A 57,671-nucleotide genomic window follows, 5' to 3' on the forward strand; every position below is an offset into this window, starting at 1 on the left:
TTTACGATAGACATTAAGTAAAGTTACAAACTGCTGGTAGGACTCTCTGATGTCAATATTCTGCTCAACAATAGGCTTTTCCTGTTCGACTTCACCGATGAGTGCTTTATTTGCTTCGTCAAATTCACTGATTAGTTTTTGAGCACCTTCAATTGCTTTGATTGCTGCACCCTTCGAAGCAGCTAGCTTTTGAGCGTCATTTAAGAAACCTTTTAATCGATTCAATTCTAGTTGCTGAGCTTTCTTATTTTGTTCAATTTGAACACTTTCAGTATCCTGTTTTTCTAAGCAATTTACTTGTGTATCAATATGCTGAATGGCTGATGTGCCATCACCTAGCACAGCATGCAAACTATTCCACCATGCCACATTTAATTGGGACATATCAGCTAGCTTGAATGGTGCTAACTTGTTATCAATGGAATAAAAATTTAAGCAAGTGGATAATATCTGATGCAACTCTTGAAGCTTTTGAAGCACTGTTTGCTCAAGTTGTTTTATTTTAGTTTGCAATTCAGCTAGGTGTTGAAGTTTGGCTAGCTCCTCTACTGCGTGAGTGAAAGGATTAACGGATACTTCCGTTAATGGGGTTAAACATGCAGGGCATTTATCAGGACTAATTTGTTGAACTTGAGTTACTGATTCAAATAGCCGCTGGAAAGATACTTGTTGGCTTGCATTCGCTAATTCTTCTATTTTTTGCTTATGATCGTTTAGACTACTTACTAACGTTTGTTTGATTAAGGCTAGGTTAGCAGCGGTTAAGTTACTTTTTTGCGGAACAGGCTTTTGCACCTCTGCTTCTAATAAAGGTATTTGTCCTTGTCTTTCCCCTGAGCCATTAAGTTCAAACATCATTTTCAGTAAAGTACAGCCTTCTCTATAGCGTATTGCTAGTGAAGTTTCTTCACCCTTCACCTGTTCAACAATACCTTGATTAAGCCTTATTTGCTGCTCAGCGCCTTGGAGTTGTAGCCGTTTTTGAGAAAGCTTCTTTGCTTTGACACCTTCTACATCAATGTGTTTTCCATCCATTTCAGGAGAGAAATTTTTGACAAACTCATTAAACGCATCAAGGCCAAATAGTGTTGATATTAGTTCTGACTGTTTGGCTGGAGCTTGTGCAGCAATACGTGAAAAGCTGTCTATTCGATTTTTCTCAACAAAGCAAAATCGATAAAGAGCATCATTAGGTTTGATATTGACATCACCGCCTTCAGCATCAATTCCGATCAATTTGGGAGGTGCGAATTTATTGGTATGGGCATTTTTTAAATAAGCTTCAACATCTCTAAAACGTTTACTTTCAGCTTCTGCTACTGAACCTAATAAGGCATATTCTAATGCTTCACAAAAACTAGATTTCCCCGTACCATTTGGCCCAAAGATAAGTACTAGCAGACTATTTAGGTCAAAAGTTTCCTCACGGCTAAATCCCCTAAATGAATCAACCGATAACTCTTTTAGTAGAGTAAAAGATGCAACATCTGACTCAACATCTTCAAGATTAGTTGGAATATCTTGGCTTACGCTAGCCCATTCTTTTTGAGCAAGCTTTGCGACATGTTTAACTCGTTGTCCCTGATAAGTACTTAGTGGAACAATTTCATCCAGATTTTTTAGTACCAAGTTAGCGAATTTATGAACTGACGCACTAGATGGAGATGAAAGTAAAGTTTGCAGAAAACGTTGAAATTCAGACTGAATCATACTTTCCCTTATATTTGATAAATTGTCAGATTAGGCAGTAAAATCTATACCTAACGACAGTGTCCTTATTAAAGTCTAATATCAAAGCTATCAGTTAAAAAAACTTGTGTAAATCAATATGCAACCTAATGTTGATTACTTTGATTTTACACAATTAAAGTCTCTGTATGGAATTGGGTTAAATACTTAGATCGACTAAAAGTAACTCTATAGAATTATATCAATGACCGCTTTAGTGGCATATAAGAATTTCAGCTTATAGTAAAATTGAAATGCAGAATGACCGCGATTGGTACATAGCCGGAGTTGATGTTAAAGCCAAACGTTCAGCTAGCCCAATATAAAGCGGATTAAACCTGCTCTACAGAATAACTTGCGAAGTTAAAACCTCAGTAATTAGCGAGTACTCCCTTTATTTCAGTTTGAGATACTCAAGTTAGTAATACTTATTTCTGATATACTCATTCAGCACTTTTACTCAAAAGGTAATAGTCTTCAGCTTGCAACTCAATGCAAGTTAACTCACTGCTCTTCATTATTTATTGTCAAAATTACACCTTTGTAAAATAGAGTTGGTTCATCCGAGCCAAAAACGTACAGAAAAAACACCGCCTAAGTTTATTGGCGAAGTATGATGATTCGTTGATGAACTCAAGCGTACTTACTTTATAAACAGGACTTAGCATGAGTGAATTAACTATCGGCGTTATCGGAACATCCCGCAAGACAGATGAAAGACGGTATCCTATTCACCCAGAGCACTTATTACGAATTCCCGAAAGTCTTAGAAAACAAATGGTGTTTGAACAAGGCTATGGCACCGCTTTTAATGTTAGCGATGAATATATTGCAACGTTAACGGGTGGCATTGCATCTCGCAGCGAAATACTTACCCATATTGGCACTGCTATTATTGCAAAGCCTGTACTTGCTGACTTAGAAGAAATGCGCGAAGGAGGCACTATTTGGGGCTATGCCCACTGCGTTCAACAGCATGAAATAACACAAGCGGCGATAGAACGTAAACTTACCTTAATTGCTTTTGAAGATATGTATGTGTGGTCACCACAAGGAAATGCAGGGCGCCATACTTTTTATAAAAACAATGAAATGGCAGGGTATTGCGCTGTAATACATGCTTTGCAACTTAAGGGTATTGATGGTCATTATGGCGATCAACGTAAAACGATTATATTTAGTTTTGGTGCAGTGAGTAGAGGCGCAATTTACGCTCTTAAAGCGCATGGTTTTAGAGATATTACAATTTGTATTCAGCGTCCTGATCACGAAGTGCGTGAAGAAATATTAGATTGTCATTATGTTAAGGTACGAGAAGGTCTTGAAGGAGAGGCTCGCATGATGGTTGTTGAGCATGATGGGACTAATCGACCTCTTGGCGATCTAATTAGCGAAGCCGATATTATCGTTAACGGGACTTATCAAGAAACAGCTCATCCGGTTAACTTTGTAATTGAAACAGAGGCCGACTGCTTAAAACCAAACAGCTTAATTATTGATGTTAGCTGTGATGAGGGGATGGGATTCTTTTTTGCAAAGCCGACAACGTTTAAAAACCCTTTATTTCGATATAACAACACGGATTATTATGGCGTTGATCATACACCGAGTTATTTATGGGAAAGCGCGACGCGTTCAATCTCTGCGGCGCTCATTGTATATTTACAAACGATACTTAAAGGTGCTTTGCAGTGGCAAAAAGATGAAACCATTCGCCGTGCAATAAACATTGAGCAAGGAATAATTAAAAATACGGCTATTTTGGCATTCCAAAACCGCGAAAATATTTACCCTTATAACGTAATAACACAATGATTATATCTATCTCTAATCTAATTTTACGTAAGATTAATTAGGGGTGTGCACTTCGTCTTAATGCTAGTAATTTTAAGGCGAAGTGTTTGTTGACTGATAGTAAAACTGGAGAACTTAAATCTTAAAAGTTTTTATAAAACGAACACCCACAATTTATAAGGCTACCTGATATGCCTAACGATTCTAAAAATATACTAAATCGTGGCTTAGACTATATGCACGACCCATTTTCTAATTTTATGCGTGCTCAAACCACCTCTAGTCTGTTTCTTCTGGTATCTACGATCATTGCACTATGGTGGGCAAATTCAGCTTATTCAGCTACCTATCTAAACTTAGTGCACACGCCTATTGGGATCTCATTAGGAAACTTTGAGCTAAAAACCTCGCTTAAACACATTATTAATGATGGTTTGATGGTGATATTTTTCTTATTGCTTGGGCTTGAAATAAAAAGAGAGGTACTTGCTGGGGATTTAGCTGAGCCCAAAAATAGACACATGCTCATTTTTTGCGCCATAGGCGGAATGGTCGTGCCGGCTGGTATTTATTCGCTGTTTAACTGGGGGCAAGATTCACTGATTGGTTGGGGTATACCCATGGCAACCGATACTGCGTTTGCATTAGGTGTGCTTACAATTGTAAGAAAACATATACCAACAAGCTTGTTGGCCTTTATTGTAGGTCTTGCGATTGTTGACGATGTGGGGGCAATACTCGTTATTGCCGTGTTTTATACCCAAGAAATATCGGTGATGTATTTGTCATGCGCCGTTGTTCTATTTGCTTTTTTAGTAGCCGCCAATTATGCCGGAATAAGGCAGCCGCTTTTTTACATTATTATTGGTCTTGCCACCTGGTGGATGATGTTACAGTCAGGTGTGCATCCTACTGTAGCAGGTGTTGCTATTGCTTTAACGGCTCCTGCACGCTCAATGTTGGGCTCAGGAAGGTCGCTTGAAAAGGCAAAAACAACCATTACCTCTATGCAAAAAGAAATAGAGAAAGTAGATGTTCTGGCTAGCAGACAGGATCATAAACAGGTACTAGAGATTCGTGATTTAGCCGAAAATGCGGGTACACCTTTGCGTCGGTGGGAAGATGTGCTGCACCTGCCTGTCGCACTGTTTATTTTACCGCTATTTGCTTTAGTTAATGCGGGTGTGGTTTTTAACTTTAGTTCATTTGTTGAGAGTCTCAGTGATCCCGTTGGCTTAGGTATTATTAGTGGTCTTGTTGTTGGTAAGTTTATTGGTATTTCGGGTGCGTGTTGGCTTGCTTTACGCTACAAAATAGGTTGCTTGCCTGAGGGCATCAATCTTCAGCATGTTATTGGTGCTTCACTTATCGCTGGGATTGGATTCACCATGTCTACCTTTATTGCTACGTTGGGGTTTGATGGGCAAGCCGAGCATCTTCATAACGCAAAAACATCGGTTTTAGTGGCTTCGGTTCTTTCTGCAATACTTGGGGTTTTATATATTCGAGTGGTTGCCTCAAAAAAGAGCAATAAACCAATTAATTCAACGCCATAATAGGGCGTGAAGGGGCTAATGGGTATTCAATAATGTGTACTCATTAGTTGTACTTAACCCTTTATTTATCAATTAAACCTATTGTTTAAAACACGCTATGTGGCGTACCGAACAGACCAATTAAAATAAATACGCTAATGTCTTACTAAGGTTTTTTGGCTTTAAATTAATCTATAAGTGCATGAATTTAAATCTTAAAACTATTCCTTAAATCATTACCCCTAAATTATACAGAGGAAGTTATCACCTAGATTGCGAAGCACGCTAGCGCTTATGACAATCTAAAGTAGTAATAAGGCTCCATATTTTTGGTTTCTTAAAAAGGAGAATATTATTTCTACACAAAACGAAAATAATCCAAATTCTAAAAGTAAAAGCGGTCCGCCAGATATCGATAAAGTGATGAGTGGTGCGCTGCAAAAGTATAAGAAGCTGCTGAGTGGAAAATTTAGCACAAGTTTAACCATAGTATTGTTTTTGGGATTGATTGCTACAGGCTATAGCGCAGTCTATACCGTTCCCAGTGATTCAGTTGCTTTGGTATTAAGGTTTGGTAAGTTTCAAGAAATTCTGCCTGCGGGCTTACATGTAAAAATCCCATTAGGTGTTGATCACGTCACAATAGTGCCTACTAAGCGTCAATTAAAGCAGGAGTTTGGTTTTTCTACTCCTGGAGCCTCCGACCCTGATCAAAATATTAATCCTGAAAATAATATTCGCGCATTTGCGCCAAAAATTTCACCTGCAACAAATCAACGCGAAGAAACTCAAATGGTAACGGGCGATTTAAACACTGCGCTGATTGAATGGGTAATTCAATATCGGATAGCCGATCCCCAAAAGTACTTATTTGAGGTGCGCGACCCGGCAGGCACTTTACGATATGTGTCTGAATCAGTTATGCGTGAAGTTGTAGGCGATAGAACTGTAGATGAAGTAATTACCATTGGCAGGCAAGGGATTGAAATTGAGGCATTACAAAAAATGCAGGCATTGGCAACCAAATATGTAATGGGGATTAGTATTGATCAGGTTCAACTAAAAAATATTAACCCACCCGTACCAGTACAAGGGTCGTTCAATGAAGTTAATCAGGCTCAACAAGAAAAAGAAAAGTTGATTAACGAAGCGCGTCGCGAATATAACCGCGTTATTCCGCTTGCTGAGGGGGAGCGCGACCAACGAATAAGAGAAGCCGACGGTTATCGCCTTAAGCGAGTTAATGAAGCTGAAGGCGACGCTCTGCGTTTTAATGCGCTTTTTGCACAGTACCAACTGGCACCTGAGGTAACACGCAGACGAATATATATAGAAACAATGACAGATGTTATGCCAACGATAAAAAATAAAATTATTATAGATAGCGAAGCACGCGGTGTATTACCTTTACTCAATTTAACGTCACTAAAAGGACAGCAGCCATGAAATCTTATTTAATCGTTGGCAGCAGTATTTTAGCTGCACTTGTAGGGGCTACTTTGTATAGCGCTTTATATACGGTTAACGAAGTAGAGCAGGTTGTTATTACTCAGTTTGGTAAACCGGTTGGAGAGCCAATTAGAGAGGCGGGTATTCAACTCAAAATGCCTTTTGTTCAGCAAGTTAATTTTATTGATAAGCGCGTGCTGGAATGGGAAGGAACACCTTCTGATATGCCGACCAAAGATAAGCTTTATATTTCTGTAAGTCTTTATGCGCGGTGGCAGGTTACCGATCCGTTGCAGTATTTTTTACGCTTAGGTGATGAGCGAAGCGCACAGTCTAGGCTCGATGATATTTTTGGTAGTGAAACGCGTAATGCAGTAGCGACACATGAATTAATCGAAATTATTCGTACAACGAAAGGTCGCCAACCTTTGCGTGACTCGTCACTCACCGAGGCTGAAAAAGAGCAGAATATTGGTAGTTTAGTGCCTATAAGCATGGGACGTTTAGTTGTCGAGCAAGATATATTTAATGAGGCGGCAAAAAAAGTGCGCGTATTTGGTATTGAGCTTATGGATATTCGCTTTAAACGTATTAATTATAATGAAAGTGTACGCCCTAAAATCTATGAACGTATGATCAGCGAACGTCGTCAAATAGCAGAACGCTTTTTGTCAGAAGGAAAAGGCGAAGCTGCCCGTATACAAGGTAACAGAGAGCGAGACTTAGATAAAATTCAATCTGAAGCCTACCGAGCAGTAACAGAAATTAGAGGTAAAGCTGATGCTAAAGCAGCCGCTATTTACGCCTCAGCCTATAACAAAAATGATCAAGCAGTCGCATTCTATGCATTCACCCGTTCGTTGCAGGCGCTTGAACTTGCCCTTAGCCAAAACACAACATTGGTATTATCGACCGACAGTGAGCTATTTCAGTATTTACAACACACTCAGGCGAGTGAGCCTAATCCTAAAAATTAGCATGCTTCATATTTAAATATTGTATAGATATCATCAAACTTAGGAGCAATAAATGCAAATTGAAACAATTAGAGATGTACTCAATTGGACCGTTTTATTTCACAAAAACTTAAAAGATAGCCTAAACCAGAGCTCTAAAAAAAATAAGGATGAGGGAGCACGAATGATGCTTCGCTACCTATCTGAGCATGAGGAGAGTTTAGAGAATATTGTACAAGGATTTGAAAATACGGCAGACGAAAAAGCGCTAAACACCTGGTGTTTTGATTACATCGAAAAGCACTCAATTATTGAGCGCGTTGATTGCAACTCACTCTTTGAAGAGCTAGATATCTCAGACATTATGGAGAAAATAGTAAACCATCATGAACAAGTTATTGAGTTATATATTCATATATATTCTCGTGTAGATATTGAAAGCGCAAAAACGTTGCTTGATACAATAAAAGATATTGAAGAAAATGAGATAAAAAGAATTGTGCAATCGGCTAACCGGTTTTCAGATATGTAATCGACTGATTGAACTGGCAATATTAGTGTATTACTAAGGTGTCAGTTCAATCAAATGTATGTGATATCAATTTATATCCAGGATCTTTTCTTTTAATCGAGTTAAGTAAAATGGTTTGGTGTGCTCAATATATCCGGACAGTCAATTCTAGTTTATTCAGTTATACCAATCTGCTTATATACGGGGTCTATTTAGCAACGTTATAGAGTGATTTAATTTGTTTTAATTGCTCAAATATTTATGCAGGTTGGTATTAAAATGAGAAGCAGATGATATGGCATGTCTGTGAATCTACTTACTTTTCATTAGATTATTCCCTCAATTTAATATCTAGCTATAAAGGCTGTATCTTTTTGTTTAATATAATACAAAACAATTAAATTTGACTGTACTAATACGGCAGTTGCTTTACAGTTTAAGATCTTGGCGACTCAAATTAGAAGGTTACAACAGACTCATGCGGTTATCTCTAACTCAATCAGCAGCAAGTATTTTATATTTAGGCTTTATTCAGTTTTTTGTTGTTGTAGTAATTTTGGGTGGGTTGGAGAGTATTTTACTTGAAGCACCTCTGATGCCTATCATTTCTATTAGTACCGCTTTAATATCGCTAGTTTTAGGCTTAATCTTAACTTTATTATTTAATTTTAAATTTTCAAAAAAAATTAAATATGTGACTCCTGTATTAGGCATTTTAGGATGTGCTTTTTTCTTAAATTTTCAATTGAGCTTATGGGGAGTCGTTGACGAAAAGTTTTTTTTAATTAGTGATAATCCATTTATTTCTGCTTTAAATGCCGTTATGGTTTTTTCTTTTTTCTCAGCGCTCATTATTAAAATTTTATGTTCTGCAACGATAACTAAAGGGGCTAAGTTTACCAAAGCAGTCATGTTTTTAGTTATTTTTACGGGTGTGTCGTTATGGTACGCTAGTGCAGTAAAAACAGTGAGTAGTGAAGAAGAAAAAGCACGAGAAAAAATAAGCTTAGTGGGGACAATGCTTAATAAAAATCTTGATGAGCATAAAAAGTCATTATCTCGGATTAAGTCGAGATTAGAAAAAGTGAGTCATGATAATTTTTTAAAACTTGCCGCTGTTGATATGAAAAATTATGCGAGAGATTATAAAATCATCAAAGGGATGCTTATTCTTGATGAAAATCTTACGTTAGTTGAAGGTGACATATTTTCTAAGCAATTTATTTCCAGTGGATTTTTATCAAGTGATTCTGTAGTGAACTGGTTAAATACAACTACGGATGAAGTTAGATTTGCAGCTAATTCATTAACGTTGAAAACGAGTACGCCGACTATTATGTTTTCGATACCTATAAATTCAGTTACTGGCGGTAAGTATCAAGTTTTAGCTTTACTAGACATGAATTTATTAATTGAGAACAGGTACATAGATTATCTAAATACGTTTGATGTATTTATTGAATTGACGCCTCAAGTTTACTTTTCTATTAATGCTAGAAAGCAAAACGTATACAATTTAAATATACTATTGAGTTTATACAGTGACTATATTGTAGAAAAAGTCGATGTAATGGGCATTTTAAATCACAATATATATAGTTTTATTAATAACTACTCTGCATTAAAAGAAAGAGCAAAAGTCGAACAAATTATAATTTGGCTTACTTTCATCTTTATCTATATTTTTATACTTGCTTCAGACTCTTCATACCTACTAAAACAACAATCAAAAAAGCTATTTAAAATGGCTAAATATGATGAGTTAACAGGGCTAATTCGCCGAGATGCGCTAGATGATGAAATAAACGCTAAACAGTCTAAGCAGGCCAAAGCGTTAAACTCACCGTGTGCAATGGTTTTTATAAACCTAGATGGCTTTAGTTCTATAAATAATAGTTTAGGGCATGCCATAGGCGATAAAGTTCTCAAGTTAGTTGCAAGAAGACTTAAAAATAACGCGCTGACAACCGACTCAATAGCACGCTTTGGTAATGATGAGTTTATTCTTTATTACAGCAATATAAGTAAAGATAAACTAAGAGAAGAAATATCAGTATTAATAAGCTCTTTAGCAAACGTTTATTATTTAGAGGACGTTGATATTTATCTTACAGCCAGCGCTGGTATATCGATGTCTAAAGAAAGAGTAGGAAATTCAAAAGTACTATTACAGCATGCAGATATTGCTATGGACTGTGCGAAAACCCTTGGAGGGAATCAGCTTTGTTTTTATCATAAGCTAATGGATGATAAGCATAAAGAAATAGTCCACATTAGAGGAGAGCTTCAAAAAGCGCTTAAAAATGGTGACTTAGAAGTTTATTACCAACCAATCCATAGTTTATCTGATAACAAAGTGATTAGTGTTGAGAGTTTGGTGCGATGGAAAAGTAATGGTGCGTATATTTCTCCGGCTATTTTTATACCTATAGCAGAGCAAACGGGGCAAATATTAGAAGTTGGCAAACAAGTACTAGCACAGGTACTTAAAGATATGAGTAATACTGCGCAGTTAAAAAATATTACTGTGGCTGTTAATTTTTCACCCCAGCAATTACAGCTGCAAGGGTTTGTTGCATATATTTGCCAATTAGTCTCTGATAAAGATATAGAGCCACATCGGCTCACCGTTGAAGTGACTGAAACAGTCATGTCAGAAAAAGGGGTTATCGAAGGCGTTCTTAGAGAGCTGATGGCTAAGGGCTTTAACGTTGCGATTGATGACTTTGGCGCTGGGTATTCTAGCCTTTCTTACTTGTCGAGGCAGCCTGCTAATATTATAAAAATAGATCGGGAGTTCACGATTGGTGCTGAGCATGAGGGCCAAGAACGCGCTTTATTAGAAGGTATCATCAAGATTTGTACAGAGCTTAAAAAAATAGTGGTCATTGAAGGTGTTGAAAATGCTGAGCTGATCGCCTATTTATCTCAATTCAGCAGTATAAGGGTTCAAGGCTATTATTTTTCCAAACCAATACCTTTAAATAATCTTATTGATTATATTAATAGCCTAAATAAAACAAGTCATCATAAGTAAAACGAGAATAATCAATTATTACCTTACAACATGGATTAACTCGCTAGCTATGGAGTAATAACATAGCCACGAGCGTCTATTTTTTTACGGGAATATCATTTAATAGCTTTATGATAGCGCTGTTATTACCGAGTTTAGCTAAGTCTAACAGGTAGCTTTTTTCTAGCTCTTGCATTGACTGATCTGCTAATAATTCTTTTACCGATTGTTCTTCCCCATTTGCTATTGAAGTTTCTAAGGCTGCAAAGTTTGCGATTGAGTGTTTAATTTCATTAGTCATAATAAGTCCCGTTTGCTGTGTTTTGTTAAAGCTTCGTTTTAAAAAATATTTATATAAAACAATTGTATATTATAAGCTCGCTTTGTTAGTGAGCTATTTTATTACCTAAAAATAGCTCACTTAATTAAGCGAATTGGTATTACAGTATCACCGTACATACTGCAATTTAACTTATTGAATAACAAATAAGTCCATAAAGCTGTTTACTGGCGTATTTTCAAGCTTGGCTTGATCTTTACAAAGGGTAAATATGGTTTGGCATTGTTGGGTTGCAAGGCGTGTTGCTAAATTAGATTTGAATTTAAGCTCTAATAATGGAATGCCTTCCTCACGACGACGGCGATGACCCAAAGGGTATTGAACAACCACTTCTTCTGTTTTACTACCATCGTTAAAGAAAACTTGAATTGCATTGGCAATAGAGCGTTTGTCCGCCTCTAAGTATTCAGCTGTAAAGCGTTTATCTTCTAACACCTCCATTTTGTCGCGTAGTTTATCGATGATAGGGTGCGTGTTGTGAAAGTCGTCCTCATAATGATCGCTAGTTAAGTTCCCAAATGCCAAGGGAACAGCAATCATATATTGTAAGCAATGGTCGCGGTCAGCTGCGTTGGCAAGCGGTCCTGTTTTAGAAATAATGCGTATGGCTGACTCGTGGGTGCGGATCACTATTTTCTCAATATCGTCTAAACGCGACTTTACTTGAGGGTGCAAAATAACGGAGGCTTCTGCTGCTGTTTGCGCATGAAACTCTGCTGGAAAAGAAATTTTAAACAAAATGTTTTCCATTACATATGAACCGTAACCTTGGGAGAACGAAAACGTGCGCTCCGCTTCAGGCTTTAGTGCTTGGTCTTTATTCGTTTTGGAGAAAGAGACATCATAAAACCCCCATTGCGCAGCTGTTAATGCACTGGGTATACCCATTTCACCGCGCATTGCCATATCAGCTAAATAAACTGCTCTGGCAGTTGCATCGCCCGCAGCCCAAGATTTACGAGATCCAGTGTTTGGCGCATGACGATAAGTACGCAGTGCAGAACCATCAACCCATGCTTGAGATATGGCTGCCATTATTTGCTCTCTACTGCCCCCCATCATTTTTGTGACAACAGCCGTTGAGGCTACACGCACCAATAATACATGGCATAAGCCAACACGATTAAAAGAATTTTCTAATGCGATAACGCCTTGAATTTCATGCGCCATAATCATGGCTTCAAGTACGTCTCGCATAGTCAGGGGAGGCTGTGAATTTGCGATTCTGACTTGAGACAAGTGATCGGCTACAGCTAAAATAGCACCTAAGTTATCAGAAGGGTGCCCCCATTCAGCAGCTAACCACGTATCGTTGTAATCGAGCCAGCGGATGGTACAACCAATGTCCCACGCTGCTTTAACAGGGTCGAGTACGAGCGAGGTCCCTGGTACTCGTGCGCCATTAGGAACAACGGTCCCTTTGACAATTGGACCAAGAAGTTTGGTACATTGTGAAAACTTTAAAGCGAGCAGTCCACAGCCTAAGGTATCCATTAGACAATTACGTGCAGTGTTTAGTGCTTCTGCGCTTGATACTTCAAACGTTAATACATAATCAGCGATATCCTGGATAACACTGTCGTAATCTGGGCGAGTGTTATTATCTGTATTACTACTCATTTTGTATCCTTAATTCGTTTGTTTATATTTTACTTGGTTTCAATTTATTAGAAGTCACTGAGTAAACGCTTAGGTGAACTTCATGCTTTTGCTTATCGTTTTCAAGTGGAATATAAGTTGATTCAAGCGCCATACCGTCAAGTATTAGCTCACTTTTATTATGTTTTTCATCCCCTATAATTTGCTCAATTGTAATATGGTAATAGGTGCTCTCAAAGCGATAGTCGATTGAGTAGGTGCTCCAATCCTCTGGAATACACGGTGAAATGGTTAGCTTATTTCCTGTTCGTGTTACACCTAATAAAGATTCTATTATTAGTCGGTATAACCAACCCGCTGATCCGGTATACCAAGTCCAACCGCCTCGTCCAATATGCGGATCAACGGCATAAACATCGGCGGCTACGACATAAGGTTCGCCTTTATAGGTTTCAACTTGTCCGGCGTTTTTAGCATGATTTAATGGATTGATTATATTCATCAATTCCCACGCTCTTTTTTTGTCGCCTTGTTGAGCAAATGCCATGCTTGCCCAAATAGCGGCATGCGTATACTGCCCGCCATTTTCGCGCACGCCCGGGACGTAACCTTTTATATAACCAGGGTTCATTTTTGATTTATCAAAAGGCGGATTGAGTAATTGGATTAATTTATCATCGCTATTGACCAAATGCTGATACAAAGACGACATTGCTTGCGTAGAGCGCTCATTATTAGCTGCACCAGAGAGCACTGACCAACTTTGCGCTATTGAGTCAATAGTGCACTCTGGGCTTTGTGATGAGCCCAGCGCGGTTCCGTCGTCAAACCATGCGCGACGATACCAAGCGCCGTCCCATGCGTGTTTAGCTAGGTTATCTTGTAGTTTTAGTGCTTCATCGTCACAACGAGTAGCAAACTCTATATCGCCATGTAATGCAGCAATAGGTGAAAATTCTTGTAGTATTTTATATAAAAAGAACCCCAGCCAAACGCTTTCGCCTTTGCCGTGTATTCCAACAAGGCTCATACCGTCATTCCAATCCCCTGAGCCCATTAACGGTAAACCTTTTTCTCCAAAGTGTAAACCATGCTCAATTGCCAAGACGCAATGCTGGTAAAGGCTCGACCTTGCTGCACTCACAGAAGGTAAGTCGTAATAGGATTCTTCGTCGTCTTTAAGGGGGCGACCTTCAATAAAGGGCATTAGCTCATCTAAAATAGTTATGTCATCAGTGCCTTTAATGTAACGACACGTAGCTAATGGTAGCCATAAATAATCGTCTGAACAGCGTGTTCTTACACCGCGCCCTGATGGTGGATGCCACCAATGTTGCACATCACCTTCGCTATACTGACGTGTGGCGCAGTACAGTATGTGATCCCTTAGTAATGAAGGCGAAGCATGTATTAATGCCATGGCATCTTGTAACTGATCGCGAAAGCCAAACGCGCCACCACTTTGATAAAACCCACTGCGAGCCCAAAAACGACATGCTAAAGTTTGGTACACAAGCCAGCCATTTGCTAATACATTCAATGCAGGGTCGGGGGTATTAACCTGCACACTGCCGAGTGTTTGCTGCCAAAAATCAGTGACTTTTTCGAGTGCAATACGTGCTGTACCGGGTTTTCTGAGTTTCAAAGCAAGCGTACTTGCTTGCTCTTTATTTTGCGCAGCACCGAGCCTAAAAATAATTGTGCGCTCTTGTTCACTTTGCAGTTCAAAAGGGACTTGAATTGCACCGCACGGATCGAGTGCCGCTCCTAAGTTGCCAGATAAATGAGTACGAGTCATTGCCTGGGGGTCGTGTAATGTTTTATTGCGACCAATAAACTCGCTACGGTCTCCTGTTAGTGTTCGTGACATATCATCAACGTCAAAAAAAGCAACTCTGCCACCAAACTCTGAGTTATAGGCATTAGAGGCAACCAATGCACCGCTCTTAGCATCAATTTCTGTTACAAGGTGTAGCGCTGTTTTAGAACGAAGATCGCCAAGTACCCATTCAACATAACCTGTTGCACTTAGGCGCCTGGTAGTTAATGAGTTGTTTTTAATTTTTAATACCGAGTATTTTACGGCGTCGAGTGTATCTACATACACACAAAGAGAGGATTCGATGCCGGTTTCACTGTGCTCAAAGGTACTATAACCAAAGCCATGGCGGGTTATATAGGGATTAGCCCCACGTTTTGGCATCGCACAAGGTGACCAAAATTTACCTGTATCTTCATCACGTAAATAAAAGGCTTCGCCACCAGATGAGCCTGTAGTGTCTGCACTCCACGGCGTTAAACGAAACTCATGGGCGTTTTCGCTCCACGTATAAGCAAAACCATTTTCGTCAATAACGCTGCCAAAATGTGCGTTTGCTAGCACATTAACCCAAGGCAGAGGAGTTGGATTCGCTTCGGTGGTGGTAATAATATATTCGCGACCATCTTCACTAAACCCACCCAGTCCATTATTTAAAAGTAAGTTCTCTTGAGTATTGCCAAGCGCTTGATTGATTTTGGGATGTAATGCTTGAGTTGGGATTAATCCCTTTACGTTTTTCTCTGCAAGCGTTCGACGGTTTACTTGCTCTGCCAATGTGCCACTTTGATCAATAATAATCCGCGAAACGGCTTGTAACAGTATGCGGTCTTCATTCGAAATTTGCTCTGCTGAGCGAACGAATATCCCGCCAGGGCGATCAATATAATGAGACTCAGTACCCGTTGCGATTAGCCCCATAATTTGGTCTTGCAAACCTTGTCGGTAACCAACTTGTTCTTCATTCCAAATGACTAAATCAGCGACAAGCCCTTTTAAGCGCCAATATGCATGGCATTGAATAAGTTGGCGGGCAATTTCAATATTATTACCGCTGGCTACTTTTAATAATATGATAGGTAAGTCGCCAGAAATTGAGTAGCCCCATAGTCCAGATTGTCCTCGACGATTTTGTATTAATACAGATGCGTTAGCCCGAAGAGTTGCATTGGCATACAAAATATACCCAGCCAGCTGCCGGTAGAGTTGAGCATCTGCTTCATTGGCGTTAATTTGGCGTAAGGTCACATCGCTATGAGTCCATGCTAAATCAAGTGCTCGATCGGTAATGTGATGATCTTGATATTTAGCAATTAGCGCAAGGCAAGCCTGTCTACTTTGTGCCATACCCGTTATTACATCGAGTGTTACTACACTGCCAGCAAGTAAAGCCACAGGGGCACGAATAGCAACAATAGGATCAAGCACTGACCCTTGTTTAGAACCAAGTTCGCCCATTTCTAGCATTGCTTGTGGTGAAACCAAAGAGCGACCTCTACCAATAAATTGCATGCGATCAGTTGTACAAGACAGGGTTCCGACTTTTGTTGTGCTGCTATTGTCGCGTGTTGAAAGTAAATGAAACATCCAAGGTGTTTTTTCATCAGCAGAGCGTGCACGACGAGTACATAAAATAGCATTGCCACATGGAAGTATTTCAGTTTGTACAAACAAATTACTAAATGACGGTTGCATAAGGTCGGCTGCAGGATTTGCCATTACAACTTCTGCATAAGTGGTTATATCAATTGTACGGGTATCGGGTGAGTGATTACTTAAGCGTATACGACGAAGTTCAATATCGTCCTCCGGAGAGACAACGATTTCAGTGTAAGTTTCTATATGCTGATCGCTTCGGCGAAACTCAGCGCGACCTTCAGAAAATGATGCGCTATACGACTGGGCTGGTTTTAGCGTTGGCTGGTGGGCTGCCGACCAAAAGTCGCCTGTGGCTGTATCTCTAACGTAGACAAATGTTCCCCAATTGTCGCAAGTAGGATCCTCACGCCACCGTGTAACGGCTAAGTCGGTCCAGCGGCTGTAGCCACCTCCTGCATTTGTAAGCATTACATGGTAACGACCATTTGAAAGTAGCTGTACTTGGGGTGTTGAGGTAATGGCTGGAATAGGTGGATTAACCTTTATTTTTGCATGTTCAAATAAAGCCCCGCTCTCTGCGTATTGGTCTATATGAGGTTGGAATATAGATGTTTTAGGCACGCGCTCTTGTAGTAATAGCAAAGCTGATTGCAGTAAAGGGTCTGATTCAAAGCGTTTTTGCATAGGCTGGTCAAGTAAATGATATGCCAATGCAAGTAAGCTCATACCTTGATGGTGAGCCATAAAGGAGCGAATGACTGCGCTTTTTTGATCTCTGGATAAACGGGCAGGGGTGTAATCTATTGCCTCATACAATCCGTAATGTCCCTCAAGTCCACTATCAGCTAACAGTTGAAGATTTTCGCACGCGGCTTGTGGGTTAACCATTAATGCCAATGCAGACGCGTAGGGAGCGATGACGAGGTCTTCTGATAAGCCTCGTTTTAGCCCTAAACCCGGTACGCCAAAGGCATGATATTGAAAATTAAGAGAAGCATCTACCGTATTGTATGCTGACTCAGATATGCCCCACGGTACGTTTTGTCTTTTTCCATAATCAATTTGTCGGGTAACCGCTGCACGGCAAGTTTGTTCGAGCAATGTACCGTCGTAGCTAGGCATAACTAACATGGGCATAAGATACTCAAACATAGAGCCACTCCACGACACCAGCACCGGCTCGGCGCCAGCGCTGGTTAGTAGACGACTTAGAGCGAACCAGGTTTGCTGTGGCAATTTACCTTGTGCTATAGCAATAAAACTGGCTAAACGTGCTTCAGATGCCAGTAAATCGTAAAAACTGGTGTCACGTCGATGCTCATCTACGTTATAACCAATAGCCAATAAATGGCGAGACTCATCATATAAAAATGCATATTCCATTTGTGCAAATTCAATTGCTCTGTTGGCTAATTTGTCACATTGCGAAATGCAATCTTTGGCAAGCTGTGTACTGGCTAAAGTATGAATACGTAATGAAGAAAGCCACTGAGTTTCGTCGGATGGTAATACCGATGATAAAAGCGCATCAATTGCGTTAATAGTGTCGGGGCAACGTTTAACTAATTGCTGCATTGTCAAAATATTAGAATCAAGAAATTGCAGTTTTAAGCTAACTGGCGGATTAGTTAGTTTGAGCCATGGCGAAAATAAATAGAGTTCGTTTAGGGTACGCTGGCATTGCCTGTGTAAGTCTTGAGTCCATACTTTATACTCTTGCGACTTTGTATCTAAATCATTAGCAGCGTCTTGCTTTATATTCTCTAACAATATTCGCGCATTATTATTGAGTGTAATTAAGTGCTGTTCAACGTCATATAGATTTGTAGGCGCAGTGATACGAACAGCGTTAAGTATTGAGCTCATGGCATTAATAGCGGTATCGATAATATTGTTTTTATTTTGCTCTGAGTCTAATTGCAATGTTTTAAACAAGTTTGCCACAATAGCCAAAGTGATACTTATGCCTTCAAACATTTGTGGGTGAACAATAGGTTTAGAAGGGAGTTCTTTTAATGCTATTTGTAAAGTTAAAAGGTGACCGGCTAAGTTACCGCTATCTACTGATGAAATATAGCGCGGTGGCAAAGGTTGCAATGTTTGTGTGTCGTACCAGTTATAAAAATGCCCTTCGTGGCGCTCGAGTTTATCGAGTGTATTAAAGCAATCTTGCGTGCGTTGAATTAAATCACTTTGTACAATAAAACCAAAATCATAGGCGCTAACGTTAGCCAGTAAAGACAGACCAATATTAGTAGGCGATGTACGGTGCGCAATAACAGGACCGGCTTCCTCTTGATAGTTATCGGGAATTAACCAATGATCGTCTGCAGTGTTAAAGTGGTCGAAAAAAGCCCATGTTTTACGGGCAATAGTTTGTAAAAATAATTGTTGCTTGTCGCTCAGTGGCGCTAAATTATCGAGTTTAGGCTCACTAAACCACCATGTTATAGCCGGTGATAAAAGCCATAATAAAAGTAGAGGAAATACAGCTAATATATTTGTAAAAGTTAAGTGTAAAGGGGCAAAGTAAAGTAGCGAAGCGATTAAAGTAATCGCAATAAATGGCGCAGTCCACATAGTGTAATAACTATTTATTAAGGCATTTACTACATGATTAGACTTATGATCTGTGACATGCCACTCTAATAAACGACGTTGAGTAAACAGCATTCGACCCGCACTACGTAATATTGCGGTTAAGTTAAACACAGCCTCAAAAGGTAAACATGCTAAACGAAAACCGATTTGAATAAGCTGACGAACAAAGCACTGTAAAACATCATGCAAATGGTGGGACATCAGCATTTCTGCGGGTTTGCGCATCGACGAAATTAGCGCGCTCAGCAATGGCGGTAATAAATAAATAGCACTTATGGCAAGGGTCCATTTCAATGGATTAGCTGCTGTAAACCAACCTACAGTAAGTAATAAAAAGATTGCGAATGGTTCGATACTTCGACGTAAATTATCAAGAATTTTCCAACGTGATAAAGGTGACAAAGGATTTTGACATTTATCGCTTCGAGTGTTTAAAACACGAGGAAGTAACCAGCGCACAATTTGCCAATCTCCTCTGATCCAGCGCTCACGCCGACACATATCAGTGTTGTAACGTGTAGGGTATTCTTCGTACAAGTGCACATCACTAATCAACCCTGAGCGAGCATAGCAACCTTCGAGTAAATCATGGCTGAGTATTTGGTTTTGTGGTAAACGGTTACCAAGTGTTTGTTCAAATGCATCTATATCGTATATACCTTTACCGATAAATGAGCCTTGTGAAAAGAGGTCTTGGTATACATCGGATATTGAACGCGTATATGGGTCGATACCCGGTTCTTCACCAAATAATTGCGAGTAACGAGAAGGGTTATGTCCCGATAGACTTGCTGCCATACGTGGTTGTAAAATGCCGTAGCCGCCTACAATACATTGTCTTTTTTCATCAAATCTTGGTTGATTTAAAGGGTGCGCCATGGTCGCAACTAACTGACGGGCACAATCTCGTGGAAGTTGTGTATCGGTATCTAAAGTAATGACATATTTAACTTTTTGTATATCGTTAATATCACCGACGATAAGTTCAAATGCATGTTCTATTGGGTTTCGAAGCAGTGCGTTTAGATCTGATAATTTTCCGCGTTTACGTTCAAACCCCATCCAAATTTGCTCTTTTGGATTCCAGGTTCGTGGGCGATGCAGTAAAAAAAAGCGACTTTCTTGCTGTAAAAGAGAAGGCTCTGCATATTTGGCATTAAGGTTTTCTATACCAAGGCGTACTTGCGATAACAACGCTTCGTCTGTGGGGAGTGTTTGTTGCTCTGCATCAGTAAAGTCGGTCAGTAGAGCAAAGTGTATATGTTGATCGCGATTACCTAAAAATCTAACTTCGAGTACTTCTAATAACTGCTCAATACTTATAGAGCTGGTAAGCATTGTGGGGATTACTACGAATGTTTTATTTTGCGCTGATAACCCTTTTGAATAGTCCATTCTGGGTAATCGTTGTGGATCGACTAGCAAGGTAACTATCCAGTTTACAAGTGCTGAGGCTAATTGACTTGCTCCGAATAAAGTTAAAATTATTAAAAGAATAAACTGCCAGTGAGGTATGTTATTAGGAACGACCATAGCCATAAAAGAGGCACTAATTAGGGCTGTTAAGGATATAATTGCCCCTAAATAAAGTACTAATGTTATACGCTTGGCTTGCGAAAATAACGTTTTCAAAATAGGCGTTTTTACTGTTATGCGCTGCTTTAATTGCGTAATACCTTTATCAATTAAATAGTAGCCTACATGGTTAGGCGCAAGCGTTGTGTTTGATATTGTTTGGGCTTGATCAGCCTGCTGGGCTAATTTTATTGCTTTTTTAGCTATATCGACTTCTGAAAATGAGCTTCGCTTAGCGAGTTGATCTATGATTTTTCTGTAACTATCTCGCGTGATAAAGTCCATATAACCATACACACCCTCTATATCTTGGCGCAAAATGTGTTCTACAGCGCTATGATCTTCTACAAAATCCGCCCAGTTCATCGCGGTCAACCAGCGTAAGCTACTAATGTTATTGCTAATTGAGACTTGATCAGCGGCTTGTTGCTGATTCTCTTTTTGTATTAGTTGCTCTATGGTTAAACTCGAATCAGCTAGTTGTTGTTCAATCCAAGTAAGGGGAAGTGCTAATGCCGAACCATGCCCTTGTAATAAACGAGTTAGCTCTGCTACAAAAGCGCTTTCCATAGGAGGCTTTGAGCGTGCCATGTCGGCAATAACTAAAATTAAACTATTAGGGTCTTGCTCAGCAATTTCTAACATTTGATTAGCCCACTGTTGGGCTAGATTTAGGTGCTGGCGTGCGATTATGATACGTGTACTTACGCGTTGTAGGTTTTCAATTAAGGCTAACCTTAGCATAATTGGAATGGCCCAGAGCTCACCAAGGTTAAGCGTTGTTACGGTTTGATACGCGGCTAAAAATTGCGCTAGAATTTCGCTATCTACACGCCCGTCGCCATGGGAAATTACATTTAACGCAATATCATAAACTCGCGGCATACCTAAAGAGGCACCTTGCTCTAAACGTGGCAGTTCCTGACTATAGTGCTTAGGTAAATGAAGCCGAGCGGTACGAATTTGCTCTTCAATAAGATAAAAATTATCGAGTAACCACTCACCAGAGGGCACTATAGGCTGCTTTGCTTTAACGGCAATGGTTAATAAACTATTGGCTTTAATCAGTATTTTTTCGTTTTCGTCTAGGCGCTCAAGTAGCTGATCTTGAGTGTTTTTAGCATCTAAAATATGACTTTTTGCTAGTGATTTTGCATGTTTTTCCATTTGTTCAGCACTTAAGAGCTCTGATCGAATGGGGATTTGTTCTTTTGGGGGAGCTGATTTAAGCCAAGGGAAAAACGGCGAAAGGATGTTGATAAGCTTATTTTTATTCATCGTGGTAAATACTTGAGACTAAACGTCGTAGTGAAAATATTGACGGTTAAATTTATCACTGGATTTAAAAAAAGATGTTTTAAATTATTTTGGTTATTAGAGGTGAGCAAGTAATCATTAAAAATATTCATAAAGTTTATCTTATTGTTGAATACATACATCAACATATAACAAGCTTCGTTAAGGGTCGGTTCGTCAACACACATAGTCTAATAGTAGAGTTAGATTTTGTGTTTTATAACAGTGAGTTGTCGCCATGTTATGGTGTGGATTATCTTTAAATTTCATCAACTATTATGTATATATATCAACTAAAGGCAGATAAATTTAGACTATGTGTGTTAGCGTACATATTCGCCTTGTTATATTGAGTATTTTATTATTTCAGTGAAGTACAGCTGGGAGTGTCGGCTTATATTTAAAGTGAATAAGCATTTAAAGGCACCTTAAAATTCTTTAATAAAAATAGGACGATTTTTATTATCAAAAAACAACGACCTTTCATTTTTAGCGCCTAATAACTGTATAAACAAATCCGAGTTTATTATTAAAACATCCTGACTTACATGCTTTCAAAGCCATTACTTTTAGGTTTTATTAGTTATTAGTTGGGCATATAAAAAGGAAATTCACACTCGATGGGTCAATTGAAGAACACACTGCTTAATGCTTTATCTACTGACGCACAACACCGCATGTTTCCGCTTTTAAAGCGAGTCAATTTATCCCTTGGAGAAGTTATTTATGAAACAAGTGAAAAGCTCGATTACGTTTATTTTCCAATAGATAGTATTGTTTCATTATTGTATGTGATGATTGATGGCTCATCTGCTGAAATATCAGTTATCGGTAATGAAGGGGTTGTAGGTATAGCTGTATTTATGGGGGGAGAAAGCACCCCCAACCGAGCTATTGTGCAAAGTGCTGGTACCGCTTATCGCTTACCCGCTTGTGAGTTACGCAGGCAATTTAATAGCGAGCCTGATATGCGTATGCTCATGTTACGTTACACGCAATCATTGATTACCCAAACAGCGCAAACCGCAGTTTGTAATCGTCATCATAGTATAGTGCAACAACTAAGCCGCTGGCTTTTACTATCGATTGACCGTTTACCGAGTAACAATTTAATAATGACTCAAGAGCTAATAGCAAATATGTTAGGCGTAAGACGTGAGGGAGTAACTGAGGCCGCTGGTAAACTACAAAAGCTGGGTATTATCACTTATAAACGTGGTCATATTAGTGTGATAGACCGACCTCAATTAGAGTCTCAGTCTTGCGAGTGCTATGAGGTTGTAAAAAGAGAAACAGACAGGTTGGAGTCTTATATGGAAAAAAAACCTAACGTTAGAAAACTATCCATTATCAGTTAATATATTTTGGTATCTAATAAGTTTATTTACATAAAAATGAAATCCGGTAATAGCTTCAAAACAGCCCAGCAAGTTGCTCATTGAGCCTGGGCTTTAAAATTTGTGTATGTTCTGCTGTTAGTGGGCTTTTTACATTTAACCTACTTTGGTAGTTGTCCGTCTACTTCCTTTTCAGCTTCAAGCCAATCATTTAAGTGATTGTCACCGGTAAAGTCACGATCACTCGCTAATGAGTAAGCTTTAGCTTCAATCATGTCATGTCGGCTGAGACCTTCTTTATTCAAATTAGGTTTAGTTTTTGATACTGAATTACTTGAGATGTTATTACTCATGTGATTATTCCTAAAATATTACTCGATAAAATAAAAAACTTAATACCAAATTAAAACATTGAGTGTAGTTACATTATTCTCAATCTTAAGTGGAATGTAAGCTCGATTTATCATAGTAATACCAATGTGCAATAATACTTGATCAATTTGAGGGCATAAACCTGACGCTAACTGTGTTAAAAATTTCTGATAAAGAACAACTAAATAACGAAATTTTTGCCTTGTTATCGACACGGTTTTCTTACCTCAAAATAGCTCACTTAATTAAGCAAATTGGTATAAAAGCAGTACTACGTATAGCTTAAAAGACTATTCTACAATTTGTATGACCGCTTTATCCTAATGGCTTTGCAATTTTGAGTCTGTGCCACAGCGAACATAAATCACCCATTATCTGTATTTATAGTAATTTTGAGAAGGTAACGAGCGTTGAATATATGAGCTTTAATAATCATTGTTTGGCGCGATACCGTACAGAGTCAATATTAATAAACTCATATAATAAAATATAAAGTACTTAAATTATTTTAAGGACAGCGCGTGCAAACAGTTCCCGATATCGTATTTTTACTAGATGTTGATAATACATTGCTCGATAGCGATACTATTTTAAGCCATTTGAAAGATTTTTTAGAAGGTGAATTTGGTTGTGAAAATAGTGACCATTACTGGTCTATTTTTGAAAAACTTCGTAAAGAACTCGGTTATGCCGACTATTTGGGCGCACTACAGTGTTATCGAATGGAACATTCTGATGATCCGAGACTGCATCTGATTTCTTCTTTTTTAATTAATTATCCATATAAAGAAAGGCTTTACCCTAACGCACTTGCTGTGATTGAACATTTACAACAATTTGGCCCCACCGTTATTTTGTCTGATGGCGATATTGTATTACAACCACTTAAAATTTTACGCTCCGGTTTATGGGATGCAGTGGAGGGAAGGGTGTTGATATATGTTCACAAAGAGCAAATGCTTGCAGCAATAAAAGAGCAGTACCCCGCTAAACATTATGTAATGGTAGATGATAAGTTACGTATTTTAGCTGCTATGAAAGCGCAGTGGAAAAATGATTTAACAACTATATTTCCACGTCAAGGACATTATGCCCACGATATTAAGCAGCTACTTACCTATCGAAAGGCGGATACGAGTATTGATAGTATAAGTGATTTACTCAACTACGGTTTTTCTTATAAAGTGGATTTAATTGAATACAATTTAAATTCAAATAAAAAATTGTTTTATATTGATGTGTATTGATGTGTATTGATGTGTATTGATGTGTATTGCTCTTATCTTATTTGAATTTTACCTGGGTTTTACAAATAGCATTTTGAGGAAACGTTTTTAAGTATAAAAGCAAATATCGTCCTTGAATATTTGCTTGGTAAGAGTGTTATAAAAGGCAGATTAAGACACGCTTGTTTTGGAATTTGTGCCTGTTTTAACTTTGTTTATTTTACTGTTTTAGCAATTTTCTCCCAATATGCAGCAAGTTCATAGTGATGAAAAACAGCTGCTTCAAAGTCCTGAGTTATCTCTTTATTTGACTCATATACCGGCGCATCTTTTATCGCTTTACGAACTAAATCAGTTGAAATTGAGTTGTCGAGCCATTGCACTTCGTAAATCCATGCTGACGGGATAAGTGCTTGATGTCCTCCCCACCAATTGCTCGTCTCAACAATTAGGTAACGAACCGCCCATGTATTTTCTTCAACTAAAAATCCTGATACATGGCCAATGTCTCCGTCTTTAGCGTGTATGTTATAGCCAATAATAGCTTTGCAACTACGAAGATTAGGATCCCCTTTTTGATCATGCTGACTTTTTATACTTTTATGAATTAGATTTGCGCTGCGGGCACCTTCGACACTATGTTCAAAAATGTCATTGCCAGGATATAAGGAGTAGGGATATATCCCGCTTCCCCAAAAATTAGTACCGATCCAGTAATACGGGTATCCATAGTAGTTTAGGTAATCCATTTCATGTTGTCGTGAAACGGGTTTATTAGTATCAATACCAGGACTATTTTTAACTTGGTCTTTACTGATTAAAACAGGGAAAATCTTTTCATCCCAATTTGGGTTTTGCACCGCAATAGGGGAAATTAAAACTTTGCGACTCGATAGCCACGTGCCTGTTTCTACAACAAAATAACGTATCACCCATGCTAGGTCATCAAACAAAAAATCTTTTTCTTTGCCTACAATACCGTCACTAGCAGCGATTGCACAACCTTCTAAGTCTTTCATACTACGTAACATAATAACGATCCTTTTTAGTGGGTTATTTGCATTTGTAATGCATTATTTTTGCAGTTTTTAACGCGCTTTTGCTTATCAAGTGCTTTCTTCTTATTTAGGGCACGTTTATCTTTTGAGGTTAAACATGCGCAGCCCTTTGGGTTAATTCTAGAGCGTGAGCTGGATGCGGAAGCTTTGCTCGGTTTTTACCGAGCCCGCTAGGTTGCAAACCTTGCGCCGCGATTAAATAGCCCCTAGATAGAACAAATTTCTATCTTAAAAGGTCAACAGACCCTAATGCTTATCTATAAAAAACCATGCTTTTATAAGCTGTAAAGTACAAACGATAAGTAGATTAATATTTCCAGTTTCGGCTTTTGAAAAACAAAGGTCTGTGCGCTGACGAACAAGCAATGTTATTTTTCATTGATTTTTAGGTAGCGCTATAACAAGAATAATTAGAACGTGCGAAGTGTATTTTTAAAACTGGCATTATATTTGAGTGTTAGCGCACGGACTCTATGCTTATTTTTGAGTAGCGTGGCTTTGTGACTGACTTTTATTCGCGCTGTAAGTGTTGAGAATACTCACTTTATTCAGCTAACTTTAAATAAAGTAATCGAGCATATAATGTTAATACATAATAAAAAGAGAAAGTTGGGTGCTCCAGCATTGGGGCTATATAATGTGCGCAAGTCGAGAAAACATAAATATAACACTATTTCTGGGCCGTCACCCAAAGTTGAATACGTTGCTGGTGTTTTAGCGCCAACAAGATCAAACAATGCTGTTATACGTTATATAGATTATTCAGCTAGCCGTATAGAAGCCAAAGAGGTTAGTGATATTGATGAGTTTTTAAAAACTCCTCAACCCGAGTGGGCAACAGTGAGGTGGATCCGCGTGAGTAATACAGACTCTTATATTGTTGGTTTACTTCAACATCATTTCGCATTTCATACGCTCACCGCAGAAGATATTTTACATGTACCTCAGCGACCTCGTATCGAATTTTTTGACGATCATTTATTTGTTGTATTAAGCATGTTGAAGCTAGAGACGCATGAGCCCAATAATACAATCCTTGATATTGAGCAAGTTAGCTTACTTTTATATGACAATGTTTTACTGAGTTTTCAAGAAAAACCAGGAGACGTGTGGCAATCCGTTCGCGGTCGTTTGCATACAGAAAATCGTCGTATTCGCAAAAATGGTACTGGTTATTTACTTTATGCATTACTTGATGAACTGGTTGATAAATGTTTTCCGGTACTTGAACAATATGGCGATATCCTTGAGGAACTTGAAGTAACAACACTTGAAAATCCAACTCCCCACGTACTGCATCATATCCATAGTATTAAACGAGAATTGGCATTATTAAGAAGAATTGTTTGGCCTATGCGAGAGGTTATCGACCATTTGTATCGCGAGGAAGGAGGCAGAATAGGTGACTCTACGCGCCCTTACCTTAGAGATGTGTATGAGCATAATATTCAAATTGTTGAAATTATTGAGTCATACCGTGAAATGGTAAGCGGTTTAAGTGAGCTATACATGTCAGCTATTTCAAATCGTATGAATGAAATTATGAAAGTGCTTACTATTATATCTTCTGTTTTTATACCGTTAACATTTATAGCTGGGATTTATGGAATGAACTTTAAATACATGCCAGAGCTAAACTGGACTTGGGCATATCCCGTTTTGTGGTGTGTTTTTATTTTGATAACGGCAGCAATGATATTTATTTTTTGGCGTAAAGGTTGGCTTAATAGAAATTAACTTTAATAGAAACAAAATTTAATAGAAACAGCAAGTAAATGCTCAATAAAACAACTACTTATGATTAACAATAATAAATGCGTACGCTAGCGAACAGAACCAATAATATCACTCACTTACACTCATTGTATTAATTGGGGTGTAAGTGTTTTGCGCTCCATATTTTAAGTGGAGATTAAAATGGGTCATGAATTTTGGAGTGAGTGGTACTCAGGTTGGGGTTGGTTTTTATGGTTTGGTATGTGGTTATTGCTCATATCGAGTTTAAGCCATTGGGGTTATAGCTACCGAACCCATAGACGCTATGGGTTAGAGTCTAATAAAACAGCAATTGATATTCTTAATGAAAGATACGCCAGCGGCGATATTGACAAAAAAGAATTCGAGCAAAAAAAACAGGACATAACTACCACTGCGTAGTTAGTGCGCTGGCTAATCCTCGCCATGCTCTTATATAGGGCATGGCTTAAGCATTTTTGGATGCGACAAGATGGAAACCCTGCATATGATTCTTCCTTCATTAACATCAAAAGAATTAGAGTTAATTGACGCATATTGGCGTGCCACGAATTACCTGTCGGTAGGTCAAATTTATTTATGCGATAACCCACTTTTAGAGCGCCCACTGATACTAAGTGATATTAAAAATATGTTGCTTGGGCACTGGGGAACAACACCCGGGCAAAATTTTATTTATGCGCATTTAAATCGCGTTATTAAAATACACGATCTAAATATGATTTATGTATCTGGCCCAGGGCATGGCGGGCAAGCTATGGTTGCTAATACTTATCTTGAGGGGACCTACAGTGAAATTTACCCTGATATAAGCCAAGATAAAGCAGGTATGCAAAAACTGTTTTTGCAGTTTTCGTTTCCCGGTGGCATTCCTAGTCATGTGTCGCCCGAGTGTCCGGGCTCGATTCATGAAGGTGGCGAGCTGGGCTATTCTTTGAGTCATTCGTTTGGAGCTGTATTTGATAATCCAGACTTAATAGTTGCTTGTGTGGTGGGTGATGGTGAGGCAGAAACAGGGCCTATTGCAACTGCATGGCATTCTAATAAGTTTCTTAATCCTATCAGTGACGGTGCTGTTCTCCCTATATTGCATTTGAATGGGTATAAAATTGCCAATCCTACCGTTTTAGCGCGTATTACCCGTGAAGAATTAGAGCAATTAATGTTTGGTTATGGCTGGAGCCCTATTTTTGTTGAAGGACATGAGCCTGAGCTAATGCATCAGGCTATGGCTAAAGCACTTGATGTCGCAATACATCAAATAAAAAAAATAAAAAAAGATGCTCTCGATAATAACGATCCAACTCGTCCACGTTGGCCAATGATTATCCTCATTTCACCTAAAGGGTGGACGGGTCCAAAGCTCGTAGATGGTTTTCAGATAGAGGGAACATCGCGTGCGCATCAGGTTCCTATTTCTAGCCCATCAGCTCATCCAGATCATTTGCAATTATTAGAAAGCTGGCTGCGTAGCTATCATCCAGAAACACTTTTCGATTCACAAGGGCGTTTATTACCAGAGCTTGCTGAATTGGCCCCAACGGGAAATCGCCGTATGGGGGCAAATCCTCATGCGAATGGTGGGTTGCTGCTAGAAGATTTACATATGCCTGATTTTCGCGATTATGCATGCGAAGTAATCTCTCCCGGTATACGCGGAATTGGTGATACCAGAGTTTTAGGTCCATTTTTGAGAGATATAGTTGAGCTTAATGACGAGCAACGTAATTTTAGAGTATTTGGACCCGACGAAACAGTATCCAATGGTTTAGGTGCACTGTTAGAGGTAACCGATAGACAGTGGAATGCAGCAACCCATAGCAACGATGAGCAGCTTTCGCCTAGTGGCAGAGTAATGGAAATGCTGAGTGAACATCAATGCGAAGGTTGGCTTGAAGGATATTTATTAACCGGCCGCCATGGTTTGTTTAATAGTTATGAAGCGTTTATTCATATTATTGACTCGATGTTTAATCAACATGCTAAATGGTTAAAAGTGGCGGCAGGTTTACCATGGCGTAAAAAAATCGCTTCACTTAATTATTTACTGGCATCGCATGTATGGCGACAAGATCACAACGGTTTTACCCATCAAGATCCGGGTTTTATCGATCATGTTATTAATAAAAAAGCTGAAATTGTGCGCGTTTATTTACCGCCTGATGCTAACTGCTTGCTGTCGGTAATGGATCATTGTTTGCGAAGTCGTCATTACGTTAATGTAGTTATTGCAGGCAAGCATCCTGCGCCGCAATGGTTAGATATGGTGGCAGCTGTTAAACATTGCGAGGCAGGGATTGGCATTTGGCAATGGGCGGGTAATAGCGTAGATGCAACACCTGATGTGGTGATGGCTTGTTGTGGTGATGTGCCTACATTGGAAACGATGGCAGCCGTTATGATTTTACTCGAGCATTTTAGTAATCTTAGAATCCGGGTTGTTAACGTGGTTGATTTGATGCGTTTACAGCCTAATACCGAACATCCTCACGGGTTAATCGCAGAGGATTTTGACACTCTGTTTACTATTAATAAGCCGGTTATTTTTGCATTTCATGGCTACCCAACGCTTATTCATAGGCTTACGTACAAGCGTAATAATCATCATAATATTCATGTTCGCGGGTATAAAGAAGAAGGCACTATTACAACTGCTTTTGATATGACGGTATTAAACGAGATTGATCGTTTTCATTTAGTGTTAGACACACTGGAACGCCTGCCAAACTTGGGTACAAAAAGAGACGCACTAAAAAAACAGCTTGAAGAAAAGCTTGTTGAGCATAAAAAATATATTAATAAGCATGGGCAAGATCTCCCTGAAATTCGTAATTGGCAGTGGCAGGCGCATCAATGAATTTTGTAGCTCAATCCACGATTAGTAAATTTGAAAATCTCGGTACAATTACCGCTATACGCGGCAGCGTAATTGACGTGCGTTTTGACAAGAAGCTACCTGCGATTAATTCAATGCTTAGTGCTGGCGAAAATAAACAGTGTATTTTTGAAGTGCTAGAGCAGCGCAATGAGCATCATGTAAGAGCAATTGCGCTCACGCCTACACAAGGACTTGCGCGTGGCATGGAAGTTGTTGACAGTGGTGGACCGTTACTTACCCCTGTAGGTAAAGGAACCTTATCGAGAATGTTTGATGTGTTTGGTAACACGCTTGATGGCGGTGGTGAGCTTAAAGATGTTCAGTGGCGCTCTGTACATAATAAGCCAGTGCCATTAACCGAACGGTCAACCCAATCAGAGATTTTTGAAACCGGTATAAAAGTAATTGATGTGCTGGTGCCGTTAGAACGTGGTGGCAAAGCGGGATTGTTTGGCGGTGCAGGTGTTGGCAAAACAGTGTTATTGACTGAAATGATTCACAATATGGTGGGCAAGCACAAAGGTGTTAGCCTATTTTGTGGCATAGGTGAGCGCTGCCGTGAAGGCGAAGAGCTTTATCGCGAAATGAAAGACGCGGGCGTTTTGCCAAACATGGCGATGATTTTTGGGCAAATGAACGAGCCACCTGGGAGTCGTTTTAGGGTGGGGCATGCAGCTTTAACTATGGCTGAGTATTTTCGTGATGATGAGCAGCGAGATGTGCTGTTGCTAATCGACAATATATTTCGTTTTATTCAGGCAGGCTCTGAGGTATCGGGCTTAATGGGGCAAATGCCTTCAAGGCTTGGTTATCAGCCTACTATGGGCACTGAGCTTGCTGGGTTAGAAGAGCGAATTGCCAATACACAAAATGGTGCTATTACTTCTATTCAAGCGGTGTATGTACCTGCCGATGATTTTACCGATCCGGCCGCAGTTCATACATTTTCGCATTTATCGGCTTCTATTGTGCTCTCTCGTAAACGCGCAAGCGAAGGATTATTTCCGGCTATAGATCCCCTGCAATCTAATTCAAAAATGGCGAGCCCCGGGGTTGTGGGAGAGCGCCACTACTTACTTGCACAAAAGGTACGTAGCACCTTAGCGCAATACAATGAACTCAAAGATATTATTGCTATGTTAGGGCTTGAACAGTTATCAGTTGAGGACCGCAACATTGTTGGACGCGCAAGGCGTTTAGAGCGTTTTCTTACTCAGCCATTTTTTACAACAGAGCAATTTACTAGTTATAAAGGCAAACTTGTTAGCCTTGATGATGCGCTAGATGGGTGTGAACGCATTTTAAATGATGAATTTAAAAACGTGCCAGAGAGTGCACTTTATATGATAGGTGCCATAAGTGAGGTCAAAATAAAATCCACAGTAAATAATAATGAGGATACAAGCGGTGCCGCAAACTCAGATACACCTTAAATTATTGCTGCCATATGAGATATTTTTCGACAGGCATGATGTGACTCATGTTGTTGCCGAAACAAGCGAAGGATCGTACGGATTTTTACCCAATCGCCTTGACTGTGTTGCGCCACTAACCCCAGGTATTTTGACATTTAATTGCGAAAAAGACGGTGAGATATTTGTAGCCGTAGATGAGGGCGTATTAATTAAAACAGGAAACACTGTGCTGGTATCGGTGCGAAGTGCCATATTAGGTACTGATCTGGCAACACTTCGCAGCGCTGTAGATAAAGAGTTTTTGGTACTCAATGAACAAGCACAACAAGTAAGAACAGTGATGGCTAAATTAGAAAGTAGCTTTTTAAATCGTTTTCGACTTTAACCACTAAAAGCTATTTATTTATGACAAACAAAAAAGACGACCTAGGTTCAAAAGACTCACAAAGCAGTTCATCAACACTTGCAGAACAAGTAGAAATAAAAGCCCAGCGTAAGCTAAAAGCAAGGCTTAACTCTCATCAAAAAATATGGTTTGGTTTAGGAATGATGGGCCTTATTGGTTGGTCGGTTGCAGTGCCTACCATACTTGGTGCAAGTTTAGGTGTGTATATCGACTCGCATTATGCCACTGAGCGGTCATGGACATTGGCTTTATTGGTTGCGGGTTTGGCGCTTGGGTGCTTTAACGCGTGGCACTGGATGAGCAAAGAAGACAGCGCGATACATCAAGAGCAAAAGGATGACGAAGATGCATGAGCTAGTCGGCGTATTAATTATTGTTAGTGTAGGTCTAATGCTTGGTGCCTTATTTTTTGGTGGCCTGTGGTGGACGGTGCAAAAAAGTATGGTATCGACTCACCCAGCGCTATGGGTTGTGCTGAGTTTATTTATACGTATGGGAATTACTTTAAGTGGCTTTTATAGTGTGATGACGAGTGACTTATTATCAAGATCTTGGTTGCAATTACCACTGTGTTTATTTAGCTTTTTGATAGCCCGTTTTATTACCACTTATGTTACCCGTACTGCATCAACCTCTCATTTAGCAAAGGTGACACATCATGCACCTGAGTCCTGATACGGTTATTTATTGGCAAAATGGTTTTTTAAAACTCAATGCAACCATCGTTTTCACTTGGGTTTTAATGTTGGTTTTGGTGATTAGTTCGATATTGATAACCCGTAAGCTTTCAACCACGTTGAAGCGTTCTCGTTGGCAAAATTTTTTAGAAATTATAGTAACGGGGATCACACAACAAATTGAAGACGTAGGCTTGAATGACGCTAAAAAATACCTTGGTTTTTTAGGCACACTGTTTTTATTTTTAGTAACCGCGAGCATGTTCACCATTGCTCCGGGTTATGAGCCACCCACGGCGTCGTTATCGACTACAGCAGCACTGGCGCTCACTGTATTTATTGCAGTGCCTTTATTTGGTATCAGTGAACAAGGGCTTGGCAATTACTTAAAATCTTATATGGCTCCTACTTTTATTATGTTGCCATTTAATATTATTAGCGAATTATCACGGACACTTGCTCTGGCTGTGCGGTTATTTGGCAACATGATGAGCGGGGCAATGATCATTGGCATTTTGTTAACCATTACACCCTTTATATTCCCAATCGTAATGACGGCACTGGGTTTGCTTACAGGCTTAGTACAGGCTTATATTTTTACTATTTTAGCCGCCGTTTATATTGCTGCGGCTACGCGCTCAGTAAAACCAGCCAAACAACGAGTTAATTAATCACGTATTTCTACACATCATACTTGGAGAGAACATGGATAGCATGACAATGATAGCAATGGCATCAATCGTTATTTCAGGAATTACAATTAGTTTTGGTTGTTTAGGTCCATCGCTTGGCGAAGGTAAAGCAGTAGCAACGGCATTGAGTGCATTAGCACAGCAACCTGATGCATCAGCAACTATTACGCGCACGCTCTTTGTAGGGCTTGCGATGATTGAATCGACCGCAATATACTGTTTTGTCGTGTCGATGATTCTTATTTTTGCCAATCCGTTTTGGAACTACGCTATCGCACAAGCTGCAGGAAGTTAAACCATGCTAATTGATTGGTTTACAGTTGCAGCCCAAGTGGTTAATTTTTTAATTTTGGTGTGGTTACTAAAACGCTATTTATATAAACCAATTTTGCACGCTATTGATAAGCGAGAAGAGCGTATAGCCGCTGAGTTAGACGATGCTGAAACAAACCAAAATGAAGCACTGGCGGAGCGTGAAAAGTTTTTTCTGAAAAATGAAGAGTTTGAACAACAACGTACACAAAAGATGCAACAAGTAAGCGTGAATGCTAAGCAAGCAGAGCAAACACTTATGTTAGAGGCGCAAAAAAGAGTCCAAAGCTGGGGCACTAAATATCAACAAAATATAGTAAAAGAGACTGATAATTTAAAGGAGTCTTTAAGTCGAAAAGTTAAGCAAGAGGTATTTGCTATTAGTCGCAAAACCTTAACTGAACTGGCATCAACAACTTTAGAACAACAAATATGTGAGGTGTTTACAGCGCGCTTATATAAGCTTGATGATGACAAAAAAACCACTTTAGCGCAGGCGCTAAGTACAAATAGTGAATTTGTACCTGCCTTAATTCAAAGTGCGTTTGAGCTAACTGAATCTCAGCGTTTAGCACTTAAGAATGCTATTAATACTGTGTTTTCAAAAGATATTACCATTAAATTCACCACCGATGAGAGCCTTATTAGCGGGATTGAGTTATGTGTCAATGGACAAAAGCTGGTGTGGAGTATTGACGATTACTTACAATCAATCGAGCAGGAAGTTGATATGTTACTAAAACAAAAAACAGCTCAGCCTACAACTTCTCAACCTGTTGATAAGTGATGAGTGAGCTCAGCGAAAACACTCAAAATAAAAACACAAAAATACACAGTTTAAGAAACGCGTTTGGTGATGTGTTTAAGCACATTCAGCAAGGGCTAAAAACAGTTAACTCAAAATTGAACTTACATGAAGTTGGTATTATTACCAGTGTATCAACGGGTATTGCGAAGGTGTCGGGATTACCTGGCGTTGGCTTTGAGGAACTAATTATATTTCCCGGTAAGGTGCTTGGAATTGCGTTTAATATTGATGAAAAAGAAGTCGGTGTTGTGCTTTTAGGTGAATACGCCCACTTACAAGCTGGGGATGAAGTGCGCCGCAGTGGTCGTGTAATGGATGTAGCGGTTGGCAATGCGCTATTAGGGCGAGTGATAAACCCACTTGGCGAGGTACTAGACGGTGGAAGCGTTATACAAACCGAGCAGCGTTTACCTATAGAGCGTCCAGCTGCACCAATTATGGACCGCTCTCCTGTTACTACGCCTTTGCAAACCGGAGTTATTGTAATCGATGCGATGATTCCAATAGGGCGAGGACAACGAGAGCTTATTTTAGGTGACAGGCAAACAGGTAAAACAGCTATAGCCATAGACACGATTTTAAATCAGCGAGAACAAAATGTAATTTGTATTTATTGCGCTATTGGTCAGCGGGCATCAACGGTCGCTAAATCAATAGCAATATTACGCGCGCAAAATGCAATGGCTTATACGGTTATTGTTGCAACAGAGGGTAATGAGCCACCGGGCTTACAGTATATAGCGCCTTACGCTGCAACCAGTATTGCAGAATATTTTATGGAGCAAGGACGTGATGTACTTATTGTATATGACGATTTAACTAAGCACGCAAGAGCTTACCGCGAGTTGTCTTTGTTGTTACGACGACCGCCCGGACGAGAAGCATTTCCTGGGGATATTTTTTATATTCATTCACGATTACTAGAGCGTGCGACCCATTTAAATAAAGAACGTGGCGGTGGTTCCTTGACCGCACTCCCCATTATAGAGACCGAAGCTCAAAATATTTCAGCCTATATTCCAACTAATTTAATTTCGATTACCGACGGACAAATTTATTTATCACCCTCATTATTTGCTCTAGGTGTATTACCAGCCGTTGACGTTGGTAAGTCGGTTTCTCGTGTGGGCGGTAAAGCACAGCGTGCTGCGTTTCGTGCAGTTGCTGGCGATTTAAAGCTTGCATATGCTCAATTTGAAGAGCTAGAAACCTTTGCTCGTTTTGGTGCCCGACTTGATGATGATACACGGCGTATAATTGAACATGGACGGCGTATTCGAGCGAGCTTACATCAATCTGAATCATCACCTATGCCAGTGCCTGAGCAAATTATGCTATTACTCGCACTCAGTAATGGCTTTTTAGATTCGATTGAACTGCTAAAAATAAACGACGCAAAAAATATTCTTAAAAAAGCAGTTGCGCAGTTAGACGATACTTTGTGTGATAGATTTGATACCGCTAAAAGCTTAAGTGATGACGATCGACAAACAATTGTTGAGTTGGCTAAGCGCGCACTTGTTGATTTTGAGTCTGAAAACAAGGCAATAACAACATGAGCAATAGTGCCGCTAATTTACGCCATAAAATAGCCAGTGCAAGTGATTTACAAGGCGTTGTAAAAACGATGAAGGCACTTGCTGCCTCGAGTATTGGGCAATATGAAAAATCGATTAGCTCATTGACAGATTACTACCGGGCAGTTGAGTTAGGATTAAGTGCTAGTTTGCATGATGACATGTCATTTCAATTTTCACCACAACCCAAAAATTTAAATGAAAGCAGAGCGGGTGTGATCATATTCGGCTCAGATCAAGGGTTGGTAGGGCAATTTAATGAAAGTATTACCGACTTTACAATTAAAGCGCTAAGTAACGAGACCCAGCCACCTCTAATTTGGGTGGTAGGCGCACGTGCTGCATCTCGACTTACCGATGCCGGCTTTAATTTAGTAAAAGTATACACAGTGCCAGTGAGTGTTCACGATATAGATACCTTAGTTAGGCAAATTCAAATAGACAGTGAATCAAGCTTAGTTCTTAATCCTGGTTGCCGTGTATTGGTGTTTTATAATCAACCTAAACAAGGCGCGCTTTATGAATGTGTGTCTCAGCGATTACTCCCACTTGACGAGCAATGGCGAGATAATTTTAAAAATATTTTATGGCCAACTAAAGCTTTGCCAGAAGTACTCTGTAAGCACTCTACAACAATAAGGGCATTGATCCGCGAGTATATTTTTATTTCTCTTTATCGTGCATGTGCCGAGTCGTTGGTCAGCGAAAATAGCAGTCGTCTTGGCGCAATGCAACGCGCTGAAAAAAATATTGAAGAGCTACTTGATAAGCTTTCGAGTGAGTTTAATACTCTGCGTCAAAGTACCATTGACGAGGAGTTGAGTGATGTACTTGCAGGTTATGAATTACTAAATAAAATAGACTAGAGGCTGTTGATCTTAGAGGTTGAATTTGCAGCTGTATGTGTTGTTTTTTAATCAAAACATCGCCTATACAGTGCGGTTATTGACTCTTTGTTACTCGATTTTTACTTATTCTTACAAGAATGTAAGCCATCAGAGTAACGCAGAAGCCTCTACCGAGCCCGCTAGGTTACAAATCGCGCACGATTACCCCCCCGTAAATTGAATGAATTTTAATCATGAAATGTCAACAAAACTCACAAGGATAATTTACAAGAAATAAAGCTATAACCTGGTTGTAAGGGATCGTTAATTAATGATTAACTGTTGAAGTTGAGTGATCAAGAGTGGGTAGTGCTTTTTCTTTGAGGTATTTTATTATTGTTGTGAACTGGTATGACTGAGTGGATTCGAACTGCTGACCCTTGGACCGGGTGATCAAGAGTGGGTAGTGCTTTTTCTTTTGGTTTTTTATTACTTTGAATTGGTACGACTGAGTGGATTCGAACCACCGACCCTTGGACCGGGTGATCAAGAGTGGGTAGTGCTTTTTCTTAGGTTTTTTTTATTACTTTGAATTGGTACGACTGAGTGGATTCGAACTGCTGACCCTTGGACCGGGGATCAAGAGTGGGTAGTGTTTTTTCTTAGGTTTTTTTCATTACTTTTAAGTGGTACGACTGAGTGGATTCGAACTGCTGACCCTTGGACCGGGTGATCAAGAGTAGGTAGTGCTTTTTCTTAGGTTTTTTTTATTGCTTTGAATTGGTACGACTGAGTGGATTCGAACTGCTGACCCTTGGACCGGGTGATCAAGAGTGGGTAGTGCTTTTTCTTAGGTTTTTTTATTGCTTTGAATTGGTACGACTGAGTGGATTCGAACCACCGACCCCTACCATGTCAAGGTAGTGCTCTAACCAACTGAGCTACAGTCGTATTACTTTATTTAAGTAGGTGTTAATTGCTTAACAACGGCGGCTAATATATAGCGTGGCGGTTAGTGAATCAAGCAAGTTTGTTGTTTTTGAGTTTATTTGCCGTTTTTTTATTCATATTGGGCTTATTTCACACGTTTTATAAAATACTTGCCACCAAACCACATGTTTTTTAGCTGAGCTTTTTAGTAAGTTCAGTAAGTTACTTGCTGAGTCCGTTTTGACTAAGTTATTAATTTGAGGGCTTGAGATACTTTCGTTAAACCAAAGCTCATTATAAAGCGGTTGTAGTGCCTCTAGATAACCAGTTAACTGCGCTTGATAGGGCTGAATTTCTTTTAGGTAAAACTTTTGAAATACATTGCTTATGATTTTTGCGTTTTTATTATTTTTATCCTGAGGGCACAGCGTATTAAAGTTTAATGTTTTTACAAACTGCGTGGCGTTGTTATTTAACACTACCTGCTTGCGGACCGATTGAATGAGTACTTGGTTAAATTGAAATTTATTAAGCTGCTCGAGTGCACTAAAAATAGAATCACCATTAATTTCACTAAATTCTTTAGCCTTAATTTGTTGCTTAATGAGTACAAGTTGCTTTAGCGCAAGTACGGTATCACTAAAACCAGCAGGTTCAGTAGTAAGCTCGTTTGAAGTGAGTTGCCAGGTACGATTTAGCTCAGGCTCTTTAAATAACATGGTGTTAAAAAAGTGCATTAGGTGTGTTTCTTTGTAGTTTTTGGCTGCGAGTATTTTTGTGTAACTAGGACTATTTTTATCAAGCGTGTTTAAGCAAACCTGCGCACTTTTAATAAAGTTTATTTGATATTTTAATTGCCCAGCAGCGCTGGCGGTTTTTCCTAATTGGTTATTGTGCTCACTTATAAGCACGTTAAGCTTACATTGGCTAATGCCTGCAAGCTCAACAATGCTCAGTGTTAAGTCACTTTGTGCTATTGGGGTAGGCTGCAGTAAGGGGAGTTGCTTGAGTGGCGCAGGCTGTGTTGGGCTTGTATCAACTGTGCTACTTAAGCGTTCAATATAAGTAACGTTTATACTACTTTGTGGTTTGTTGCAGCCAGTAAGCGTTAAAAAATACATTACCAGCAAAGCAGCTGGTAATGTTTTAAGGCTGAGTTTATTAGTTTTGATTGAGTGAATCAATTTTAAGAAATTCATATTTTAGACGTTTTTTTACCGTTAGCATTAATAAAATAGCAGCGACACTAAGTCCCACTATTATCCCAGTCCAGAAACCGTGTGGCCCCATAGCTGGCACAATTATGTCTGTTCTTGCCAATACGTAACCTAAACAAAAGCCGATTAACCAATACGATATAAACGTAATATACGATATAGGCGTGGTGTATTTTAACCCACGGAGTATGCCATTTGCTGCAACTTGAAGTGCATCAGGTAATTGGTAAATACACGCTAAAATCATAATTGATGAAGCCAATGCCATAACAGCGGGGCTGTCGGTATACAGTTGGCTAATTAAATCACGACCGGCAAACGTAATAAGCGCTAAAAATAACGCCACAGCAATGGCTAAAATATAGCTGGTAGAAACCGCAACTTTTAATTGAGTCATGTTCTTTTGGCCGTATAAGTTACCTATACGAATGCTAATAGCGATTGATAGGCTCAGCGGCATCATAAACAGCAATGTAGTTACACTGGCTGCTATTTGATGCCCCGATATAGCTACTGCACCTAAATGCGCTATAAATAGCGGTATACACGCAAATAAAGTGACTTCAAAAAAGGTGGCGAGTGAAATTGGTATACCTAACTTAGTAATAATACCAATGGTAGTGAAATTAGGTTTTTCGAATGATGAAAGCAGGCCTTTAGCATCTACTTTTTTACTCATTTGGCAGTAAGTGACTTGTGCTATTGCCATTACAGTTAAAACAATTGCAGTGGCAATGCCACAGCCCGCGCCGCCATAAGCAGGAAAACCAAATAAGCCATTTATGAAAATATAATTTACCGGAATATTAACAGCTAAACCTAATAGGCTTATGTAAAACGCGGGCTTGGTCATTCCCATACCTTCGGTAACGTTTCTGTATACCGTAAAAATTAAAAATCCAAATACACCCCATTTCACAAAGTGAATGTAGTCAATGGCAAGGTTTGCAATTGCAGGCGTTGTATCGAGCTTAAAAATAATAGCATCTGCTAAATGGGCAATTCCAAAGCCTGTAAAGCTCAAAATAGCGGTTAAATAAAGCGCTTGTTGAAAATAGTGGCTAATGCCTTTGCGGTCATCACTGCCCGAAAACTGCGCAATAATACCAGTAAGCGCTAATAAAATACCTTGAAGGCCAAGTAATAAAGGGTTCCATATTCCTGTTGCAATAGACAGTGCAGCTAAGTCAGTAGGGCTAACTTGGCCTGCCATAATTGTGTCGACGACCGACATTAAAATAAGTGTAACTTGCGCTAAAAAAACAGGTAAAGCGAGGGAAAGTAAACGCTTGGCTTCCCAATTGCAAAAGGTCATAAAAACAGCTAGTTGATAAAATAGGGCGTAATTGTAATCTATTGGGGTTTAAATAAAAATCACAGTAGTGAATGATTTTATGAGTTGATACGTTAAACTAGCACTTTGTAATAATTTAAAGTGATTTTATGTTTACAGGAATAGTGCAAACGCAAGCTACGGTGGTCTCTAAGACTCAAACAGACGGTGTTTTACGCTTAGTTGTATCGGTGAGCGATGAGTACGTTAAGCATTTAGATTTAGGCGCAAGTATTGCTATTAATGGCTGTTGTTTAACAGTTGTGCAAGTTGAGCTAAGTAATCACGATGTGGTAGCGCAAGTGCATTTTGATGTGATTGACGAAACCCTAAAGTTAACTAATTTAGGGTTGCTTGAACTAGGTAGTTTAGTTAATTACGAACGCTCTGTTACGTTTGGTACTGAGCTAGGTGGGCATATAGTGTCTGGGCATATTCATTGTACGTCACAAATTTCTCAAATAGTGAAGCTTGAGAATAACTGCAAAATACAACTCAGCTTGCCAAAAGAGTGGCAAAAGTATGTGTTATATAAAGGGTTTGTTGCGATAAATGGCGCAAGCTTAACCGTGGGCGAAGTTGATGAACAAGGTTTTTGGTTACACCTAATTCCGGAAACGCTCGCCATTACAAACATTGGTGCAGCGCAAGTGGGTGACAAGTTTAATATTGAAGTTGATCAGCAAACTTACACTATTGTAAATACGGTAGAAAACTACTTACGCCATCAGGCTTAAGTTAAAATATTTGTTCGTCGTCACTGTCTACGTGTAGCTCTAATTTATTGTTAGCATGATCTATATGCATATTTAAATGAATTGGGTTACAGCAGGCAGTGCAATCTTCTATGTAGTCTTGATCGCCCATGCTTGCGTCTAAGTCTAAATGTATATGGTGTCCGCAATGTGGGCACGTTATTCGTTGTGATAAAAAATCTTTCATAATCACTCCAGTTATAAATAATTAAGTTAGATTCAACTTAATCGCTTACAGATGAACGCCTACTTACTCATTAAATATAGTGCTGAAATGCAGCTTATGACACTTATTTTATACCTTCAAATACCAGCTTTTCTATATGTTGTTTAGCTTCAGTAAGATAGTGACCGGCAAAGATGTTAGCGTGATTTAAAATAGGGTATAGCTGGTATATTAACTTACGTTTTTCGTAATTTTGAGAAAGCGGGTAGTGCTGGTTATAGGCGCTATAAAAGTCTTTTGGAAGTGGCGCAAATAGTTCGCTCATTGCAATATCCACTTCCCGATCACCATAATAACAAGCGGGGTTAAATACTGTTGGCTCTGCTTTTAAAAAGCCCATATTGCCACGCCAAAAATCGCCATGCAGTAATGAAGGCTCAACTTGATGACTATGCAGCTGTTCTTTAACGGCATTAATTAAGCGCTCGGGTTCAATAAAGTTAATGCCTTTTTCAGCGATTAACTGTAATTGCCACCCTATACGTTCTTCGGCGTAAAATACATCCCACTTTTTGTGCCAACGATTAGGTTGTATGGTAGTGGCTATATAGTTGTCTACATCAAAACCAAACATGGCTTGGTCGTGCTTTTGATGCATTTTAGCGAGGCTGCTTCCCATAGTTGCCCACGTGTTGTGGGGTTGTTTATCTAAAACAAGCCACTGTAAAACAATAAACGAAAACTCTATATTTGCACCGGTTGTAATACATTTAGGGACTTTAAAATTACTATTTTGCGCTAAAAGCTTTAAGCCAATAAATTCACTTTCTAAACGCTCGAGTTCGCTTTTTAATGCTATTTTAACGAAGAAGTTATGCGTACCATTGGTAATATGAAATAGTTTGTCGGTATTTGTACTTTGTAATTGGCGTTTATAGGTGTGTTTAAAGTCAAAATTAATGGCTTGGCTGATGTGCTCATTTACTGTTTTCCACATAACAATTGCTCGCCTTTTAAACAGATACTTAAACTATGGCAAAAAGGTATTAATTTAACAATCTAAACGTTGTAAAATTAATGACTATATTGCATAAAAATTACACTTACTGTAATGGAGTAAAAATGAACAAAAGTTTAATAACCAATTTGCTAGCGGGTTTATGTGTTGTTGTAGGTTTTATGTTTAACCAAGCAATTGTGTTATCAGTTGGTTTATTTGCACTTTCTGGCGCGGTAACTAATTTATTAGCGATTCATATGTTGTTTGAAAAGGTCCCGTTTTTATATGGCTCGGGTGTTATTGCGCTTAAGTTTGAAAGCTTTAAAGTAGCTATACGAAACCTAATATTAACGGAGTTTTTTTCAGAGCAAAAAATTAATAATTTACTCAATAAAGCGCAGCCCAATATCGATTTTGAGCCAATAATTAGTAATGTTGATTTAAACCCCGCATTCGACAATTTGTTAGAGGTAATAGAGCAATCTCAGTTTGGTAGCATGTTAGGTATGTTTGGCGGCACAGCGGCAATCGAGCCAATGCGTGAAAAGTTTATTGAAAAAATGCAATTGTCGCTTAGTGAGATTTCCCAAACTGACGACTTTAAAGTATTAGTAAGCCAAACACTCTCACAAGGTAATAGCGCAGAGAGCCTACATAAAACGGTGCTTAAACTAGTTGATGAGCGCTTAGATGAGCTTACCCCAAAAATGGTTAAAGAGATTATTCAAACCATGATCCGCGAGCACTTAGGCTGGCTTGTAGTGTGGGGTGGTGTGTTTGGTGGCTTGTTTGGTTTAATTGCGGCCGTGATTTAAATATAGCTACTGATACCAATTTTAAAAAAATCATTCTATCGCATTAAATAGCGCACTTACTGCGTTAAAAGTTGTTCGTGTACGAGTGCATGGATGCAGGAGGTAGAGCAATGCAGGGAGCAATTAGTGATAGCAACTACGCGTTATAATTTCGCCTTATTATTGCGCTACTTTATTAGCGCAATAATAGATTACTAATTTAATGTAATTGGTATGACTTATTTTTTCAGGCTGTTATTATCGCCCCCATAATTTAGTCGTGTTTTTTAGGAGCAACGGTGAGCAAAACGTTAGCCAGTTATTATCAGCAAGCATACGCTTGCGATCAGCAGCATTTTAACCAGTGTTTTTATTGTGGCTGTGAAGCGACAGAGCGCGACCATTGTCCGCCGCTGCATATGCTACAAAGCATTGTTGATTTAGGTGAAGAGGCTGACTTTATATCTATTGCGGCTTGTTATGAGTGCCATGCGCTTTTACATAACGAAAGGCTGATGACGATTGATGAGCGCTTTACTAAAATGAAAAAAAAGCTTGCCACTAAATATGCAAAACCACTGCGTGTTTATAACATGTGGGAAGAAAACGAACTAGGCGACATGAGCGATGAGTTTGCCCATAGTATTCAAGCGGGTATGAAATTAGGAAAAGAAGCCGCTGAGCGCTTAGCGTTTACTGGTTTTAGCTATGCCACAGAAGATGCCAAAGTAGCAGTACGTGAAAAAACAAAAGAGTTTGATGTAGAGGGCATGATATTTACCGACTTTAAAGAGGCGCTAAATTACTGCATTAATGATTTAAACGTACAAAAAAGTGACTTTTATAAAATTTTAGTTGAAGACTACCAAGGTGATTTTAATAAAGCATTGAGCCAGTATCGTCACCGTCATGACAAAGTAACTGCAGCTAAAGACGGTAATACAATTATTAAAGATTTTTCAAAGCTACATAAGCAAAACTCTGATTTTGTAACGCGTACGGTTAAGCACTTTATTAGTAAAGATCCCTCGCTTACAACCGAAGGTGCGCTTGAAAAGTTGTATAACAATTATATAAAGAAATAATTACAGATATTCATCTTAATTAACTGCGTTTTCACCTGTTTTTTTGGCTTTATTCCTTAGCTTTCGCTAAAGTAGCAAAAAAACAGGAGATCCAAACAACATGCAAAAATTTGCACCTTCTTTATTAGCAGTTGGCTTAGCTGCTGCACTTGTAGGTTGCCAAGAAAACGGCCCGCAAGACGATAAAATAACAATCAACAAAAATCCTTACCCAAGCACTTATCAGCCCGTTTCTACATCAAGCACACTTATTACAAATGCAACAGTACTTACAGGTACTGGTGAGCGTTTAGATGAGGCTGATGTATTACTTGTTGACGGCAAAGTACAACAAGTTGGTAAAGACTTAACTGCTACTGCTGATATTACAATTGATGCACAAGGCAAATGGGTAACACCGGGTATTATTGACGTACATTCACATTTAGGTGCATACCCAAGCCCTTCGGTTGAGTCGCATCAAGATGGTAACGAAATGACCAGCCCTAACACTGCAGAAGTGTGGGTTGAGCATTCTGTTTGGCCACAAGATCCAGGCTTTAATCGTGCACGCGAAGGCGGCATTACTTCTCTACAAATTTTACCAGGCTCAGCTAACTTATTTGGTGGACGCGGCGTTACGCTTAAAAACGTCCCTGCACACACTATGCAAGGTATGAAATTTCCAGAGGCGCCGTATGGTTTAAAAATGGCGTGTGGTGAAAACCCTAAACGTGTTTATGGTCGTCAAGGTGTATTGCCTTCAACTCGTATGGGTAATATGGCTGGTTATCGTATGGCGTGGGCTGAAGCCGCTGAATACAAACGTGCATGGGATAAGTACGATGCCGATTATGAAGCAGGTTTAAACCCAGAAGCACCAGTACGTGATATTAAACACGATACGCTTCGTGGTGTGCTTGAGGGCGAAGTACGTATTCATAATCATTGTTATAAAGCTGAAGAAATGGCAATGATGATTGACCTGTCAAAAGAATTCAATTACGACGCGGGTACATTCCATCACGGTGTAGAAGCATATAAAATTGCTGACCTACTTGCTGAGAATGGCTCGTGTGCTGCACTTTGGCCAGACTGGTGGGGTTTTAAAATGGAAGCCTACGACATGGTTCAAGAAAACGTAGCTATTGTTGATGCGGTTAAAAATTCATGTGCAGTTGTTCACTCAGATTCAGATACTACTATTCAGCGCTTAAACCAAGAAGCTGGCAAGGTTATGTACCGTGCTAACGAAAACGGTTTTGATATTTCTGAGCAACACGCTATTAAATGGATCACGGCTAACGCTGCTAAATCGCTAGGTATTGATGACAAAACAGGTTCACTAGAAGCAGGTAAGCAGGGCGATGTTGTTATTTGGAATCAAAGCCCATTTAGTGTTTATGCTAAAGCTGAACAAGTGTTTGTTGATGGTGCAAAAGTTTACGATAGAAACGACAGCGCGTATCAAGCAACAAGTGATTTTATGTTAGGTCAACAATAAGGAGCACCCAGAATGAAAAATTTATCACGTTCGTTTTCGCTTTCTCTGGTTGCTGCAGGATTATTAGCATCTGGTGCTGTAAGCGCACAATCGCTAGCAATTATTAATGCAACATTGCATACGTCATCTGATCAAGGTGTATTAGAAGCAGCAAGTATTGTAATGACAGATGGTAAAATCACAGCGATTAACCCAACTGAAATTAAAGTAGATCAAATTATTGATGCAAAGGGCCAAATTGTAACCCCTGGCTTTATTGCAAGTATTAATCAACTTGGTTTAGTTGAAGTAAGTGCAGTTGCAGGCTCTCGCGATGCAGGCGAGGAAAAAGCCAGTATTGATTTTGACGTAAGTCTTGCTTACAACGCGCATTCGAGCTTAATTCCTTACGCTCGTAAAGGCGGTGTAACACGCGATGTCATTACCCCTCATGGCGGCGATAGCATTTTTTCAGGCCTTGCGAGTGTTGTTGATTTAAGTGGTAGTTTTGACAGCGACATGCAAAAACAAGCGGCTTTAATTGTTTACTTAGGTGAGCGCAGTAAAGGCTCTCGTGCTTTTACTTTGCAAACACTGATTAATAAACTTGATGAGCACAAAACGAAAGCCGGTAAAAAAGCTAAAAAAGATGACGACAAGCCAAGTACTGAAGACAAAGTAATGGCAAAAGTACTCAGTGGCGAAATGCCATTAGTGGTTGGCGTATCACGTGCGGCGGATATTATTGAGCTTATTAAAGTAAAAGAGCAATTTGGTATTAACTTAGTACTTAACGGCGCACAAGATGCTGTTGTAGTTAAAGAGCGCGTTGCTAAAGCAAATATCCCAGTGATTATTAGTGCAATGGACAGCTTACCAGCAAGTTTTGATTCGCTTCATGCGAGTTTAGATAATGCAGGTGTGCTAGAAAAAGCAGGCGTTAAAGTATTATTAACGGTAGGTGGTGATGCAAGTCACAACATTTATCAGCTGCGTTTTGATGCTGGTAATGCAGTATCGTATGGTATGAGCCAAGAAGGTGCGTTAAAAGCGGTTACATCAAACGTTGCTGATGTATTTGGCATTAATGCAGGTAGCCTTGAAGTAGGTAAAGCTGCTGATGTAGTAATGTGGAGTAATGACCCGTTTGAACTAAGCAGCCACGTGAACAAAATGTTTATTAATGGGGTTGAGGTTTCTACACAATCTCGTCAAGATAAACTGCGTGACCGTTATACGACTGATTCAAAAATGCCACGTGCATATACCAACCCGCAATAATACTTAATCAATTTGAGGGATTAAATCTGACGCTAACTGCGTTAAAAATTTCTGATATAGAGCAACTAAATCACGAAATTTTTGCCTTGTTATCGACAAGATTTTCTTGCCTCAAAATTGATCACTTAATTAAGCGAATTGGTATGATACAAAGTAATCAGAGTTTAAATAACTTAAATAACTTAAATAACTTAAATAACTTAAATAGTTTTGGTTAATCAAAAAAGGTCGCTATCTAATGATAACGACCTTTTTTATTGGCGAAAAAAAGCCGCTTACTTTTACAAGTAAGCGGCTTTTAAATTTAAACCAATATTTATACTAATTTAGCAAGAATATCGTTAAATGTAGTGCTTGGACGCATCGCTTTAAAGGCTGCATCATCGTTAGGCTGGAAGTAACCGCCTAAATCAACTGCAGGGCCTTGCGCATCGTTAAGTTCACTTACGATTTGTTCTTTATTAGACTCAAGGTCGCTAGCAATTTGAGTAAACTGTGCTTTAAGTTCACTGTCATCATTTTGCTTAGCAAGTTCTTGTGCCCAGAATAAAGATAGGAAGAAATGAGAACCACGGTTATCAATTTCTTTCACTTTACGTGAAGGAGACTTGTTTTCTGCTAAGAAAGTACCAGTCGCTTTATCTAGTGTATCAGCAAGAACTTGTGCCTTGTTGTTACCCGTAGTTACGCTTAGGTGCTCAAGCGATGCAGCAAGTGCTAAAAATTCACCTAAAGAATCCCAACGTAAGTGGTTTTCTTTTTCGAATTGTTGAACATGCTTAGGTGCAGAACCACCCGCGCCAGTTTCAAATAATCCACCACCGTTCATAAGTGGAACAATTGAAAGCATTTTAGCGCTCGTACCTAGCTCTAAAATTGGGAATAAATCTGTAAGGTAATCACGTAAAACGTTACCTGTTACAGAAATAGTGTCTTTACCTTCTTTAATTCGCGCTAGTGAGAACAATATTGCTTCAAGCGGTGCTAAAATTTGAATATCTAGGCCAGCTGTATCGTGATCTGGTAGGTATTTATTTACTTTTTTGATTAGCTCTGCATCATGTGCACGGTTTTCGTCTAACCAGAAAATAGCTGGAACGCCTGTTGCGCGTGCACGATTTACTGCAAGCTTAACCCAATCTTGGATTGGTGCGTCTTTAACCTGACACATGCGCCAAATATCGCCTTGCTCAACACTGTGCTCAAGTAATGTATTACCATTTGCATCAACAACACGGATAGAACCGTCAGCTTTAGCTTCAAACGTTTTATCGTGTGAACCGTATTCTTCAGCTTTTTGAGCCATAAGGCCAACGTTAGGTACGCTACCCATAGTTGTTGGATCAAACGCGCCATTTACTTTACAAAAATCAATAGTTGCTTGGTAAATACCCGAGTAACAACGATCTGGAATTACAAAGCTAGTGTCTTGTAATTTACCATCGTTATTCCACATTTGACCGCTTGAACGGATTGCAGCAGGCATAGAAGCATCGATGATCACGTCACTTGGTACGTGTAGGTTTGTAATACCACGGTCAGAATCAACCATAGCAATAGCAGGGCGGCTAGCGTAAACAGCTTGAATGTCCGCTTCAATTTCTTCGCGCTTAGCATCGTCTAATGTTTGAATTTTAGAATATACATCGCCTAAACCATTATTTACATCAACACCTAGCTCTTCAAAAAGCTCACCGTGTTTAGCAAATACATCTTTGTAGAATACTTTTACAGCGTGACCAAAGATAATTGGATCAGATACTTTCATCATTGTCGCTTTCATGTGAAGCGAGAATAAAACACCTTTTTCTTTAGCAGCGTCAATTTCAGCAGCTAAGAAAGCTTGAAGCTTAGAAGCGCTGATGCTTGATGCATCAATAACTTCGCCAGCTAAAAGAGGCGTGCTTTGTTTAAGTACAGAAACGTCGCCGTTAGTTGCAACATGTTCAATACGTACATCAGTGGCTGTATCAACAGTTACTGACTTTTCTGAACCAAAGAAGTCGCCTTCGCTCATGCTTGCAACATAAGACTCTGAATCTTTGCTCCACGCACCCATTGAATGCGGGTTGTTACGTGCATATTCTTTTACAGAACCTGGTGCGCGACGATCAGAGTTACCTTCACGTAGTACTGGGTTTACTGCACTGCCTTTGATTTTGTCGTAAGCAGCTTGAATTGCTTTTTCTTCATCATTTTTAGGTTCAACAGGGTATTCTGGAAGAGCGTAACCTTTTGCTTGAAGCTCTTTAATTACAGCGCGAAGCTGTGGTACAGATGCACTGATGTTTGGTAATTTGATGATGTTTGCTTCTGGTGTTTTAGCAAGCTCGCCAAGTTCAGCAAGTGCATCACCAATGCGTTGTTCTTGTGTTAAATAATCAGGGAAGCTAGCAATTACACGACCTGCTAATGAGATATCGCGAGTTTCAACTTCAACACCGGCCGCATTTGTATATGCTTGGATGATCGGTAGCAACGAGTAAGTTGCTAGTGCCGGAGCTTCGTCCGTTTTTGTATAGATAATTTTTGATGTCATCATCATTCCTAGATAGTAGACCGAAAAGGTCTTATTCAACAATGCAAAGAAAATCATTACTAATGAGTGAGTACATATTATTAAACATGTTAATGAATACATACGCTCGTAATGAATAGTTTGTTAGGTGTTGGTACTCAGCGTTGCTCTTTTATAAAAGCAGAATAGTCACACCTGACGAACTGGAATTGTATTTATAGCTAAAAAATTAACAAAAATAAATCAGCCTTTAGCCTAGTACATATAAAAGAGGCGACAAGTTGGATTAGTTGCTGCGTTAATACGCAATTTTTAGCACCAAGAGTGTAACAAGCTTAAATAAAAAGGGCTAGAGGTTGAGCATGCCCAATAAGCAGTTAAACAATCAACTCTTAGAACATTGGGGTATATAAAATAAATTCAAGGAAAAGGGTTGAATTTGAATGAAAAGAGGCAATAAATAGGGGAGAAGAGATAAGTTAGTATGCTTAAGGAATTAAGCGAGGATCTTAAAAGGTCACTCGCTTTAGTCGAACAAAACAATAGTCACTCAATAATGTCACCATCTGGGGCAATATTTTTAGCGTGTAGACCTTTAGGTCCTTGTTCTAATTCGAATGTTACATCTTGACCAGCTTTAAGCGTTTTATAACCGTCCATTACAATTGTTGAGTAATGAGCGAAAATATCATTCTCGCAGCCGTCTTCTACGATGAAACCAAAACCTTTAGCGTTGTTGAACCATTTAACTTTACCGCAAGCCATACTTCTACATCCTTCAATAAGTTGACTAATTTAGTTATTCTAAATTGTATTATTTGCTAGACTGACTAAGGTTTAATCAATCTACGTTTGACTGTAGTTTATTTAGCCAACCAGTCAAGTGTTTTGAGTTATTTTTTTAACATTTTATTTATTTTTTATTCAAGTTTGCTTGAGTTACAAAGACAAGACTATATTTAATTATGAGTGGTATGAAAGATTCAGGTGTTATCGATACAGTTCGCGACAGCGAAAAGCAAAAGCTACAGCCGCCGCGAAAATATAAAGTTGTTTTAAATAACGACGACTACACGCCGATGGACTTTGTAATAGAAGTTTTAACGACGTTTTTTAATATGGATAGCGATAGAGCAACCGACGTGATGCTTCAGGTTCATGAAAAAGGTAAGGGTATATGTGGTGTTTACAGCGCTGACGTAGCCCACACCAAAGCTGAACAAGTTAACCGCTACGCGCGTGATAACGAGCATCCACTGCTTTGTAGTTGTGAGCAGGAATAAATACCAATTAGGGTGATCAAACATCCGATTGTTGTGGTATAAATTATTATCTCAGTAAGGGGTTGCCAATGCTAAACAAAGACTTAGAACTCACATTAAATGCCGCGTTTCGTGAAGCGCGCACTCGCCGTCATGAGTTTATGACCGTAGAGCACCTTTTACTTGCGCTGTTAGATAATCCTTCTGCAGGAGAAGCCCTAAACGCGTGTGGTGTTAATATTTCTGGTTTAAAAACCGAATTATTAGAATTTATTGACGAAACAACACCCGTCATTCCAGATTTAGAAGAAGAGCGTGAAACTCAGCCAACACTTGGCTTTCAACGTGTATTACAACGCGCTGTGTTCCATGTGCAATCGTCAGGTAAAAATGAAGTCACTGGCGTGAATGTGCTAGTTGCTATTTTTTCTGAGCAAGAAAGCCAAGCTGTATATTTACTTAAAAAGCATGATGTATCGCGTTTAGACATCGTTAACTTTATTTCGCATGGTATTTCTAAAGCAGATGATGAATTAGGCAACGACAGCGACGATATTCATGATGAAGTGCAAGAAGTTCAAAATGAAGAAGCAAGCAAGCTAGACAGCTTTACAACTAACTTAAACGTTCAAGCTCGTGAAGGTAACATTGATCCACTGATCGGACGCGACAGCGAAGTAGAGCGCACGGTACAAGTATTGTGTCGTCGTAAAAAGAATAACCCATTACTTGTTGGTGAAGCGGGCGTTGGTAAAACAGCAATTGCTGAAGGCTTAGCGTATCGCATTGTTAATAAGCAAGTACCAGAAGTAATTGCAGATGCTGTTGTGTACTCGCTAGATATGGGTGCATTGCTTGCGGGTACTAAATACCGTGGCGACTTTGAAAAGCGCTTTAAAAGCTTACTAAAAGAGCTGCAAGCTGAGCCAGGCTCTATTTTATTTATTGATGAAATACATACCATAATCGGTGCCGGCGCGGCGTCTGGTGGTGTTATGGACGCATCAAACTTGCTTAAACCACTCCTTTCAAGTGGTAAGCTACGTTGTATGGGTTCAACAACTTACAACGAGTATAAAAATATTTTTGAGAAAGACCGTGCATTAGTACGTCGCTTTCAAAAAATTGATGTACTTGAGCCAAGTGTTGCCGATACCACTAAAATATTAAACGGCTTAAAAGAGCGTTACGAAGAGCATCATGGCATTCGTTACACTCAAAAAGCATTAAAAGCAGCTGCAGAACTCAGTGCTAAATACATTAATGAGCGCCACTTGCCAGATAAAGCCATTGATGTAATTGATGAAGCCGGTGCAAGTCAGCGCCTGCAACCTAGCTCTAAACGTAAAAAAACCATTGGCGTAGCAGATATAGAATTAATTATATCTAAAATGGCACGTATCCCAGCGCAAAGCGTCTCGTCGACAGATAAAGAAACGCTTAAAAACTTAGACCGTAACCTTAAAATGCTCGTGTTTGGGCAGGATCAATCTATTGACGCACTTACATCAGCTATTCGTTTATCTCGCTCTGGTTTATCGAGCGAAGAAAAGCCAGTAGGTTCGTTCTTGTTTGCAGGGCCTACCGGTGTGGGTAAAACAGAAGTAACTAAGCAACTTGCTAAATGTATGGGTGTTGAGTTTATTCGTTTTGATATGTCGGAATATGTAGAACGCCATGCAATAAGTCGATTAATTGGTGCTCCACCAGGGTATGTTGGTTTTGAGCAAGGTGGTTTATTAACAGAAGCGGTTATTAAAAACCCACATGCTGTTGTACTTTTAGATGAGATTGAAAAAGCGCATCCAGACATTTACAACATTTTGCTACAGGTTATGGATCACGGTACGTTGACCGATAATAATGGCCGTAAAGCTGACTTTAGAAATGTAGTGGTTGTAATGACTACCAATGCGGGCGTTCAAGAAACTACGCGTAAGTCGATTGGTTTTACAGAGCAAGATCATACGCACGATGCAATGGGTGCAATTAATAAAGTATTTTCACCCGAATTTAGAAACCGTTTAGATAACATCATTTGGTTTAATCACCTTGAACGTGAAGTTATTCTACTGGTGGTTGATAAATTTATTGTGGAACTGCAAGCGCAGCTCGATAAAAAATCGGTTAATCTTGAACTGACGTCTAAAGCGCGTGAATGGCTTGCTGACAAAGGTTACGACAAAGCGATGGGCGCACGTCCAATGGCACGTGTTATTCAAGAAGAGCTTAAAAAGCAATTAGCTAACGAAATACTGTTTGGTGAACTTGTTGATGGCGGTACGGTTAAAGTATCAGTTAAAGACAAGAAGATTCGCTTTGATTACGAGAGTAATTTAACACCAGCGTAAAACGTTAATTAAATAATCTAGTTAAATAAAATGGCCCGCTACATAATAGCGGGCCATTTTTTTGCCCTTTTTATAGGCAACAAAAAACCCAGCAAAAACTGGGCTTTTTGTTTATTAAATGTAATTGCTAGTCAATGTCTATCAATTACATTTAATAAACGCTTAAAGCTAGTAAAACACTAGCCAAAAACTAAATCTCGTTTACGCACTTACTTAGCGAGCACGGAATACGATACGACCCTTTGATAAATCGTAAGGAGTCATTTCTACCGTTACTTTATCGCCGGTTAAAATACGGATATAGTTTTTGCGCATTTTGCCTGAAATATGAGCCACAACTACGTGACCATTTTCTAGCTCAACTCGGAACATTGTATTTGGTAAAGTATCAAGGACTGTCCCTTGCATTTCGATTACGTCTTCTTTCGCCATGTTTAGCGTAACACCTCTTTAATAGTTAAACGCTGCAGATTTTGCCCAAAATACTCCAATAAGTAAAGGCGCAGGGGCTATATTTGCAAATTAAATAGCCACCCACTCATCATTGAGCTGTTTTTGAGCAGGTAAAAACTGAGTTTTGTACTTCATTTTGTCGCATTCATCAATTTGATAGCCTAAGTACACGTATTGCTTATTTTGCTCTTTTGCAAACTTTAGCTGCTCTAATATCATCACAGAGCCTAAACTATAGTGTTCAAAGTCGGGGTCAAAAAAGGTATAAATTGCAGAAATAGCGCTATTCATACAATCAGTTACGGCAACCGCGACTAAAGTATCTTGGTGCCATAGTTCAATAAATGTGATCTTGAGCCAACTACAAAGCAAAAAACTTTGAAACTGTTCTTTTTCAGGAGGATACATACTTCCATCCTGATGACGCATCGTTATGTACTTGCTATAAAGTGGATAGTATTCAGGTCGCTCTTGCGTTGAATATTTTACCTCAAACTGTGTTTTTGCTTTGTTTAGTTTACGTTTTTGCGATTTTGAGGGCATAAAGTCTTGTGCTAATACACGTACAGAACTACATGCGCTGCATATTGGGCAGTGCGGACGGTATATTTGGTTACCACTGCGACGAAATCCCAAGCCTAATAATGACTCAAATTTATCGGTGCTGTAGCAACTGGGATCAAGAATAACTAAAAGTTGCTCTTGTCTGTTGGGTAAATAACTACAGTCAAACTCTTGGGTTAAACCAACACGTGCAGGAAGTTGCTCATTCATAGATTGCGTCAAGTTCTTGTGGCTCCCACATAATAGGGTTAACAGTATAGTTATGTGCAGCTTTTAGTTTAGTCAAAAATGTGGAACGGGGGATTACTTTTGCACCTAGGGTCATTAAATAAGGGTTTTCTAACTGGCAGTCAATAAAATGTGCATTATGCCGTTTAAGCCAATTTACCAGTGCCCACATAGCAAGCTTAGAGCAATTGGTTTGATGATGAAACATCGACTCGCCACAAAAAACACCATTTTGCATAATGCCGTATAAGCCACCTGCAAGCTCTCCGTTACTCCACACCTCTAAACTATGTGCAATGCCAGCATTGTGTGCATTAACGTAAGCGTCGAGCATGTCAGAGGTGATCCAGGTGCCATCGGTATCAAGGCGTTGATCGCGACAGGCTTCTATCACCTCTTCAAAGGCATTATTAATGGTTACTCTTACAGGGTGCTTTTTTAAATGTTTACGCAGGCTCTTACTTATATGAAAATCATTAAGCTCAAAAATGCCTCGCTCGCTGGGAGACCACCACATAATAGGCTCATCTTCACTAAACCAAGGGAATACTCCGCTTTTGTAGGCATTACTTAGGCGAGGTAAACTCAAATCTCCGCCAATTGCTAACAAGCCATCAGGGGATTCTAATGCGTATTCCGGATTGGGGAATGCTATATCGTTTTTGCTTAATTGGTATAGCTGATTTCTCATACAGTACTTATTTTATAATTGATCGTAAAAGTGTAACTATATTTTAGGCATAAAAAAAGGGCTGAATAATCAGCCCTATAATAATTTATTTAATTGCTTATAAATTATCTAAAAAACGTTCAGCATCAAGGGCAGCCATACAGCCTGTACCCGCAGATGTGATTGCTTGACGGTAAATGTGGTCAGACACATCACCTGCAGCAAAAACGCCTTCTACGCTTGTTTGAGTTGCGTTGCCGTGAAGACCAGACTCTACAACTAAGTAGCCATCTTTCATTTCTAGTTGGCCAACAAACATATCAGTATTTGGCTTGTGGCCAATGGCAATAAATACGCCAGCTAAATCTAGCTCTTCAGTTGCATCAGAGTGTGCATCTTTAATACGAACGCCGGTTACGCCCATTTGGTCGCCTAATACTTCGTCAAGCGTGCGGTTGTAATGCATTACAACGTTACCGTTTGCTGCTTTTTCAGCAAGGCGTTCAGCAAGTATTTTTTCACTGCGGAAACTATCACGACGATGAATAACATGTACTTCGTCAGCAATGTTAGATAAGTAAAGCGCTTCTTCAACCGCTGTATTACCACCACCAACAACCGCCACTTTTTGACCTTTATAGAAAAAGCCGTCACACGTAGCACATGCCGAAACACCACGGCCTTGGAAATTAGTTTCAGACTCTAGGCCCAAGTATTTAGCAGAAGCACCCGTTGCAATGATTAATGCATCACATGTGTAAGTACCTTGGTCGCCAGTTAGTGTGAAAGGGCGCTTAGATACATCTACTTTATTGATGTGATCGAATATGATTTCAGTTTCAAAGCGCTCAGCGTGCTCTTTCATACGATCCATTAACGCAGGACCTGTTAAACCGTGTGCATCACCAGGCCAGTTTTCAACTTCAGTTGTGGTTGTTAATTGGCCACCTTGTTGAATGCCTGTAATTAAAACAGGGTTTAAATTTGCACGTGCTGCATATACTGCGGCAGTATAACCAGCTGGGCCAGAGCCTAAAATTAGTAGCTTACAATGTTTTGCTTCAGTCATTATTTTTTCCTAAACGTTTAATACGGTCTTTAATGCGCTCGATTCTAAGAAAAACAAGGCAGATGTAAACAAAATCCGCGATTATTTTTTTTATCAAATCGAAAAGCTGTGCAGTATTGTGTACTAGAGTTATGTGCTTTTACAGTTAAAATGCCTAAGTAGCTCAATAAATAGACTAACAGGCAACAAAACAGCGTTATTTCATGACCCCTTTGATTTTTTTTGTTATGTTTTACCTAATTTTATTTGTCACTGATAGATTATGTGACCTAAGCAAATAGGCAACTATGTTATTTTGGCAGGAAAAACCCGCATTCGGGTTGACTTCAAAAGACGTTAACGTCTTAACCAATGCGCAAGATTACCGAACGCAATTGCTACGCTTGATAGCGAACGCAAAAAAACGAATTTATATTACTGCGTTGTATTTACAAGATGACGAAGCAGGTCGCGAAATTTTAGAAGCGCTGCATCGTGTGTCATTGGCAAACCCGGCACTTGAGGTAAAAGTGCTGGTGGATTTTCATCGTGCGCAACGTGGATTAATTGGCGCTGATAAATCAGACGGTAACGCAAGTTTATACTGTGACGATTTAGAAAAGTTTAAATCGAACGTACAAGTTTATGGCGTACCTGTAAAAGCTAAAGAATTATTTGGCGTATTGCATTTAAAAGGTTTTGTAATTGACGACACCTTACTTTACAGCGGCGCAAGCTTAAATAACGTGTACTTGCAATACAACGAGCGCTACAGGCTCGATCGTTACTTTTTGATAACGCAGAGCGAACTGTGTGACTCAGTAGTTGATTTTATTGAGACAAAGCTACTTTCATCAGTCGCTGTGCCACGTATAGACACGCGACCGCTTAAGCGTTTGCACGACTTTAAGCTTGATCAAAAGCAATTAATGCGTGATTTAAAAGTCGCAAGTTATAACGCAGCAGAGCAGCTAAATACGCAAGCATTAGGTATTCGCTTGTTTTTAGGACTCGGGCGTCGCAATAACGAGTTAAATCGTTTAATAAAAGCGTTATTTGATACAACAGAGCAAGAGCTTGTGTTGTATACGCCATACTTCAATTTTCCGGCACCGCTTATGCGATCGCTGCGCCGATTATTAAAGCAAGGCAAGCAAGTGACTATTGTTGTAGGCGATAAAACAGCAAATGACTTTTATTTACCGCCAAGCGAGCCGTTTAGTAAAATAGGGGCATTACCTTATTTATACGAAACTATTTTGCATAAATTTGTAAAAACGCAAAAGCGCCATATCGATAACGGTAATTTAAATGTGTATCTGTGGAAAGATGAAAGCAATTCGTTTCATTTAAAAGGTATTTGTTCAGATAGAACAAAACATTTACTGAGCGGGCA

The 57,671-nt window shown here is 39.3% G+C and carries 44 protein-coding genes and 1 tRNA gene (2 of these 45 cut by a window edge); 28 read left to right on the forward strand and 17 right to left on the reverse strand.

The genetic code is table 11. From position 1 onward, the window contains the following. On the reverse strand, positions 1-1,710 hold the 5' portion of the coding sequence (locus AAEY62_RS02585) for an AAA family ATPase (RefSeq protein WP_350634558.1). Its footprint begins 909 nt before the window's first position; the window shows 1,710 of its 2,619 coding nt (coding positions 1-1,710); the start codon lies at positions 1,708-1,710; its stop codon lies beyond the left edge, outside the window. 684 nt (positions 1,711-2,394) lie between these two features. On the opposite strand from AAEY62_RS02585, the gene AAEY62_RS02590 reads away from it, so the two are divergent. The 6 genes from AAEY62_RS02590 to AAEY62_RS02615 all read left to right on the forward strand — a co-directional run bounded on the left by AAEY62_RS02590 (position 2,395) and on the right by AAEY62_RS02615 (position 11,010). Continuing rightward, entirely contained in the window at positions 2,395-3,543 is a 1,149-nt protein-coding gene (locus tag AAEY62_RS02590) for a N(5)-(carboxyethyl)ornithine synthase (RefSeq protein ID WP_024590357.1), read from the forward strand. Positions 3,544-3,713: 170 nt separating this feature from the next. Continuing rightward, entirely contained in the window at positions 3,714-5,078 is a 1,365-nt protein-coding gene (gene nhaA, locus AAEY62_RS02595) for a Na+/H+ antiporter NhaA (protein WP_350634559.1), read from the forward strand. A gap of 483 nt (positions 5,079-5,561) precedes the next feature. Further along, entirely contained in the window at positions 5,562-6,503 is a 942-nt protein-coding gene (hflK, locus tag AAEY62_RS02600) for an FtsH protease activity modulator HflK (protein ID WP_008168365.1), read from the forward strand. Continuing rightward, complete coding sequence (hflC, locus tag AAEY62_RS02605) at positions 6,500-7,483, forward strand: protease modulator HflC (RefSeq protein WP_008168367.1); 984 nt, start codon at positions 6,500-6,502, stop codon at positions 7,481-7,483. The genes hflK and hflC overlap by 4 nt, the downstream gene beginning before the upstream one ends. 52 nt (positions 7,484-7,535) lie before the next feature. Further along, the gene (locus AAEY62_RS02610; RefSeq protein ID WP_024590354.1) at positions 7,536-7,994 is read left to right on the forward strand and encodes a hypothetical protein; all 459 of its coding nucleotides are present in this window, start codon (positions 7,536-7,538) and stop codon (positions 7,992-7,994) included. 457 nt (positions 7,995-8,451) lie between these two features. Continuing rightward, complete coding sequence (locus AAEY62_RS02615; protein WP_350634560.1) at positions 8,452-11,010, forward strand: putative bifunctional diguanylate cyclase/phosphodiesterase; 2,559 nt, start codon at positions 8,452-8,454, stop codon at positions 11,008-11,010. Between the two features lie 76 nt (positions 11,011-11,086). Here AAEY62_RS02615 and AAEY62_RS02620 read toward each other — a convergent pair whose 3' ends face one another. The 3 genes from AAEY62_RS02620 to AAEY62_RS02630 form a co-directional block, all read right to left on the reverse strand. Then, positions 11,087-11,290: a hypothetical protein gene (locus tag AAEY62_RS02620; RefSeq protein ID WP_024590352.1), complete on the reverse strand. Its 204-nt coding sequence runs from the start codon at positions 11,288-11,290 to the stop codon at positions 11,087-11,089. A 171-nt stretch (positions 11,291-11,461) separates the two neighbouring features. Continuing rightward, positions 11,462-12,949, reverse strand: a complete 1,488-nt coding sequence (locus tag AAEY62_RS02625) for a bifunctional 2-methylcitrate dehydratase/aconitate hydratase (protein WP_350634561.1) — start codon at positions 12,947-12,949, stop codon at positions 11,462-11,464. Positions 12,950-12,971: 22 nt separating this feature from the next. Next, positions 12,972-21,689, reverse strand: a complete 8,718-nt coding sequence (locus AAEY62_RS02630) for a glycoside hydrolase family 94 protein (RefSeq protein ID WP_350634562.1) — start codon at positions 21,687-21,689, stop codon at positions 12,972-12,974. 749 nt (positions 21,690-22,438) lie between these two features. On the opposite strand from AAEY62_RS02630, the gene AAEY62_RS02635 reads away from it, so the two are divergent. Then, entirely contained in the window at positions 22,439-23,176 is a 738-nt protein-coding gene (locus AAEY62_RS02635) for a Crp/Fnr family transcriptional regulator (RefSeq protein WP_010552594.1), read from the forward strand. Positions 23,177-23,316: 140 nt separating this feature from the next. On the opposite strand, the gene AAEY62_RS02640 is transcribed toward AAEY62_RS02635, so the two are convergent. Then, the gene (locus AAEY62_RS02640) at positions 23,317-23,508 is read right to left on the reverse strand and encodes a DUF2934 domain-containing protein (protein ID WP_024590348.1); all 192 of its coding nucleotides are present in this window, start codon (positions 23,506-23,508) and stop codon (positions 23,317-23,319) included. 540 nt (positions 23,509-24,048) lie between these two features. On the opposite strand from AAEY62_RS02640, the gene AAEY62_RS02645 reads away from it, so the two are divergent. Then, positions 24,049-24,774 (forward strand): HAD family hydrolase, encoded by a 726-nt coding sequence (locus tag AAEY62_RS02645; protein ID WP_024590347.1) that lies wholly within the window; start codon positions 24,049-24,051, stop codon positions 24,772-24,774. A 194-nt stretch (positions 24,775-24,968) separates the two neighbouring features. Here the strand turns inward: AAEY62_RS02645 and AAEY62_RS02650 are convergent, their stop codons facing one another. Further along, the gene (locus AAEY62_RS02650; protein ID WP_101163438.1) at positions 24,969-25,784 is read right to left on the reverse strand and encodes a PRC-barrel domain-containing protein; all 816 of its coding nucleotides are present in this window, start codon (positions 25,782-25,784) and stop codon (positions 24,969-24,971) included. 666 nt (positions 25,785-26,450) lie between these two features. Here AAEY62_RS02650 and corA point away from each other — a divergent pair. From corA to AAEY62_RS02710, 12 genes are all read left to right on the forward strand, one after another. Continuing rightward, positions 26,451-27,548 carry a magnesium/cobalt transporter CorA gene (gene corA, locus AAEY62_RS02655; protein ID WP_350634563.1) on the forward strand — a complete coding sequence of 366 codons (1,098 nt, stop codon included), beginning with the start codon at positions 26,451-26,453 and terminating at the stop codon, positions 27,546-27,548. 180 nt (positions 27,549-27,728) lie between these two features. Then, positions 27,729-27,968: an SHOCT domain-containing protein gene (locus AAEY62_RS02660; RefSeq protein ID WP_008168384.1), complete on the forward strand. Its 240-nt coding sequence runs from the start codon at positions 27,729-27,731 to the stop codon at positions 27,966-27,968. Between the two features lie 70 nt (positions 27,969-28,038). Further along, positions 28,039-30,423, forward strand: a complete 2,385-nt coding sequence (locus AAEY62_RS02665) for a phosphoketolase family protein (RefSeq protein ID WP_197111280.1) — start codon at positions 28,039-28,041, stop codon at positions 30,421-30,423. Beyond that, entirely contained in the window at positions 30,420-31,877 is a 1,458-nt protein-coding gene (gene atpD / locus AAEY62_RS02670; RefSeq protein WP_290293872.1) for a F0F1 ATP synthase subunit beta, read from the forward strand. The genes AAEY62_RS02665 and atpD overlap by 4 nt, the downstream gene beginning before the upstream one ends. 40 nt (positions 31,878-31,917) lie before the next feature. Continuing rightward, complete coding sequence (locus AAEY62_RS02675; protein ID WP_350634564.1) at positions 31,918-32,244, forward strand: F0F1 ATP synthase subunit epsilon; 327 nt, start codon at positions 31,918-31,920, stop codon at positions 32,242-32,244. 20 nt (positions 32,245-32,264) lie between these two features. Then, positions 32,265-32,618: an AtpZ/AtpI family protein gene (locus AAEY62_RS02680; RefSeq protein ID WP_024607604.1), complete on the forward strand. Its 354-nt coding sequence runs from the start codon at positions 32,265-32,267 to the stop codon at positions 32,616-32,618. Then, complete coding sequence (locus tag AAEY62_RS02685; protein ID WP_010552604.1) at positions 32,611-32,940, forward strand: ATP synthase subunit I; 330 nt, start codon at positions 32,611-32,613, stop codon at positions 32,938-32,940. The genes AAEY62_RS02680 and AAEY62_RS02685 overlap by 8 nt, the downstream gene beginning before the upstream one ends. After that, positions 32,924-33,613: a F0F1 ATP synthase subunit A gene (locus AAEY62_RS02690; RefSeq protein WP_024590339.1), complete on the forward strand. Its 690-nt coding sequence runs from the start codon at positions 32,924-32,926 to the stop codon at positions 33,611-33,613. The genes AAEY62_RS02685 and AAEY62_RS02690 overlap by 17 nt, the downstream gene beginning before the upstream one ends. Positions 33,614-33,647: 34 nt before the next feature. Further along, on the forward strand, positions 33,648-33,929 hold the full coding sequence (locus AAEY62_RS02695; protein WP_010552606.1) for a F0F1 ATP synthase subunit C: 282 nt from the start codon (positions 33,648-33,650) through the stop codon (positions 33,927-33,929). A gap of 3 nt (positions 33,930-33,932) precedes the next feature. Further along, positions 33,933-34,733: a F0F1 ATP synthase subunit delta gene (locus AAEY62_RS02700; RefSeq protein ID WP_350634565.1), complete on the forward strand. Its 801-nt coding sequence runs from the start codon at positions 33,933-33,935 to the stop codon at positions 34,731-34,733. Further along, a complete protein-coding gene (locus tag AAEY62_RS02705; RefSeq protein WP_350634566.1) occupies positions 34,733-36,313 on the forward strand; it encodes an alternate F1F0 ATPase, F1 subunit alpha in 1,581 nt (526 codons plus the stop codon). Before AAEY62_RS02700 ends, AAEY62_RS02705 begins: the two co-directional genes overlap by 1 nt. Further along, the gene (locus AAEY62_RS02710; RefSeq protein ID WP_350634567.1) at positions 36,310-37,197 is read left to right on the forward strand and encodes a F0F1 ATP synthase subunit gamma; all 888 of its coding nucleotides are present in this window, start codon (positions 36,310-36,312) and stop codon (positions 37,195-37,197) included. The genes AAEY62_RS02705 and AAEY62_RS02710 overlap by 4 nt, the downstream gene beginning before the upstream one ends. Before the next feature lie 835 nt (positions 37,198-38,032). Here the strand turns inward: AAEY62_RS02710 and AAEY62_RS02715 are convergent. The 3 genes from AAEY62_RS02715 to AAEY62_RS02725 form a co-directional block, all read right to left on the reverse strand. Next, positions 38,033-38,109: transfer RNA gene (locus AAEY62_RS02715), tRNA-Val, on the reverse strand. A gap of 113 nt (positions 38,110-38,222) precedes the next feature. Beyond that, a complete protein-coding gene (locus tag AAEY62_RS02720) occupies positions 38,223-39,287 on the reverse strand; it encodes a DUF3080 family protein (protein ID WP_024590335.1) in 1,065 nt (354 codons plus the stop codon). Continuing rightward, a complete protein-coding gene (locus AAEY62_RS02725; RefSeq protein ID WP_010552611.1) occupies positions 39,250-40,620 on the reverse strand; it encodes an MATE family efflux transporter in 1,371 nt (456 codons plus the stop codon). The genes AAEY62_RS02720 and AAEY62_RS02725 overlap by 38 nt, the downstream gene beginning before the upstream one ends. A 128-nt stretch (positions 40,621-40,748) precedes the next feature. Here AAEY62_RS02725 and AAEY62_RS02730 point away from each other — a divergent pair, with 128 nt between their 5' ends. Continuing rightward, positions 40,749-41,375, forward strand: a complete 627-nt coding sequence (locus tag AAEY62_RS02730) for a riboflavin synthase (protein WP_007585130.1) — start codon at positions 40,749-40,751, stop codon at positions 41,373-41,375. 1 nt (position 41,376) lies between these two features. On the opposite strand, the gene AAEY62_RS02735 is transcribed toward AAEY62_RS02730, so the two are convergent. Beyond that, positions 41,377-41,580, reverse strand: a complete 204-nt coding sequence (locus AAEY62_RS02735; RefSeq protein ID WP_008166246.1) for a CPXCG motif-containing cysteine-rich protein — start codon at positions 41,578-41,580, stop codon at positions 41,377-41,379. Positions 41,581-41,683: 103 nt separating this feature from the next. Then, positions 41,684-42,556, reverse strand: a complete 873-nt coding sequence (locus AAEY62_RS02740) for a fructosamine kinase family protein (protein WP_024590334.1) — start codon at positions 42,554-42,556, stop codon at positions 41,684-41,686. Positions 42,557-42,681: 125 nt separating this feature from the next. On the opposite strand from AAEY62_RS02740, the gene AAEY62_RS02745 reads away from it, so the two are divergent. The 4 genes from AAEY62_RS02745 (at position 42,682) to AAEY62_RS02760 (ending at position 47,181) form a co-directional block, all read left to right on the forward strand. Further along, complete coding sequence (locus tag AAEY62_RS02745; RefSeq protein ID WP_024590333.1) at positions 42,682-43,374, forward strand: hypothetical protein; 693 nt, start codon at positions 42,682-42,684, stop codon at positions 43,372-43,374. 278 nt (positions 43,375-43,652) lie between these two features. Then, positions 43,653-44,438 carry a hypothetical protein gene (locus AAEY62_RS02750; protein WP_024590332.1) on the forward strand — a complete coding sequence of 262 codons (786 nt, stop codon included), beginning with the start codon at positions 43,653-43,655 and terminating at the stop codon, positions 44,436-44,438. A gap of 100 nt (positions 44,439-44,538) precedes the next feature. Beyond that, positions 44,539-45,921, forward strand: a complete 1,383-nt coding sequence (locus AAEY62_RS02755) for an amidohydrolase (RefSeq protein ID WP_007585115.1) — start codon at positions 44,539-44,541, stop codon at positions 45,919-45,921. A 12-nt stretch (positions 45,922-45,933) separates the two neighbouring features. Further along, positions 45,934-47,181: an amidohydrolase family protein gene (locus AAEY62_RS02760; protein ID WP_024590331.1), complete on the forward strand. Its 1,248-nt coding sequence runs from the start codon at positions 45,934-45,936 to the stop codon at positions 47,179-47,181. A gap of 316 nt (positions 47,182-47,497) precedes the next feature. On the opposite strand, the gene AAEY62_RS02765 is transcribed toward AAEY62_RS02760, so the two are convergent. Both AAEY62_RS02765 and cspD read right to left on the reverse strand, forming a co-directional pair. Further along, the gene (locus tag AAEY62_RS02765) at positions 47,498-49,720 is read right to left on the reverse strand and encodes an NADP-dependent isocitrate dehydrogenase (RefSeq protein WP_350634568.1); all 2,223 of its coding nucleotides are present in this window, start codon (positions 49,718-49,720) and stop codon (positions 47,498-47,500) included. A 525-nt stretch (positions 49,721-50,245) separates the two neighbouring features. Continuing rightward, positions 50,246-50,464 carry a cold shock domain-containing protein CspD gene (gene cspD, locus AAEY62_RS02770; protein WP_002962500.1) on the reverse strand — a complete coding sequence of 73 codons (219 nt, stop codon included), beginning with the start codon at positions 50,462-50,464 and terminating at the stop codon, positions 50,246-50,248. 209 nt (positions 50,465-50,673) lie between these two features. On the opposite strand from cspD, the gene clpS reads away from it, so the two are divergent. Continuing rightward, entirely contained in the window at positions 50,674-50,982 is a 309-nt protein-coding gene (gene clpS, locus AAEY62_RS02775; protein WP_007585109.1) for an ATP-dependent Clp protease adapter ClpS, read from the forward strand. Positions 50,983-51,050: 68 nt separating this feature from the next. Further along, positions 51,051-53,312 (forward strand): ATP-dependent Clp protease ATP-binding subunit ClpA, encoded by a 2,262-nt coding sequence (gene clpA, locus AAEY62_RS02780; protein WP_007585108.1) that lies wholly within the window; start codon positions 51,051-51,053, stop codon positions 53,310-53,312. Positions 53,313-53,525: 213 nt separating this feature from the next. Here clpA and infA read toward each other — a convergent pair whose 3' ends face one another. The 4 genes from infA to trxB form a co-directional block, all read right to left on the reverse strand. Beyond that, the gene (infA, locus tag AAEY62_RS02785; protein ID WP_002962494.1) at positions 53,526-53,744 is read right to left on the reverse strand and encodes a translation initiation factor IF-1; all 219 of its coding nucleotides are present in this window, start codon (positions 53,742-53,744) and stop codon (positions 53,526-53,528) included. A 90-nt stretch (positions 53,745-53,834) separates the two neighbouring features. Then, positions 53,835-54,539: an arginyltransferase gene (locus AAEY62_RS02790; protein ID WP_010552618.1), complete on the reverse strand. Its 705-nt coding sequence runs from the start codon at positions 54,537-54,539 to the stop codon at positions 53,835-53,837. Further along, the gene (aat, locus tag AAEY62_RS02795; RefSeq protein ID WP_024590329.1) at positions 54,532-55,248 is read right to left on the reverse strand and encodes a leucyl/phenylalanyl-tRNA--protein transferase; all 717 of its coding nucleotides are present in this window, start codon (positions 55,246-55,248) and stop codon (positions 54,532-54,534) included. Before aat ends, AAEY62_RS02790 begins: the two co-directional genes overlap by 8 nt. 97 nt (positions 55,249-55,345) lie before the next feature. Continuing rightward, a complete protein-coding gene (trxB, locus tag AAEY62_RS02800) occupies positions 55,346-56,296 on the reverse strand; it encodes a thioredoxin-disulfide reductase (RefSeq protein ID WP_024590328.1) in 951 nt (316 codons plus the stop codon). Positions 56,297-56,583: 287 nt separating this feature from the next. Here trxB and pssA point away from each other — a divergent pair, with 287 nt between their 5' ends. Beyond that, positions 56,584-57,671, forward strand: the 5' portion of a protein-coding gene (pssA, locus tag AAEY62_RS02805; RefSeq protein WP_024590327.1) for a CDP-diacylglycerol--serine O-phosphatidyltransferase. Its footprint extends 238 nt past the window's final position; the window shows 1,088 of its 1,326 coding nt (coding positions 1-1,088); it begins with the start codon at positions 56,584-56,586; its stop codon lies beyond the right edge, outside the window.

Origin of the sequence: Pseudoalteromonas sp. GW168-MNA-CIBAN-0100 (assembly GCF_040309225.1) — a bacterium.
GTDB lineage: Bacteria > Pseudomonadota > Gammaproteobacteria > Enterobacterales > Alteromonadaceae > Pseudoalteromonas > Pseudoalteromonas arctica.

Bases quoted from the DNA above. Each gene is read 5' to 3' on its own strand.
- AAEY62_RS02590 (WP_024590357.1), top strand. From the start codon at position 2,395: ATGAGTGAATTAACTATCGGCGTTATCGGAACATCCCGCAAGACAGAT.
- nhaA (WP_350634559.1), top strand. From the start codon at position 3,714: ATGCCTAACGATTCTAAAAATATACTAAATCGTGGCTTAGACTATATG.
- hflC (WP_008168367.1), top strand. From the start codon at position 6,500: ATGAAATCTTATTTAATCGTTGGCAGCAGTATTTTAGCTGCACTTGTA.
- AAEY62_RS02610 (WP_024590354.1), top strand. From the start codon at position 7,536: ATGCAAATTGAAACAATTAGAGATGTACTCAATTGGACCGTTTTATTT.
- AAEY62_RS02615 (WP_350634560.1), top strand. From the start codon at position 8,452: ATGCGGTTATCTCTAACTCAATCAGCAGCAAGTATTTTATATTTAGGC.
- AAEY62_RS02620 (WP_024590352.1), bottom strand. From the start codon at position 11,290: ATGACTAATGAAATTAAACACTCAATCGCAAACTTTGCAGCCTTAGAA.
- AAEY62_RS02625 (WP_350634561.1), bottom strand. From the start codon at position 12,949: ATGAGTAGTAATACAGATAATAACACTCGCCCAGATTACGACAGTGTT.
- AAEY62_RS02630 (WP_350634562.1), bottom strand. From the start codon at position 21,689: ATGGAAAAACATGCAAAATCACTAGCAAAAAGTCATATTTTAGATGCT.
- AAEY62_RS02635 (WP_010552594.1), top strand. From the start codon at position 22,439: ATGGGTCAATTGAAGAACACACTGCTTAATGCTTTATCTACTGACGCA.
- AAEY62_RS02640 (WP_024590348.1), bottom strand. From the start codon at position 23,508: ATGAGTAATAACATCTCAAGTAATTCAGTATCAAAAACTAAACCTAAT.
- AAEY62_RS02650 (WP_101163438.1), bottom strand. From the start codon at position 25,784: ATGTTACGTAGTATGAAAGACTTAGAAGGTTGTGCAATCGCTGCTAGT.
- AAEY62_RS02660 (WP_008168384.1), top strand. From the start codon at position 27,729: ATGGGTCATGAATTTTGGAGTGAGTGGTACTCAGGTTGGGGTTGGTTT.
- AAEY62_RS02665 (WP_197111280.1), top strand. From the start codon at position 28,039: ATGGAAACCCTGCATATGATTCTTCCTTCATTAACATCAAAAGAATTA.
- atpD (WP_290293872.1), top strand. From the start codon at position 30,420: ATGAATTTTGTAGCTCAATCCACGATTAGTAAATTTGAAAATCTCGGT.
- AAEY62_RS02680 (WP_024607604.1), top strand. From the start codon at position 32,265: ATGACAAACAAAAAAGACGACCTAGGTTCAAAAGACTCACAAAGCAGT.
- AAEY62_RS02685 (WP_010552604.1), top strand. From the start codon at position 32,611: ATGCATGAGCTAGTCGGCGTATTAATTATTGTTAGTGTAGGTCTAATG.
- AAEY62_RS02690 (WP_024590339.1), top strand. From the start codon at position 32,924: ATGCACCTGAGTCCTGATACGGTTATTTATTGGCAAAATGGTTTTTTA.
- AAEY62_RS02695 (WP_010552606.1), top strand. From the start codon at position 33,648: ATGGATAGCATGACAATGATAGCAATGGCATCAATCGTTATTTCAGGA.
- AAEY62_RS02700 (WP_350634565.1), top strand. From the start codon at position 33,933: ATGCTAATTGATTGGTTTACAGTTGCAGCCCAAGTGGTTAATTTTTTA.
- AAEY62_RS02705 (WP_350634566.1), top strand. From the start codon at position 34,733: ATGAGTGAGCTCAGCGAAAACACTCAAAATAAAAACACAAAAATACAC.
- AAEY62_RS02710 (WP_350634567.1), top strand. From the start codon at position 36,310: ATGAGCAATAGTGCCGCTAATTTACGCCATAAAATAGCCAGTGCAAGT.
- AAEY62_RS02720 (WP_024590335.1), bottom strand. From the start codon at position 39,287: ATGAATTTCTTAAAATTGATTCACTCAATCAAAACTAATAAACTCAGC.
- AAEY62_RS02725 (WP_010552611.1), bottom strand. From the start codon at position 40,620: ATGACCTTTTGCAATTGGGAAGCCAAGCGTTTACTTTCCCTCGCTTTA.
- AAEY62_RS02730 (WP_007585130.1), top strand. From the start codon at position 40,749: ATGTTTACAGGAATAGTGCAAACGCAAGCTACGGTGGTCTCTAAGACT.
- AAEY62_RS02735 (WP_008166246.1), bottom strand. From the start codon at position 41,580: ATGAAAGATTTTTTATCACAACGAATAACGTGCCCACATTGCGGACAC.
- AAEY62_RS02740 (WP_024590334.1), bottom strand. From the start codon at position 42,556: ATGTGGAAAACAGTAAATGAGCACATCAGCCAAGCCATTAATTTTGAC.
- AAEY62_RS02745 (WP_024590333.1), top strand. From the start codon at position 42,682: ATGAACAAAAGTTTAATAACCAATTTGCTAGCGGGTTTATGTGTTGTT.
- AAEY62_RS02755 (WP_007585115.1), top strand. From the start codon at position 44,539: ATGCAAAAATTTGCACCTTCTTTATTAGCAGTTGGCTTAGCTGCTGCA.
- AAEY62_RS02760 (WP_024590331.1), top strand. From the start codon at position 45,934: ATGAAAAATTTATCACGTTCGTTTTCGCTTTCTCTGGTTGCTGCAGGA.
- AAEY62_RS02765 (WP_350634568.1), bottom strand. From the start codon at position 49,720: ATGACATCAAAAATTATCTATACAAAAACGGACGAAGCTCCGGCACTA.
- cspD (WP_002962500.1), bottom strand. From the start codon at position 50,464: ATGGCTTGCGGTAAAGTTAAATGGTTCAACAACGCTAAAGGTTTTGGT.
- clpS (WP_007585109.1), top strand. From the start codon at position 50,674: ATGAAAGATTCAGGTGTTATCGATACAGTTCGCGACAGCGAAAAGCAA.
- clpA (WP_007585108.1), top strand. From the start codon at position 51,051: ATGCTAAACAAAGACTTAGAACTCACATTAAATGCCGCGTTTCGTGAA.
- infA (WP_002962494.1), bottom strand. From the start codon at position 53,744: ATGGCGAAAGAAGACGTAATCGAAATGCAAGGGACAGTCCTTGATACT.
- AAEY62_RS02790 (WP_010552618.1), bottom strand. From the start codon at position 54,539: ATGAATGAGCAACTTCCTGCACGTGTTGGTTTAACCCAAGAGTTTGAC.
- aat (WP_024590329.1), bottom strand. From the start codon at position 55,248: ATGAGAAATCAGCTATACCAATTAAGCAAAAACGATATAGCATTCCCC.
- trxB (WP_024590328.1), bottom strand. From the start codon at position 56,296: ATGACTGAAGCAAAACATTGTAAGCTACTAATTTTAGGCTCTGGCCCA.